Raw genomic sequence first — 52,102 nt, 5'->3', positions numbered from 1 at the left:
GAAGCGCTTCCAATCTCGCCCAAACTAATTAACTCGTTGAATCTCAAGGAGTTTTTCGTTCCGATGTCGCTGGAAGTGGGGCGCATTATAAGGGGATTCGAAAGCCCGTCAACCTTTAATTTCAAGAAAGTTCAATATTGCTCAAAAACGAAGCGGGGGAGGCTTGCGCCCTCCCCCGCTTGCGCTCAGCGCTTACAAGCTAGGGAATGCAAACTGCGACGCTTCATGGCTGGAACGTTGCGGCCAGCGCTGGGTGATCGCCTTACGGCGGGTATAGAAGCGCACACCATCCGGCCCATAGGCGTGCAGATCACCGAAGAGCGAACGCTTCCAGCCACCAAAGCTGTGGTAAGCGACAGGAACAGGGAGCGGTACGTTGACCCCCACCATGCCTACCTCGATTTCGTCGCAGAACAGGCGCGCGGCTTCACCGTCACGGGTAAAGATGCAAGTGCCGTTGCCATACTCATGGTCATTGATCAATTGCATGGCTTGTTCCAGGCTGTTCACGCGCACCACGCACAACACCGGGCCGAAGATCTCTTCTTTATAGATGCGCATTTCTGGGGTCACGTGATCGAACAGGGTACCGCCGACGAAGTAGCCGTCTTCATTACCCGTTACACGCAAACCACGACCATCGACCACCAGTTTGGCGCCAGCGGCCAGGCCATCGTCTATATAGCCGACTACCTTGTCACGGGCAGCAGCGGTCACCAGCGGCCCCATGTCAAGACCACAGGAAGTACCAGCACCGATCTTCAACGCCTTGATCTGCGGCTCCAGCTTGGCGATCAGCGCATCAGCAACCTGATCACCGACGCACACAGCCACCGAAATAGCCATGCAGCGCTCACCGCACGAACCGTATGCCGCACCCATCAGCGCACTGACCGCGTTGTCCAGATCAGCGTCGGGCATCAACACTGCGTGGTTCTTCGCACCACCCAGAGCCTGGACGCGCTTGCCGCGCTTGGTACCTTCGGCGTAGATGTACTCGGCGATTGGCGTCGAACCAACGAAGCTCAGTGCTTTGACCTCCGGTGCTTCGATGAGCGCATCGACGGCTTCTTTATCGCCGTGCACCACGTTGAGGATACCCTTCGGCAGGCCAGCCTCCAGCAACAACTGCGCAATGAATAGCGTCGAGCTGGGATCGCGCTCGGATGGCTTGAGGATGAAGGCGTTGCCGCAGGCAATGGCCAACGGGTACATCCACAGCGGCACCATGGCTGGGAAGTTGAACGGGGTGATGCCAGCAACTACGCCCAGCGGCTGGAAGTCGGACCAGGCATCGATGTTAGGGCCAACATTGCGGCTGTATTCACCTTTAAGCACCTCTGGCGCCGCGCAGGCAAACTCGACGTTCTCAATGCCACGCTTGAGTTCACCAGCAGCGTCTTCCAGGGTCTTGCCGTGCTCTTCGCTGATCATCTGCGAGATGCGTGCTTCATTCTGCTCCAGCAGTTGTTTGAAGCGGAACATCACCTGAGCGCGCTTGGCCGGGGGGGTATTGCGCCAAGCCGGGAACGCAGCCTTGGCAGAATCGATGGCCTGCTGAACGGTCGCGCGGCTGGCCAACTCCACCTTACGCACCGCTTGGCCGGTAGAAGGATTGAAGACATCGGCGGTACGCTCACCCTTGGTAACCAGCTCGCCGTGAATCAGGTGCTGAACAATGCTCATGCAAAACTCCAGATAAAGAAGGTTGAGTCAGGCGCGTGATCGGCTCACGCGCTCTGCGTCGAAAGCGTGATGATCAGTCGATCTTGTTCAGGGCTTCACCGACCGCGTCGAACAGACGGTCCAGCTCCTGCGGCTGAGTATTGAAGGTTGGCCCGAACTGCAAAGTGTCGCCGCCAAAGCGCACATAGAAGCCGGCCTGCCACAGCTTCATGGCCGTTTCGTAAGGCCGCACGATGGCATCACCGTCGCGGGCAGCGATTTGAATCGCGCCTGCCAGGCCATAGTTACGGATGTCGACGACATTCTTGGTGCCTTTGATGCCGTGCAATAGGTTCTCGAAGTGCGGCGCCAACTCTGCAGCCGACTGCACCAAGTTCTCTTTTTGCAGAAGGTCGAGCGCAGCAATACCGGCGGCGCAGGCAACAGGGTGCGCCGAGTAGGTGTAGCCGTGAGGAAATTCGACGGCGTATTCCGGAGTCGGTTGGTTCATGAAGGTCTGGTAGATCTCACTGGAGGCGATCACTGCCCCCATCGGAATGGCACCGTTGGTGACCTGCTTGGCGATGCACATAAGGTCTGGGGTGACACCGAAAGCCTCGGACCCAGTCATGGCACCCATACGGCCGAAACCTGTGATGACCTCGTCGAAGATCAGCAGGATGTTGTGCTGCGTACAGATCTCACGCAACCGCTTCAGGTAACCCTTGGGCGGCGGCAGTACACCGGCGGAACCTGCCAGCGGCTCGACAATCACGGCTGCAATGTTCGACGCATCGTGCAGCTCGATCAGCTTGAGCATTTCATCTGCCAAGGCGATACCGCCCTCCTCTGGCAGGCCTTTGGAGAAGGCATTCACCGGCAGCACGGTGTGGGGCAGGTGGTCGACGTCCAGCAATTGGCCGAACATCTTGCGGTTGCCATTGACGCCACCCAAGCTGGTACCCGCGATGTTAACCCCGTGGTAGCCACGCGCACGGCCAATGATCTTGGTCTTGGTGGCCTGGCCTTTTAGGCGCCAGTAGGCACGCACCATTTTCAACGCGGTGTCGCAGCACTCGGAGCCCGAGTTGGTATAGAAGACATGGTTCAGGTCGCCGGGCGTCAGTTCAGCGATCTTCTCAGCGAGCTGGAACGAAAGCGGGTGGCCGAACTGGAATGCCGGGGAGTAATCGAGAGTACCCAGCTGGCGTGCGACTGCCTCGGTGATTTCCTTGCGGGTATGCCCGGCACCACAGGTCCACAGACCTGAGAGGGCATCGAAGATTCGCCGGCCCTTGTCGTCTACCAGGTGATTGCCATCGGCCGCCACGATCAAGCGCGGATCGCGCTGGAAGTTACGGTTGGCGGTGTAAGGCATCCAGTGGGCATCGAGCTTCAGCTGGCTGGCGATACCTGGAGTGACGGCTTCGGGCATGTTCATCGGCGGGGTCCTTGAAAGACTGTTAGGCAACGATGGATGTTGTTGCAGCTAAATTGGCACGGCGATAAAGTCTGAAAAAGCCTACATTTCTAATCTTCAGTTAGCGCAAGACTAAACTTATGAGCCGACGCCCCGACCCTCTCGCCCAGGTAAGTGATTTCGATATCCGCTTGCTGAAAATTTACCGAAGCGTCGTTGAATGCGGAGGGTTCTCCGCTGCGGAGAACGTGCTGGGCATAGGCCGCTCGGCCATCAGTCAGCAGATGAACGATCTCGAACAACGCCTGGGCTTACGTTTGTGTCAGCGCGGCCGCGCTGGCTTCTCGCTGACCGAGGAAGGCCGCGAGGTGTACCACTCGGCACTGCAATTGCTCAGTGCGCTTGAAACTTTCCGCACCGAGGTCAATGGCCTGCACCAGCATTTGCGCGGCGAGCTCAACATCGGCCTGACCGATAACCTGGTTACCCTGCCACACATGCGCATCACTCATGCCCTGGCCGAACTCAAGGACCGCGGCCCCGAAGTTCGTATCCAGATCCGCATGATTTCCCCCAGCCAGGTCGAGCAAGGCGTGCTGGACGGCAGTCTGCACGTCGGTGTGGTGCCGCAGACCAGCCCACTTTCAGGCCTGGAATATCAATCGCTGTACAGCGAGCGTTCACAGCTTTATTGCGCGGTTGGCCACCCGTTGTTCTACGCCGACAACCAGCAGATAGACGATGAGCGCCTGAACAGCCAGGAGGCCATCGCCCCTACCTTCCGCCTGCCTGCAGAGATTCAGGCGCATTACCAGGCCCTCAATTGCACCGCCAGTGCCTCAGACCGCGAAGGCATGGCTTTTCTGATCCTGACTGGGCGCTACATCGGCTATCTTCCGGACCATTACGCGACCTTCTGGGTCCAGCAGGGCCGCCTGCGCGCGCTCAAACCGGCGCAACGGTTCTACGACCTGAGCCTGAGCTGGGTGACCCGCAAAGGCCGTCGGCCAAATCTGGTATTGGAAAGCTTCCTCGAAAGCCTGGCTGCGACACGCTGATGCCCGCTTCTGACGCTAAGGCTTGTCAGGCCAGCACAGGCAGGTAATCTTGTCCGACATTCGTTGCCACAGACCTGTCCGGAATCGTCCATGACCCTAGAAGTCCCAGCGCATCGCCTCCCCGCCTCGGGCAAGCCCGCCGGCCGTATCCGCCAGAAGAACGAACAGGCCATCATCCAAGCCGCCGAAGACGAATTCGCCCGTCATGGTTTCAAAGGCACCAGCATGAACACCATCGCGCTGAAAGCCGGCTTGCCCAAGGCCAACCTGCATTACTACTTCACCAACAAACTCGGCCTGTACATCGCCGTGCTGAGTAACATCATCGAATTGTGGGACAGCACCTTCAACGCCTTGAGCGTCGACGACGACCCGGGCACCGCGCTGAGCCATTACATACGTACCAAAATGGAGTTCTCCCGGCGCAACCCTCAGGCCTCGCGGATCTTCGCAATGGAAGTGATCAGCGGCGGCAGTTGCCTCACCGAGTACTTCAGCGCCGACTACCGGGAGTGGTTCCGCGGCCGGGCTGCTGTATTCCAAGCCTGGATCGAAGCCGGAAAAATGGACCCGGTGGACCCCGTACACCTGATCTTCCTGCTCTGGGGCAGCACCCAACACTATGCCGACTTCGCTACCCAGATCTGCCAGGTCACCGGCCGGAGCCGGCTGACCAAGCAAGATATGGAAGATGCCAGCAATAACCTTATCCACATCATTCTCAAAGGCTGCGGCATCACGCCGAGCGCCTGACGTTCATTTATGTCTTCTACCTTGCTTGAGCTCTGCGAATTTCGCGAGGAAATCCGCAAGAGCCGCTTCATCACCCTTGCCGCCCCGATCACCAGTGCGGCCGAAGCCATGAGCTTCATCGAACGCCACAGCGACGTGGCCGCCACCCACAACTGCTGGGCATGGAAGATCGGCGGGCAGTACCGCAGCAATGACGATGGTGAACCAGGCGGAACCGCCGGGCGGCCAATCCTGGCGGCCATCGAAGCGCAGGATTGCGACCAGGTCGTGGTGCTGGTAATCCGCTGGTACGGCGGCGTTCAATTGGGCACCGGGGGGCTAGCCCGCGCCTATGGGGGTGGCGCCAACAAATGCCTGCAACAGGCGCCCAAACGGCTGCTGGTAAAGCGCAGCGAATTCGTTTGCAGTTGTACGTTCAGCGAACTGGCGCTGGTGAAACTGCGCCTGGCAGAGGTAGACGGTCTGGTGCTGGACGAGCAGTTCACCGCCAATGGCGTCGACCTTGAAATCGCGCTGGGTGAAGAGCACCTGGGCACCTTGCAACAGCAGTTGGCCGATCTGAGCCGCGGCCGAATCATCTTGCAGGCCCGCTAAGACTTGCCCACATCAACTGTGGGCCGGCCTGTGGATAAGCTTGGGGCACTCCGCTGCATCCCATGCCAGCAAAGGCCTGCGGAGCATTGAGCATATTTTGATCAGCGTTTGATGACAGCACCAAGTGACTGAACTGAGGTGAGTTATCCCCAATGAGAACGACAGATCGCGGGCAGGCTTGCGCACAATTACTGTGGATCAGCCTGTGGATAACCCGTGAGCCAACCGTTCAGCGCCCGGCTCACTCAGGGCCGGGCGTAACTGTACATTTTTTAGCCAGACGCTAGGCAGGCACACCTGACGGCACTGCAGTATGCTCAATTGTTTTCAGACTCCCATAAAGGAATCTTCCAATGGCAACTTCGAAAACTGCCCTCATCATCGGCGCATCCCGCGGCCTAGGCCTGGGTTTGGTCCAGCGCCTGCAGGAAGATGGCTGGAGCATCACCGCGACCGTGCGCAATCCCCAGCAGCCCGGCGCCCTGGCAGATGTCCCGGGCGTGCGCATTGAACAACTGGAAATCAATGACGCCGCTCAACTCGACGGCCTCAAGCAACGCCTGCAAGGTGAGGTATTCGACCTGGTGTTCGTCAACGCTGGCGTCATGGGCCCTCTGCCGCAGGACCTCGAAGCGGTAAGCAGCCAGGCCGTTGGCGAGTTGTTCATGACCAATGCCGTGGCCCCGATCCGTGTCGCCCGCCGCCTGGCAGGCCAGCTGCGCGAAAACACTGGCGTGCTGGCGTTCATGAGCTCGATCCTGGGCAGCGTAACCATCCCCGACGGCGGCGAACTGTGCCTGTACAAAGCCAGCAAGGCGGCACTCAACTCTATGATCAATAGCTTTGTGGTCGAACTGCAGCGCCCGGACCTGTGCGTACTGGCCATGCACCCCGGCTGGGTGAAGACCGACATGGGCGGTGAAAACGCGGAAATCGACGTGCTCACCAGCACTCGGGGCATGCTGGAACAGATCAAGGCGCAAAGCGGCAAGGGTGGCCTGCGCTTCATCAACTACAAAGGCGAGCCGCTGACGTGGTGAGGTGAATACCGACCGGCCGGGCGCAATACCCGGCCGAGCCCTGTAGAATGTCGGCAACCGTTCCTGATTCGAGACATTCCCCCTATGTATGATTGGCTAAATGCCCTGCCCAAGGCAGAACTACACCTGCACCTTGAAGGTTCGCTAGAGCCTGAACTGCTCTTCGCACTGGCCGAGCGCAACAAGATTGCCCTGCCATGGAATGACGTAGAAACCCTGCGCAGCGCCTATGCGTTCAATAACCTGCAAGAGTTTCTCGACTTGTACTATCGCGGCGCGGACGTACTTCGCACCGAGCAGGATTTCTATGACCTGACCTGGGCCTACCTGCAACGCTGCAAGGCACAGAACGTGATTCATACCGAACCGTTCTTCGACCCGCAGACCCACACTGACCGCGGCATCGCGTTCGAAGTGGTGCTCAATGGCATCAACCAGGCACTCAAGGATGGCCGGGAGCAACTGGGCATCAGCAGCGGCTTGATTCTGAGCTTCCTGCGTCACCTTAGCGAAGAGCAAGCGCAAAAGACCCTAGACCAGGCCATGCCGTTCCGCGACGCGTTCATCGCTGTCGGTCTGGACAGTTCGGAGATGGGCCACCCGCCAAGCAAGTTCCAGCGCGTGTTCGACCGCGCCCGCAGCGAAGGTTTCGTGGCTGTCGCACACGCCGGTGAGGAGGGCCCGCCCGAGTACATCTGGGAAGCGTTGGACCTTCTGAAGATCAAGCGGATCGACCACGGCGTACGCGCCATCGAAGACGAGCGCCTGATGCAACGCATCATCGACGAGCAGATCCCGCTCACTGTTTGCCCCTTGTCCAATACCAAGCTTTGCGTGTTCGACGATATGAGCCAACACAACATCCTCGATATGCTCGAGCGTGGCGTCAAGGTGACAGTCAACTCGGACGACCCAGCCTACTTCGGCGGTTATGTCACCGAGAACTTCCACGCCCTGCACACCCACCTGGGCATGACCGAAGACCAGGCTCGCAAGCTGGCGCAGAACAGCCTGGACGCTCGCCTGATCTGAAGCCGTCAACCCACCTGCAAAGTCGCCACGCGGGCGATGCGGTTGATCTGCTGCACACCTTCGGCAGAAATCTGCAGCACCCGCGTGCCTTCAGGTTCGCGTATCCAGCCAGACTGAAGAAACAGTTTGAGCAATGCCTGGCCAAGGCTGCCGCCCAAGTGCGGCCCTTGGTCGCTCAACTCATTGTTGTGGCAGACTGAACAGCCGCCTTGGCGTCGTGATGCCAGCGCGTCGATGTAGACCCCGATGGCCGCCAGTTGAGCGCGCCCCTCATCGCTCACCGTGAGCTCCCGCTCACTGCCCACCAGCCAACCAGCCACTACCAGCCGATGGTACAGTTCAGCCGCCAGTTCGCCGCCCAAGTGGTCACCACAGCGGCGCGCCCTGCGCATCGCCATTGGCAATTGAAGTACCTCGGTATGCCGCCTGTTTTGCGCAACCAACTGCACGCTGGCCAACGCTTCGACAGCGACCCCGACCTGGGGAGTGGCGAGCCTGAAGTAGCGCTTGCGGCCCCGCGCCTCGAGCCTGAGCAGGCCTGCCGAAGACAGCAGCGACAAATGCGCACAGGCAGAAGACGAGGTCAGCCCGGTCATCATCGCCAGTTCATCGGTCGGCCTCGGGGTGCCATCGATCAGCGCCCATAACATCGCGCTGCGCTTGGGGTCGGCCATCAGGCCGGCAATCTGACTGATACTGCTGACTGCATTCATATCCCTATTTCTCCCGCGTGATCACGTCTGGTTTCCAGAGGCCAGCCTTGGCTACGCTAATCGCCCCCAAGGCAAAGTGCTCGACCGCCAGTATAAGCCGCAGAAAAGCCGCATCCGGCAGCTCGGAACCTGTGCAGGTAAGCCCGAATGACGCTGGGTAGGGTGACCCTCGAATCGGTCGATGTGGCGGGCAAAGCTCTACAAACCAGAGCAGGAGGGAAAATACTGGGCATAAGGAAGGATGGCCCAGAGCGGGCTGCGACTCTGCCGACAGTACCCTTCCCCAAGTAGCGCAACTCAAAGCGAAGCTTCTACTTCAATTCAGCCAAAGCCTATGGAAACTTCAGACAAACCCTTGAGACAACGCCCCGACCGCCAGTCCGAACACCCGCTCGGGCCATGGCAACGGTTGTGCGCAGCGCTACACTATCTGCGCCCCTCTTGCCAATCGGAGGTATGCCGCGATGAAAATTGTCGTCAGTACGTCGACCCGCAACCCCAACTGCCCCTGGCAGGTCAGGCTCGACCAGCATGTAGTGAGTTTTCGCAGCGAAGCCGAGGCCCGCGCCTTCGTCGCTACCCTGCAAAATCGCCTGCAGGCCCCTCACTCGCTCATGCAGGGCGCGCTGCCTGAAAGCGCCGGGTCAGCAATGCGACACTGACCACCAGCGCCCCGCAGAAACTGATCACCAGGCTCATGGGTATTGCACTCCCGTCATGTAGCACACCGACCAGCGCTGCTGCAGCGGCAGCGACGCTGAACTGCAGGCAGCCCATTAATGCCGACGCGCTGCCCGCCCGTGCGCCCTGGCCGCTCATGGCACAGGCGGCCGCGTTGGGAATGATGCACCCTAGGCTGGCGATGCAGACGAACAGCGGCACCAGCAATGGCCACAGCGCAGCGGGTTGCAGGGCCGCAACAGCCAACAGCGAGAGGCCCGCCGCGAGGTACACCCAGACCGCACGGCTCAGCAGAAATGCCGGGCCTCGCTTGACCAGAAGGCGCGCATTGACCTGAGCGACCAGGATGAAGCCAGCAGCATTGGTGCCGAACAGCCACCCATAATGTTCAGCAGGTACGCCGTAGAGCTTTATGAAGACGAAAGGTGAACCAGCGATGTAGGCAAACATACCGGCAATGGCGATCCCCCCCGTCAACGCGTGGCCGAGGAACACACGGTCGGCCAACAGACGCAGGTATTGGCGCAAGGCACCCGACAGTGGCTGGCGCGGCATATGCGCCGGCAAGCTTTCCGGCAGGCCAAGGGTTACGGCCAATAAGCTGGCTGCACTGAACAGGCTCAGCGCCAGGAAGATCGACTGCCAACCGGCGAAGTTTACCAGCACCCCACCCAGCATCGGTGCCAGGATCGGGGCCAAGCCCATCACCAGCATCAACTGCGAGAACACCTTGGCAGAGGCCACCGGGTCGCACTTGTCGCTGACGATGGCCCGCGACAGGACCATGCCCGCGCAACCGCCCAGCGCCTGGACAAAGCGAGCGATGATCAACGTGTCGAGGTTGGGCGCATAGGCGCAGGCCAGTGAGGCCAGGGTGAACAAAGCCACCCCGAATACCAGCGGCTTGCGCCGACCAAACCGATCTGCCACAGGCCCATAGGCCAGCTGACCGATCGACAAGCCAAGGAAATAGGCCGCAAGAGTGGCCTGTACGTGTTTTTCATCGGTGGCGAACGCCTGCGCCATGGCCGGGAAGGCGGGCAGGTAGAAGTCGATCGCCAAGGGCCCGAACGCACTGAGTGCGCCCAGAATCAGCACCATTCGCAGGTTCATCAGAAATCCATAGCATGCTAAGCAAGCTGCTAAGTCTACCTGCGTCGGGCCCTGTGTGTCGCGATCAGGCTGCGGTTATGTCAACTCGGCCTGGTAGCCTTCTTCACGAATGGCCGCCAGCACCTGCTCAGCCGTCAGTGTGCTCTGCACGTTGACTGTTTTGCCGGCCAGATCCACGTCAACCTTTGCTTGTGCATCCAGCGCCTGCACTGCTTGTGTCACAGCTTTCACACAATGGCCACAGGTCATGCCTTGTACATTGAACACTTGCATGGGGAATGCCTCCTTCGGGGTTTTGTCCAGTTTCAAGCTTGCCATCGGGTCAAGGTCAAGTTCTGCGTTGCGCGGCCGGGCTGGAAATCCGCGCTCACCTCAGCCAAGCTGCGCCTTTGACGATCGCGCATGCAGGAGGTTTTTCATGTTCAGGACAGCAGTGGGCGCAGTCGGGCTACTGGCCGCACTAGCCGCAGTGCCCCCGGCCAGCGCCGAGAGCAACTCGGACTACAGCGTACTGATCATTTCCCGGGAACGCCTGGAGGTGGCGACCAGTTGCGAGATCGGCGTGTACCTCAATGACCAGCTTTCCGGTCGGGTATTCCAAGAGCAGTCCACATCTTTCAACCTGCCGCCTGGCCCGGTGGACGTGCGCCTGCGCCTGCTGCCTGGGCAAATGCCCGGCTGCGCTGCCGGTATCGAGGACCAACGCAGCACACGGCTCAACCTGCAAGCGGGGCAGATCAACAAATACCGTATTGCCATGGGCCACAATGGCCTTGAGTTGCGACGAGCCAGCCTGGGCTATTGACCTTCCCTGCGTGGCAAGGTTGATGCTGTGCCCAAGCCCTGCCGAGGAGCAAAGCCATGCCCGCCACCACACTGCCAAGCCGAACCGTGGAACTACAGATCACCGGTATGACCTGCGCCAGCTGCGTCGGCCGGGTCGAGCGAACATTGGGCAAGCTACCAGGGGTCGAACAGGTTAGCGTCAACCTGGCCAATGAACGGGCTCATCTGCAAGTGCAGCAGGCGGTCGACGATGCGCTGTTGATCAGCGCCGTCGAAAAAGCCGGCTACAGCGCCAGCCTGCCACAACCCACGGAAAGTGCCCGGCAAGACGCCCAGTGGCGGCTGCGCAACGAACGCCTGGCCGTCGTGGCCGCCTTGCTGCTGGCACTGCCGTTGGTCTTGCCCATGCTAGTGCAGCCGTTCGGCCTGCACTGGATGCTACCTGCCTGGGCGCAATTGGCCCTGGCCACACCCGTGCAATTCATACTCGGCGCACGCTTTTACCAGGCCGCCTATAAAGCTGTGCGCGCCGGTGCTGGCAACATGGATCTGCTAGTGGCCTTGGGCACCAGCGCAGGTTACGGCCTGAGCCTGTACCAGTGGGCCACGGCCCCGGTCGGCACAGCCCCGCACCTGTATTTCGAAGCGTCGGCGGTGGTGATAGCCCTGGTATTGCTGGGCAAGTACCTTGAAAGCCGCGCCAAGCGCCAGACCGCCAGTGCCATCCGCGCGCTGGAGGCATTGCGCCCGGAACGCGCCTTGCGGGTGGTTGATGGCCACGAAGAGGAAGTTGCGATCAGCGCGCTACGCCTGGACGATCGGGTGCTGGTCAAACCCGGCGAGCGCTTCCCGGTCGACGGTACCGTCGAAGAAGGCAGCAGCCACGCTGACGAAGCGCTGATCAGTGGCGAGAGCCTACCGGTGGCCAAACAACCCGGCGACCGCGTCACTGGCGGAGCCATCAACGGCGAAGGCCGGCTGCTGATTCGCACCGAGGCGCTAGGCGCGCAGACCGTGCTGGCCCGCATCATCCGCCTGGTTGAAGACGCACAAGCGGCCAAAGCGCCGATCCAGAAGCTGGTCGACCGGGTCAGCCAAGTGTTCGTCCCTGCGGTGCTGGTGCTGGCAGTAATCACCTTAATCGGCTGGTGGCTGGCCGGCGCGCCAGTGGAGACGGCGTTGATCAATGCTGTCGCCGTACTGGTGATCGCCTGCCCCTGTGCCCTGGGCCTGGCCACGCCGGCTGCGATCATGGCCGGAACGGGCGTCGCGGCGCGCCACGGCATTCTAATCAAGGATGCCGAAGCGCTGGAGCGCGCCCATGCAGTGAACCGCGTGGTGTTCGACAAGACCGGGACTCTCACCTCCGGCAGCCCGCGGGTCGTTCACAGCCAGGCGCTGGGGATCGACAACGCCGAATTCATGCGCCTGGCCGGCGCCCTGCAGCGGGGCAGCGAACACCCCCTGGCCAAGGCGGTGCTGGCTGTTTGCACCGAGCAGGGCCTGGACGTGCCTGAAGTGACCGATAGCCTCTCACTCACCGGCCGCGGCATTGCCGGTTTCGTACGGGGCCGCGCGTTGGCGCTTGGCAACCGCCGCCTGCTCGATGAAAGCGGCCTACAACCTGGCGAGTTGGCGAGCAATGCACAAGCCTGGGAAGCCGAGGGGCGCACGCTGTCCTGGCTGATTGAGCAGGGTGAGGCGCCACGCGTACTCGGCCTGCTGGCGTTCGGCGACAGCCTCAAGCCCGGCGCCGAGCAAGCCATCGCTGCACTGCACGCCCGCCATATCAGCAGCCACTTGTTGACCGGCGACAACCACGGCAGCGCCAAGGCGGTGGCTAACGCCCTCGGTATCGATGATGTGCACGCCCAAATGCTGCCGGCCGATAAGACCGCCACCGTAGCTGCGCTGAAAAAGGACGGGGTGGTGGCCATGGTCGGCGACGGTATCAACGATGCCCCGGCCCTGGCCGCTGCCGACATCGGCATCGCCATGGGCGGTGGTACTGACGTGGCCATGCAGGCTGCGGGCATCACGCTGATGCGGGGTGACCCGCGGCTGGTCCCGGCTGCGCTGGAAATCAGCCGCAAGACCTACGCGAAAATCCGTCAGAACCTATTCTGGGCCTTCATCTATAACCTGATCGGCATCCCCTTGGCCGCACTGGGTTACCTCAACCCGGTCATGGCCGGGGCTGCCATGGCGCTGTCCAGCGTCAGCGTGGTCAGCAATGCCCTGTGGTTGAAAACCTGGGCACCCACCAGCAGCGCCGAGGAGGCCCGATGAACATTGGCCAGGCGGCCCGCCGCAGCGGGCTCAGCACTAAGATGATCCGCTATTACGAGGCCATTGGTTTACTCAAACCGGCCACGCGCAGTGACAGCGGCTACCGCGTTTACCAGGCCGAAGACCTGCATAGCCTGGCGTTCATCAAGCGCTCCCGCGACCTGGGGTTTTCTTTGGATGAAGTGGGCAAGTTGCTGACTCTGTGGCAGGACCGCGGGCGCGCCAGTGCCGATGTCAAGGCCCTGGCCACGCGGCACATCGATGAGCTGAACCGGCGCATCGAGGAGTTGGTGAGTCTGCGTGACACGCTGGGGGACCTGGTTGCCCACTGCCAGGGAGACGATCGACCGGATTGCCCCATTCTCAAGGACCTGGCCAAAAACGCGGGCTGCTGCCATTGAGGAGCTTGGTTCGCACTTCACGGCATGGGGAGGCGACAGCGTCATAATTGTTTGGTATGCCATATTAGCCTGCCGCCGACCGAATCGTCGTCAAATGCGACTTCGCCCAATAAATACGGGCGTCTGGCCTAATTTTTCCCTGGGTGCTGCCGATGTAGTTGCTACCTGCCTCGCGTGCAAAAAACAAAACCCCGGGAGCGTCGATGAACATCAAACAAAAACTGACTTGGGCCTTCGCGGTGATCGCGGGCTTGCCCATCGTCCTGGTAGCCACCCTGGTGGTCCTCAACCTGCGCGGCGAAGCCCGCGACGGTTTCCTCGACAGCAGCAGCCGGGAAATCCGTCAGGTCAGCAATGCGATGAACATCTTCTTCCAGGGCATCGACCAGAATGTCGCCTACCTGGCCTCGCAGCCGATGGTGGCGGCCACCGGCACCAACCTGAACAAGTACATGAGCGCCACCCCGTCCAACGAACTGGGTGAACAGGATCAGCAGCTCATGGACTTCTTCACCCGTCTGGCAGAGTCTCACCCAGGCTATGCCTATGTTTCCTACGGCGTGAGTGATGGCGGCTATGTGTGCTGGCCAGCCGGGCAGAAGTTCGTCAACTACGACCCGCGCCAGCGCCCGTGGTATCAGCAGGCCATGGCCAACCCCGGCAAGACCGTACGTACTGGCGCCTACTACTGGGCTGCCGACGATGCGGTGCTGATCAGCACCGTACGCGCCGTACCCAACCAGCTCGGCAACCCAGGCGGGGTGGTCAACATCGATGTTTCGCTCAAGGGCCTGACCGAGATCGTGAAACAGATCAAGTTGGGTGAAAGCGGGTACCTGATGCTGGTGGAAAGCAACGGCAATGTCATGGTCGACCCCCGCGATGCCAGCCACAACTTCAAGCAGCTGGGCAGCTTCGGTGATGGCTATGCCGAGCTGGCCAAGGCCGGCAAAGGTCTGGTCGAGGTGCAGATCAACGGTGAGCGCTACATGGCCAACGTCTACCCGGACGAGAAACTGGGCTGGACCTTCATCGGCCTGATCCAGCAAAGCGAAGTGATGCAGACCACCACACGCCTGACCTGGCTGATCGGGGCTATCGCGCTGGTGCTGGCAGCCGTGTTCGCCGTGCTGGGCGCGGCGTTCGCCAAACTGATCGTGCGCCCGATCAACAGCGTCACCAGCGGCCTGGAAGACATTGCCCAAGGCGAAGGCGACCTGACCCGCAACCTCGACGTGCGTGGGCGCGACGAAACTGCGCAACTGGCGAACTGGTTCAACCAGTTCCTTGGCGCCATCCGTAGCCTGATCCAGCACATCGGCTCAGCCGCCAGTAAAATCCTCAGCACCTCCACCAGCTCGACCCAGGTTTCCAGCGACATGGCCGAGGCCGCCGGGCGCCAGCGTGAAGCCGTGGACATGGTCTCCACTGCATTCCACGAGATGGTCGCAACCGCCAACGAAGTGGCCCGTTCGTGCAGCCAGGCTGCGCAATCGGCCGATAGCGGCCAGCAGCAGGCCCGTGAAGGGCAGCAACAGATCGACGCGGCAGTCAGCAGCGTGGACCGCCTCAGCCAGGAGATCGAACAGTCGGCCCAGTCGATCCAGCAACTGGAGCGCGACAGTAACGCCATTCAGTCCATCCTCGGCACGATTCGCTCGATTGCCGAGCAAACCAACCTGCTGGCGCTGAACGCCGCCATCGAGGCGGCCCGCGCGGGTGAACAGGGCCGTGGTTTTGCCGTGGTGGCCGATGAAGTTAGGGCGCTGGCCAAACGCACCGCTGACTCGACCGCCGAAATCGATGGCTTGTTGGGCAACCTGGCCAGCCGCACGGCAGAAGTGGCTGGGCAGATGCATGCCAGCCTGGAGGTGTCGCAGCAGTCGGTCAGCCGCATCGGTATGGCCCGTGACAGCTTCGGGCAGATTCGCGAGTCGGTAGACATCATCCGCGACATGAACACGCAAATCGCTACGGCAGCCGAAGAACAGCACCAGGTGGCCGAGGACATCAACCGGCACATCAGCCAGATTCATGGCGACGCGCAGTTGGTAGCTGAGTTGGCCCAGGCAGCGCGCCAGGACTCCGAGAGCCTTGCCGGGCTGTCCAATGAACTGGATGCCCTGGTACGCCGCTTCCGCACCTGAGTACCGATGCCCCGGCCCTGTCGCAGGTTTACCCGCGAAAGGGCCGGGGCGGTCTACATCAAAACTTCAGTTCTCCCGGCGTCGCTCCAAACAATTGCTTGAAGGCCGCGATGTAGGCAGAGGTCGAATCATAGCCACAGCCCAGCGCCGCGTCGGTCACGCTTTGCCCCGCCTCCAGCAACGCAAGCGATGACAACAAACGCATCCGCTGGCGCCAGTTGCGAAAACTCAGGCCGGTTTCGCGCTGAAACAAACGCATCAAGGTCTTTTCCGAGCACCCTAATTTCGCCGCCCATCGTTGCAAGGTATGCGCCTTGTCCGGCTCGGCGATCAGGCTGTTACACAACGCCTGCAGGCCTGGATGGCTCGGCAAAGGCACAGAGAACCCAACCTCCGGTAACGTGCGCAGCTGGTCCAGCAATACGCTGACCAGGCGCCCTTCGGCGCTATCGCCTTCAGGGTACTCGACCGGCATCAGGCAGAACTGCTTGATCAGCTCACGGGCCAAGGGCGTCACTTCCAGTACCCGACAGTGCCCCGGCGCCCATTGGCACGCATCACGACGGATGTACAAACTACGCATCTCAGCCTGCCCGGATGCCACCACATCGTGCTCCACGCCAGCGGGTATCCAGACGCCCCACTGCGGCGGAGCGAAATAATTGCCACCGTTGGTATAAACCCCCAGTACGCCGCTGATCGCATAACAGAACTGGACCCAATCATGGCTGTGTCGCGTCGCATAGGAACCGGCGTGAAGGCTTTCGACACGCGCATAGACAGGCCGGGGCAAGTGTCCCAAGGCTGGAATAGCGCGAGGATGTCCGATCAACTGCATAGCCAATTCTTGTAGTGCCGAGCAGCCAAGCCTATCAGAGATCGCCTTCGCTTCACCGTTCGACGATAACCGTCACCCCCTGCCCGCCCGCTGCACAAATGGAAATCAGCCCGCGGCCTTTACCGGCCTTGGCCAGCAACTTCGCCAGGTTGGCTAGAATCCGCCCGCCAGTCGCTGCGAAGGGGTGCCCTGCCGCCAATGAACTGCCCTTGACGTTGAGCTTGCTGCGATCGATGCGCCCCAAGGGCGCATCCAGCCCCAACCGGTCACGGCAGTATTGGGCATCCTCCCAGGCTTTGAGGGTGCATAGCACCTGAGCGGCGAAGGCTTCATGGATTTCGTAGTAATCGAAGTCCTGCAAGGTCAGGCCATTACGCGCCAGCAGCCGCGGCACCGCGTACACCGGCGCCATCAGCAGCCCCTCTTGGCCTGTGACGAAATCCACGGCAGCGGTTTGGCCATCGACCAGATACGCCAGCACTGGCAGGCCCTGCTCTTGAGCCCACTGCTCGCTACCCAGCAGCACCATCGAAGCACCATCGGTCAATGGCGTGGAGTTGCCGGGCGTCAATGTGCCCAGGCCGCTGCGGTCGAAGGATGGCTTGAGCCTGGCCAGTTGCTCAAGGGTCAGATCGGTACGCAAATTGTTGTCACGGGCCAAGCCCAAAAAAGGCGTCAGCAGGTCATCTTGCCAACCTTCGTTGTAGGAGGCCGCCAGGTGCCGATGGCTCTGCAACGTCAGTGCGTCCTGCTCGGCGCGGTCGATGCCCCAGGTTTGCGCCATGCGCTCGCAGTGCTCGCCCATCGACAGCCCGGTGCGCGGCTCGCCGTTACGCGGCAGCTCAGGTTTGAGATGGCTCGCCCGTATTTGCAGAAACGGCTTGAGTCGCTCGGCCAAGGTTTTGCCACGGTTAGCCTGCAAGAGGATACGCCGAAGCCCTTCATTGACCCCGATCGGTGCATCGGACGTGGTATCCACGCCGCCGGCAATGCCACTGTCGATCTGCCCGAGGGCGATCTTGTTGGCCACCAGCAGCGCAGCCTCCAGGCCAGTGCCGCAGGCTTGCTGGATATCGTAGGCAGGCGTCTGCGCCGACAGACGGGAGCCGAGTACGCATTCGCGGGTCAAGTTCATGTCCCGCGAATGCTTGAGCACAGCTCCCGCCACCACTTCCCCCAATTGCAGCCCGTGCAAGCGATAACGCTCGATCAGGCCCTCCAGGGCCGCAGTCAGCATCGCCTGGTTGCTGGCGTTGGCGTAAACGCCATTGGAGCGGGCGAAGGGAATACGGTTGCCGCCCAGGATCGCGACCCGACGAGTTGAGCTCATGCGTATAGTCCTCCGTTAACCATTTGATCCGTACAGCCTAGGTGTTTTTGCCGCATTCGAACGACCTTGGCATAAAGTTGGTCCACACTTGCAAGCTTGCCTTCAGGGAGACCCGCACATGAGCGATCGCTATCTCGGCTTTGCCAACTCCAACCTCGGGCGTCGCCTGGTAGATGCCCTTGGCCTGCCGAGCCCGGCGCCGCTGGAGCGCTGGCAGGCAGGCCGCCTGCGCCCGGTTGAAGGCGCGCTGGTGCTAGGTGGCGGCCCCTTGGCAAAGCAGGTCGAAGCCATTGCCCCGCGACTGACCGACACCCTCTACAGCTTCAATGGCCAAGGCCTGCAGTCACCGCAATGGGTCGCCGGGCTTGGGCCCAAGCTCAAGGCCGTGGTGTTCGACGCCAGCCATTTGTCCGACAGCGACCAGCTCAAGCAGTTGCGCGAGTTCTTCCAGCCATTGCTGCGCAGCCTTGCCGCTTGTGCTCATGTGGTAATTCTCGGGCGCGCGCCACAGACCCTCGACGACCCGCTTGCCAGTGTCGCGCAGCGTGCCCTCGAGGGGTTCAGCCGCTCGCTGGCCAAAGAACTGCGCAACGGCGCCACCGCGCAATTGTTGTATGTGGACGAAGGCGCGGACGAGCAACTGGAGGGTGCGCTGCGCTTCTTCCTGTCGCCCAAAAGTGCTTTCATTTCGGGCCAGGTGTTGCACCTGCAGGCCTGCACTGCCCAGGTCGAAGACTGGACCCGCCCCCTCGGTGGCCGCCGCGCCCTGGTCACTGGTGCGGCACGGGGCATCGGCGCCGCCATCGCGCAAACCCTGGCACGTGATGGTGCTCAGGTAATGCTGCTGGATGTGCCGCAAGCACAGCAGGAACTCGATGCACTGGCCGCTCGCCTTGGCGGCAAGGCCCTGGGGCTGGACATCTGCGCCAGCGATGCGCCTGCCAGGCTGCTCGAAGCGCTGCCCGAGGGCATCGATATCGTGGTGCACAATGCTGGCATCACCCGCGACAAGACCCTCGCCAACATGACCCCGGAGTACTGGGATGCGGTGATGGCGGTTAACCTCAAGGCCCCGCAACTGCTGACCAAGGCTTTGCATGACGCAGGCGCGTTGGGCGATAACGCGCGGATCACCCTGCTGGCGTCGGTCAGCGGCATCGCCGGCAACCGCGGCCAGGCAAACTATGCCGCGAGCAAGGCCGGCCTGATCGGTTTTGCGCAAGCCTGGGCCGCCAAGCTCGCCGAGCACGGCAGCAGTATCAATGCCGTGGCGCCGGGTTTCATCGAAACCCACATGACCGCAGCCATGCCCATTGGCCTGCGCGAGGCCGGGCGGCGCCTGAGCTCACTGGGCCAGGGTGGGCGCCCGCAGGACGTCGCCGAAGCCATCGCCTGGCTCAGCCAGCCAGGCTCCGGCGCGGTCAACGGCCAAGTGCTGCGCGTTTGCGGCCAAGCTTTGATGGGGGCTTGAACATGAGCCGGCAATGGCAGGACCTGCACAGCCCCGACTCACGCGCCAGCCTCTACCTGCGCGCTGCCAGCAAACGCAAGATCAGTGGCCATGCCCTGCCCACTGGCGGCCTGCGCAGCCTGATCCACGTACAGCCCGGCAACCTTGAAGCCTACCGCAGGCTCTGCCACTTCACAGATGACGGCCGTTTGCCCGCCACCTACCCCCACGTGATGGCGTTCACCCTGCAATTGCAATTGCTCACCAGCCACGACTTCCCTTTCCCTTTGCTCGGGCTTGTCCATTTGCACAACCGTATCGACGTGCTGCGCCCGCTGGGTGGCATCGACGAGCTGCGTTTTGCGGTGTATGCCGATAACCTACAGGCCCACGCCAAGGGCGGCACCTTCGACCTTGTCACCGAGGCCGAGGATGGCCTCGGGCTGCTGTGGCGCGAGACCAGCCGCATGTTGGTGCGCGGCCTGAAGCTCGATGGCCAGGCAGACGATAGCCAGGAGCATGCCCCAAGCGCCCTGCCCCAGATGACCCGTTGGTACGCCGACACCGATATCGGCCGGCGCTACGCCAAGGTCTGCGGTGACTACAACCCGATCCATCTGAGCGCCATCAGCGCACGGCTGTTTGGCTTCCCCAAGGCCATCGCTCACGGTATGTGGAGCAGCGCCATGGCATTGGCAGCCTTGCGCACGCACATCCCCACCAGCGGTTACCGCTTCGAAGTAGCGTTCCGCAAGCCGGTGCGCCTGCCCTCGGAAGTCATCCTCTGTGCCAGCGAGGCGGGGCCCGCAGGGGAGTTGCGGCTGGACGGTCAGGGTGGATTACTGCACATGGTCGGGCGCTGGGCCGTGCTGTAACGCCTTGTTCGTACTTGCTTTGCATCGGGCCTGGGCAGAAGCTATGCAGCCTTAGGAGAGCACCGATGAACTTGCAAGAACTGACCCAACGCCTGCACCGGATTCGCGACAACAACGACTGGCGCGGCTTTCATAGCCCGAAGAACCTGGCCATGGCCGCCAGCGTCGAAATGGCAGAACTGGTGGAAATCTTCCAGTGGCTGAGCGTGGAGCAATCCCGGCGATTGCCTGCCGACCAGCTGGCCCACGCAGGCCAGGAAGTGGGCGACGTGGTGCTTTATCTGTTGCTGTTGTGCAGCGAGCTGGGGCTGGATATGGAACAGGTGGTGCAGGCCAAGCTTGCCGACAGCGAAAGGCGCTTCGCCCGATGAATGACCGTCACTTCGATGAACTGGCCACGCGCTTTGCCCAGAAAATCTACGGCGGCAACAAGGGCGCGATACGCCTGGCGGTGCTGCAAGCGGACCTGGCCGAGGCGCTGCCCGATCGGCCGCTGCGGGTTCTGGACGTTGGCGCGGGGCTGGGCCATATGGCCTTGTGGCTGGCCCAGCGTGGGCACCATGTAACCCTTGCCGAGCCCGCCGCACCGATGCTCGAAGGGGCCAGGGAACGTTTCGCCGAGGCGGGCCAGCCCGCCACCTTCATCCAGGCACCCTGGCAAGCGCTGCCTGACCAACTGCACCAGCCGTATGACCTGGTGCTGTGCCACGCCGTCCTGGAATGGCTGGCCGAACCGCAAAGCATCCTGCCGGTGCTGCATCAGCTGACCGCCCCGGCAGGCTGGCTGTCGCTGGCCTTCTACAACCGCGATGCATTGGTCTATCGCAACTTGCTCAAGGGCCACCTGCGCAAATTGCGCAGCAACCGCCTGGAAGGTGAAAAGCAGAGCCTGACCCCGCAAAAACCGCTTGATCCGCGCGAGCTCAAGGCGCAACTTGAAGGCATGTGGCGCGTTCAAACCGAAAGTGGCGTGCGTGTTTTCCACGACTACATGCCTAGAGAATTTCAGGAAAAAGCCCCATTGCCCGACCTGCTGGAAATGGAACTGGCTCACCGCCGTCACCCCAGCTTCGCCGGCCTTGGCCGCTACCTGCACTGGATGTGCCGGCCCTGCTGACTGCACCCCTGCCGGAGGGATACATGCCGTACCGTCTGTTGTGCCTGGCCCTGCTGCCCCTAGCCCTGGCTGGCTGCCAGGGCAGCAACCCCTACGTGGCCAGCAGCCGCCCGCTGCCCCCTGCACCTGCACAGGCGGCCAGCACCTTCGATGCCAGCGCCTATCCGGCGGCGCCGCGCGACTACGGGCGCTATCGCAGCTGGAGCTGGCGTAATGGTCAGTTGCCCAACGGCACTGCTCAGGCAGACCCTGCGCAAATAGCCGACGCCATCAGCACAGCCCTCGATCAGCAGGGCCTTCGCCCCGCCCGGGGCGCTACCGGCGATTTGCTGGTCAGTGCTGACTTGCGCCTGGAGCGGCGCCTGCGCCAAGTCCGTGATGACTATTACGACCCTTATTACGGCCCGTACCCCTACGGCGGCGCTGGCTTTGGCGGTTACCGCAACGGTTACGGCGCCTACGGCAGCGTGCCGATCGTACGTACCTACGAGGTGGAAGTGATGGTGGTGCGTATCGACTTGTTCGATGCCCGCAATGGCCAGCCAGTGTGGAGCGCCAGCGCCGAAAGTGGCAGCGACAGAAGCTCGCCGCGCGATCGCGAGGCAGCCCTTCGCGAGTCGGTTCGTAAAGCGCTCAGCGGCTATCCTCCCAGTTAACGCCTAACGGAGAACCATCATGTTGCGCCGCTTCGTTCTACTGTCGTTCGCGTTGGTGCTCGCCGCCTGCTCAAGCAACAATGTTCAGCAGGATTTCGACGCCAGCCGCGATTTCGCTGCCTACCGCAGCTGGGCCTGGCAGGAGCCGGGCTTGCAATACCGCCCTGACGACCCACGCATCAAGAGTGACCTGACCGAGCAACGCATTCGCACAGCCGTTGCCGACCAGCTTGACCAGCGTGGCCTGCGCCCTGCCCAGGGCACCGCCAAGGCCGACCTCACCGTACGCGCCTACCTGATCGTCGAGCAGCGCCAGCAGCAGATCACCACCAACTATGGCGGCGGCTGGGGAGGCTACTGGAATGGCTACTGGGGCGGCCCGATGTACAACGAAACCCGCAGCGTCGATTACAAGGTCGCGACCATCCAAATCGACCTGTTCGATGGCCGCGACGGCAAGCTGGTCTGGCGTGGCAGCGCAGAACAGATCATGAACAACTACCCACCTGGCCCCGAAGAGCGCAACAACGCGATCCAGAAGACCGTCGCTCAAGTGCTTGGCAACTACCCACCTGGTCGTGTCAGGTAAGCCAGCCGCCCTGCTGTGCCTTCGCACTTTTTGCATGCCCACCCTGCCCGTTCGTCAGATCGCGTCTACCCTGTCTAGGAAACCTGACTGAACGGGTAGAAGTGTTCAACGAACGGGAAGGCGCCTGCCGATGCAAAGCATTGTTCTTCTGATGTGGCTTGCCTTGTGCACTGAACAAGATATCCGCGAGCGCCAGATCGCCAACGTGCTGACCTTGGGTTTCGCCACAGGCGCCCTGGTCTGGCTGTTCGCGACCGGCCACACCTGGATCGGCGCCGAAGCCAGCGATGCAGGCTGGGCACTGGCCATCGTCATGCTGTTGACCCTACCTGGCTACATGCTGGGCCGGTTCGGCGCCGACGACGTCAAGCTGATGGGCGCTCTGGCTGTGGCAACCAGCCCGCAATATGTGCTCGGCACGTTCATCGGCGCTGGCGTCAGCGTGGTGCTGTGGCTAATGACCCGCAAACGCCTATGGGCACTGCTCAATCCCAAGGTAAAAAGACGCTTGACCGCCCTCACTGAAGAGATGGGCGACAGGCAAGCCTTCGTGCCGTATGTCCTGACAGGTTTCATGCTGACAGCTATATGGATCCAATAATCCAGCCTGTTGTCCGATAACTTGTACAAGCCTTGTACAGAATCGCTGGCAGCGTCTATTTTTTAACCTGCCAAAGCGCTAGGCCCGGGATCAGGGCCGCCCACGAACATGGAGTTGATCGTGACCAAGTCATTCAGTGAGGTAAAAGTTTTAGTTGTCGATGACCAGCCACTGATCGTTGAACAGTTGAGCGAGTTTCTCGAGGTTCAGGGTTACCAATGCGTAACGGCCCATTCGACCGATGAGGCCATCGTGCGCTTCACTGCCGATGAAGCCATTGGCCTGGTGTTGTGCGACCTGCACATGCCGGATCGCGATGGCATCGAGCTGGTTCATGCCTTGAAGGACATAGGCGGACGCCAGCGTATTTTCGAGGCCATCATGCTCACCGGGCGCGCCGACAAACAGGACGTTATCCGCGCCCTGCGCGAAGGCTTTGCCGATTACTACCAAAAGCCCATGGACTTGGACGAGTTGCTCGAAGGTGTGCGGCGCCTGGAACGCATGCTGCTCGAACGCAAGGCCAACCTTCAGGACCTGGGCACTTTGAACCAACGCTTGCAAGATCTGGCCGGCTCCATCGACGAGCTTTACCAGGACCTGGAAAAGGCGCGTGGCCAGGGCGTGCACCGCCGCGCCACGGATGCTGTCGATGAGCCCGACGGCGAGCTCCCAGCGGCGTTCGAGAAACTCTCGCCACGGCAACTGGAAGTTGCCAGGCTGGTCAGCAAGGGCAAGACCAATTACCAGATTGCCTGTGAACTGGGGATTACCGAAAACACCGTGAAGCTCTATGTGTCCCAGGTGCTACGTTTGACCCATATGCACAACCGCACCCAATTGGCATTAGCGTTGACGCCAAGTTCCTCGCCTGTTCATCAGCGCTTCACAACCCACTAGGGCAGCTCACTCGGTGACCTGAAACGCCACCCGGGCAGTTTCTCCGCTCTCGTCCAACGCGCTGAGCTCGAACTGCCCGGCCTGGTCGAAGCGCACCAGCATGCTGTCCTGCCCTTCGCTCTGCCCCAGCGGTTGGCCGTTGAGGAACCACCAGCGCCGGCCACCGCCGCCTAGGGCAGACACATGTAACTGCAGGGGCTCGCTGCTGGTGGCAGGGCGGCGCAGGTTATCACCGGGGCGCACGCCGACGATGGACAGCGGCGGCGCGCTGGCCGGCACCTGAGGTGGGCAGCTAGGGTCCACCGCCGGCAAGCGAGCCGCACGCCGTTCAACCCGTGGCAACCATGGCTCGAGCGGCGCAGGCCACAATGCGATGTCCAGTGTATTGGCGCCTTGGCAACTCCCATCCACCCGCAAGCCTTGGGGGTTGACCCATATCCGCTCGCGCAGCCCAAGCCCTAGAGGCTGATCGGCCGCCTGCAAGGTCGGCGGGGTGGTGCCATCGAGGGTCCAGGCAAAGCGTTGCCGGCGGCAATTAGGATCTTGTCGGTTCATGGGCTGGCCCAGCGGCCAGCAGATTGCCGCCACCCCGACACTGGCGGGCACACGCTCCACCGGGACGCGAATGCCTCGTTGGCTATCGCGGTTGCTCAGCAAATCATGCACCTGCAGCATCAATGGGGCCGCCGAAGCCAGGCCGAACTGCCCAGGCACCGGCGTGCCATCGGGGCGGCCGATCCACACGCCAATCAGGTAACGCGGCCCTACGCCAATGGACCAGGCATCGCGAAAGCCGTAGCTGGTGCCGGTCTTCCAGGCCAGTTGCGGGCGCTGCACCAGCTCGGCATGGGGGTCGCGATCAGGCCTCGCCTGGCCACTGAGGATGCGCCGGATAATCCAGGCTGCCCCAGGTGACATCAACCGCCGCTCCAGCAGTGGGGCCTGAGGTTGTAGGCGGATCTGCGCGCTGTTGCCCCCACGGGCCAGCGCTGCATAACCGCCCACCAAATCCTCCAGCCGGCTGCCTGCACCACCCAGAATCAACGCCAGGTTAGGCTCGGCCAGCGGCGGCAGCGTCAGGGGCACCCCAGCCATGCGCAACCGTGCGGCGAAGCGCTTGGGCCCGTAGGCTTCGAGCAGCTGCACCGCCGGCAGGTTGAGCGACAGCGCCAGTGCCGAGCTTGCCGACACCGGGCCACTGAAGCCCATCGAGAAATTGCCGGGGCGGTAATCACCGTAACGCCGCGGCACATCCTGCAGCAGTGATTCGGAGTGGATCAGGCCATCATCCAGGGCCAGGCCATAGAGAAACGGCTTGAGTGTCGAACCTGGCGAGCGCAACGCGCGAACCATATCGACATGGCCATAACGGCGCGCGTCGCTCAGATCGACCGAGCCCAAGTACGCGCGCACCGCCATGGTCTGCGCTTCGACCACCACAATGGCGGCAGAGGTACGCTCCGGCAGCCGCGCGCGCCAACCCAGCAGCAGGTCTTCCAGGCGCCGCTGCAGCGAGGCGTCCAGGGTTGTGCGAATCAGCGTCGGGCTGTTCGGGCCGTTCAGCCTACGCGCCAGCAAAGGTGCCAGCGCAGGCTCCTGACGCGGGGCGAGTAGCAGTGGCTCCTCGGCAGCTTCCTGAATCTGTCGTGACGGCCAGACCCTGTATTCATCCAGGCGCTGCAGCACCTTGTCGCGGGCACGCTGGGCTCGAGCCGGATGACGGTCAGGCCGCAAGCGGCTTGGCGCCTGCGGCAATACGGCCAGCAACGCGGCCTCAGCCGGCGTGAGGTGTTGCGGGGACTTGCCCAAGTAAGCCCAACTGGCTGCGGCAACACCTTGCAAGGTCCCACCGAATGGGGCGCGGTTGAGGTAGAGCTGCAGTATCTCGCGCTTGGACAGGTGCCACTCCAACTGCGCGGTACGCCATAGCTGGCGCAGCTTACCCCCTAAGGTGCGGTCGTGTGGGTCGAGCAGGCGTGCCACTTGCATCGACAGCGTACTGCCGCCAGATACCACACGGCCGCCGCGCAGGTTAAGCCAGGCCGCCCGCGCCAGAGCCAGCGGGTTGACCCCCGGATGCTGGTAGAACCAGCGGTCTTCGTAGGTCAGCAAAGCCTGCAGATACAGCGGCGAAACCTCCTCCGGGGTGACTGGGTAGCGCCACACGCCATCGGCATCAGCGAACCGCCATAGCGGCGTGCCGTCCTCTGCCAGCACTACCCGTGCCAGGTCGTTGCCCGGCATTGGCAATGGCCAGATGCGATCAGCCAGCCATAACAGGCCGGCCAGCAGCAATAAGCTGACCACAGCTACACGCAAAAGCCGCCGCGCTTGGGTAGCTGGCCGCGCTAAGCTTGGCATCGGGAACCGACCTGGCCAGCTGATGGCCAAAGGTTTGGAAGCGGCAACAGCGCCAATTCGTTCATCAGGAAGCAACTATGCATGTAGAAGGTTTTTTCGAGTGGCTCGGCCAGGCACTGGGGTCGTTGATCCGCTTCATCGTCGACGCCTTGAGCGGCCTGTTCAACCTGCTGGCAAACGCCGGGGGCAATTTCATCGACGGCCTGGCACGCACGCTGGGCATGGATACTTCACTTGTCAGCATCCTCGCCCTGATCGTCGGCTTGTTGCTGCTGTACTCGGCCATCCGCGCCTTCATGCGTGCCTCGATCATTCTGGGCATCATCTGGCTGGTGCTGGGGCTCTGGGTGATGAGCTGGGTCATACACTGATTGCTCTGGCTGCGCTGCACCGACCTTGAGGGGCGCCCTCAAGGTCGGTGCAGGATGCTCAACGCGCCTTAACCGTCATCTCTGCTTGCGCGTCCCCCAGCGCCTGCAGGTTAGGCCGGTACATCGACTCCACCTGCGGCGGCGGCACCCGGTAGGTGCCTGGAGTCACAGCCCGCGCCAGGTACAGCAGGTGCGTGGTGCCATAGCCATCGAGTTTGAGCGCGGCGACGTAACGATCATCACGGTACTCTTGATGCACCACGCTGGCGTTCTGCATCGACTCGCGCCATTGCTTCACCGCACTGCTGGCGTTGTCCAGGCTGGCAGCGCTTTGCGCAAGGTTCTGGTTTTCAAGCTCTAGCCCAGCAGGCAGCAGGTCGACCACCAGGGCATCGGGCACCCGTTCGCTGGCCTTGAGGGCCAAGTGCACCAGAACCAGGTCGCCGCTGCGCAGGTTGCGCAGGTCCAGCGCCTGGCCATTCATGCCCAGATACTCTCTGCGAATCTCCATGCCGTTGCTGGTCGCAGCGCTCGCCTGGCGTGGATAACCGGAAAGGGTCAGTTGCTGGTAGAGCGTTTCACTGCCTTCGTTCTGCACGGTCAGCGGTGAAGCAAGCAACGGCCCTTCAAGCTGCATGCCCGAGTCGGTTTCATTGAACTCGCGCACTTCCCCAGCACTGTCCAGGCGCGCCTTCCAAGGCGCTTGGGGTTTGCCCAGCAGGCCACGGCCGGCCAGGAACAGGGCATTACGTTCCTGGGTCGACAACCAGCGGTTGGCGGCCAGTTCGTCAGACAGCGCGAACAGCCGCTGATCGACCTGGTTACTGGCCAATTTGCTCTCCTGCAGCAGCGCCAGGATCAGCGCTTGGTCGCGCAGGTTGCTGCCGTAGTCTGCCAGCCATCCTTTGCTGCGACTGATACCCAAGCCTGCCTGCAACGCCTGCTCGGCGCGCGGCTGGTCGCCCATGCCATTGAGCGCCACCGCCAGTTGCACCAGCGGCAGGCCGGAGCGTGCATCAGCGCGGCGCTCGAACAGGCTGCGCAAGGCTCCCAGCGGCGCCTGCTGGCTGCGCGAGAGGACCAGTGCGGCGTAGGCTTGCACGGCAAAACGTGTGTGCTCGGCGTTTTCGCTGTAGTCCACTTCGATCAGGTTACGCTCCTGCAGGTAGCGCAGCAGCCGTTCGTTGGCCTTCTTCAACGCCTCGGCCGGCACGCCATAGCCTTGGTCACGGGCCCGCAGGAGGAAGTCTGTGACATAAGCGGTCAGCCAGTATTCTTCCTCGCCATCGGAGCTCCACAAACCGAAGCTGCCGTTGTAACGCTGCATGCCCAACAGGTGCTCGATACCCATCTCGATCTTGCGCTTGCGCACCGCAGCCGGTTCGCCTTTGATGCCCAGCCGTTTGAGGCTTTGCGCATCGGCATACAGCGAGGGATACAAACCGCTGGTGGTCTGCTCCAGGCATCCATAGGGGTAGGCTTCGAGGGCACGGATCTGCTCGGCCAGGTTCAGCGGCGGGCGGCTCGACAGCGCAAGGCTGGCTTCAAGGCCAGCAGGCTCGAAGGCGGCCAGATCACCTTCGGGCAGCGTCCAAGGCTGGTCCTTGAGCGCTACGCGGTAATGCTTGAGCATTGCCGGGTACGCCGGACGCACACCCAGGGTCCATTCTCGCTCGAAGGTGTTCACCGGTTCCTGCGCCAGTTGCAGGCCGTTGACCTGCACCCGCACCTTGCCCTGCCCCAGGCCACCCTCGGCCTGTACCGGAATCAGCAGCGTACGGCGCTGGCCCTCGGCCAGCGCGATATCCTGTTCGGCACTGGCCGTCAGGGTCAGTTGGCCTTCGGTACTGATCTGCACATGCAATTGCTGGGCACGGCCCGACAGGTTGGCCAGGTCGAGCGCCAGGCTGGTGCGGTCACCGCCAGCCAGAAAGCGCGGCGCCGACAGTTCGGCAATCAGCGGGGCGGCCACCACGGTCTTGCTTTCGGCCATGCCAAAATGCTCATCGGTCCAGGCCTGGGCCATCAGCCGCAACTCGCCGTTGAAGTCGGGAATGTCTAGCCTGGCCTCCCCTTCGCCCTGGGCGTTGAGGGTCACTGGCAGGCTTTGCTGGGCAACGATGGTGACGGTGGTATTGGGGCGCTTGCCGCCTTTGGCCAATGCCGCATCACCCCCGAATGCCAGGCTGGCCAGACGGCCCTGGCCGGCTTCGATCAACTGCCCATAGATGTCCAGCTGATCGGCGCCGTAGGCCTTGCGCCCGAACAGGCTGGCGAAAGGGTCCGGGGTTTTGAAGTCAGTGATGTTGAGGATACCTACGTCCACCGCCGAGACCAGCACATGGGCCTGTTTGGGCACACTGCCATCGGCATTGGTGGCTTTGATCTTCACGGTCAGGGGTTGCTTGGGGCGCATTTTCTCCGGCGCCTGCAGGCTGACGGCCAGCTTGCGCTCAGCCCGCGCCAGCGGCAGATGCAGCACCCCCACGGCGCGTTTGGGCGTGGCATTGGCTTTGCGCTCACCCGGGCGGATCACCAGCGCGCTGATGTACAAGTCGTGGCGCGCCCACTGTTTGTCCAGTTGCACGTCGAAGGTTTTGCCCTCGGCAGGCACGTCGATCTCCTGCCACCACAGCGGGCCATCGCTGGACTCGATCATCAGATAGCCGCTGCCGCCGGCAGGCGGGGTTACGGTGACCTTGGCGGTCTCGCCATCGGCATAGGCGGGTTTGTCCAGCGCCAGCTTCACCTGGTCGGGCCGCACGGCACCGCCTTCAGCGTTGTCCTGGGCGCGATAGCCAGCCCAGAAGCGTTCGCTGGAGACAATCCCGGTTTCGGGGTCTTGCACCTCGACACGGTACGGGCCCCACTCCACCTGGAAGCTCAACTTGGCTGTGGACCCTGCCTTGATGTCGACGGTTTGCTCGCTCTGAGTGAGGAATTTTTCGTTGTAGTTGTAGCTCCAGCCATCGCTCTGCGAGTAGTTCCAGTAGTAATCGCGGCGCTCGCGGATCAGGCGAACTTTCAGCTCGCTGGCGGCAAGCTTGTGGCCAGCGCGGTCAGCCACCAGGAACTCGAACTCAACCGGGCCATCGCTATCGGTTTGCTCCCCGTCGAACAGGCCGCGCAGGCCAGGCAAGCGCTCGGCTGGCCAGATGGGCTGTTCGAGGCGGCGAGTGATCGGTCGGCCGCCGGACTCCTGCAAGCTGGCCTGCACGGTCAATTGCAGCGGCGAACGGGCTTCGGCCCAGCGGCTTTGAATATCGAGCACGGCTTTACCGGCTTGATCGAGGGTCGCCTCGTCCAGTTCCAGGTCCTGATTCAGTTCAGTTTCGGTCACCGAGCCGAACTGGTAGCCAGGCAGCGCCGGCACCGCTTCACGCAAAGGCCGTACATAGGCCTGGCCGCTGAGGCGATTGCCAGCAGCTGGCGCACCGTAGAGGTAACGCCCGGTGACCTGGATGCGCGCATCCTCTTCGGGAGACAGCGGTGTATCGCTGCCCTTGAGTTCAAGGGCCAGGCGCTCTGGCAGGAAATCTTCGACCAAAAATTCGTACATCTGCTTGCGACCGCCGCCCAGATCCAACAGCAGCTGCCAGCGCCCGGTCGGCGCCTCCGTTGCCAGTTGCAACTGGTACTGGTAAAGGCCATTGGCGTCGGCCTCCCAGACGAACTTGCGGCTGACCTGCTCGTCCGGGCGGCGCACTTCTACATTGACCGGTTGGGCCTTGACCGGCTTGCCATCCTGATCGCGCAGCAAGCCATTGAGCAGCACCGTTTCACCCGGCCGATAGAGGTCGCGCGGCCCGAAGATGAAGAATTGCAGCGGATTGGCCTGAGGGCCGGTGATGTCGAATTCGGCCAGGTCCAGGGCGGCGGTGTTCAGGCGTAACAAGGTGGTGTGTGCACCCTGGGTGGCGATCAGCGTGTCGGCCTTGGCCGTGATCGGCAGCTGGGCATGGCCGGCACCGTCGGTCTTGGCCTGGGCCAGCAGCGCGCCTTTGTCGTCGTGCAGTTCGAGGTTGACGTCCTTGAGCGCCTTGCCGCCCTCCAGGGCCTGAGCAAAAACGTCGATGCGATCACGATAACGGTGAGCGGAGACACCGATGTCGCTCAAGGTGAACAGCGTGGCCGGCTGCGAGTAATCATAGGTACCCGAAGCCCGCATCACGGCCAGATAGACACCCGGCTCCTGCAGTGGCTTGACCCCGGCGATGGGCAAGAGCACCGTTTCGCGGGTATTGCGCGCCGGGTTGAGGTCGAAGCGGCCGCCATAGACCAGCTCGGCCATGTCGAGCAGCTCTTTGGACTGGTAAGCGTAAAGGCTGCTGTTGCGCCCCCAGTTGGCCAGGAACGGCGACAGCATCTGTGGCTTGACCCGGAAGAATTCGACATCGACCTTGGGCACGTTCAGGGCGATCACCGGCAGGCCTTCGGCCAGGCGCGTGGGCAGTAACGAGCCGCGACTGGCGAAGCCAACGGTAGGCTGCATATCGCGAGTTTCCAGGCGGCTGACCGAGTCACTTTCAAGCCGGTTGCCATTGACCGCCAGCAATCCCTTGTCGATCGTCAACACCAGTTTGCGCTGCGGCTCCAGGTGGCGCATGCGCAGCTCCATCTGGTTGTCCGAGAGTTCCCAAGCGCCGTCGACCTTGCCTTTGACGGTGTCGACCAAATGCACCTTGGCGGCGAAATCCTGTTTGGCGTCCAGGGGCGCTGAGAAGCTGACCGACAGCGTGCTGGCTCCGTCGAGCTGCACTTCGGAGACATCCAGCACGCTGAGCTGGCGCCCCTCGTAGCGTTTGGCGAGTATCGCAGGGTCCTCGCGCTTGGGCGCAGAAGGCTCTACCGCAGCGCTCGCTGCCGGCTTGTCGGCCGGCGCGGGCTGCCCCGGCGTCGAGGAATCACAGGCACTGAGCAAAGCCAGCGCGCAGGCCAGCAACAATCCTTTGTTGAACATGGAGTGGGAACTCTTCGGCAGCGTGTACGTAAGGGGAGCAACTATAGCGCAACGGCGGTCATGGCACGTTCACCGATGCGGCAAGTGAGACCGTGTTCGCGCAGATTGGTTGCCGGTCGTTACAATGCGCCGGCCCCTCATGCGCAGGAATCGTAATGTCGCCACTGACCACCGACTGGCAGCACCGGCCGACCCACCGCAAGGTCTGGGCGCTGGCCGCGCCGATGATCCTTTCCAACATTTCGGTGCCACTGGTGGCTCTGGTCGACAGCACGGTAATCGGCCATCTGCCCCACGCTCATCAGCTCGGCGCCGTGGCCGTGGGTGCCACGCTGTACACTTTCATGGTCGGCCTGTTGGGCTTTTTGCGCATGGGCGCCACGGGCTTCGCCGCCCAGGCCGCCGGGCGTGCCGACGGCGCGGCGCTGCGCCAAGTGCTGGTGCAAGGCCTGTTACTGGCTGCCGTCCTCGCCTTGCTGATCGGCCTGGTTGCGCTGCCCTTCAGTCAATTGGCGCTACACGCCATGCAGCCGAGCGAGGCGTTACAGCAGTCTACCGAGGTTTTTTTTCACACCCGGCTGCTAGGCCTTCCGGCGGCGCTGGCCAGCTACGCGCTGGTCGGCTGGTTCCTCGGCACCCAGAATGCGAGGGCCCCACTGGCTATTCTTTTGGCCACCAACCTGTTGAATATCGCTTTGAACCTGTGGTTCGTGCTGGGTTTGGACTGGGGCGTGCTGGGTTCGGCACGTGCCTCGGTGATTGCTGAGTGGTGCGCCGCCCTGCTCGGCCTAGCCCTCACCCGCCCAGCCCTGCGGGCCTACCCCGGGCAAATCGCCTGGGTTGCGCTCAAGCGCTGGCAGGCCTGGCGGCCGCTGCTGGCGGTGAACCGCGATATCTTCCTGCGCAGCCTCGCGCTGCAATTGGTGTTCCTGCTGATTACCGTGCAGGGCGCGCGCCTGGGCGAGGCTACGGTGGCCGCCAATGCCCTGTTGCTCAACGGGCTGCTGCTTACCGCCTATGCCCTGGATGGCCTGGCCCATGCAGTGGAGGCGCTGTGCGGGCACGCCATCGGTGCGCGGGATCGCCAAACCCTGCGCCGTTCACTGGTGGTGGCCTGCGGCTGGTCGCTGATCACCAGCGCGGTCTTTGCTGGCGTGTTCTTGCTGGGTGGGCACCTGTTCATCGAGCTGCAGACTGACATCGATAGCGTCCGTGCAGCGGCCTACCCGTACCTGCCGTATCTGGCGGTGTTGCCGTTGATTGCTGTATGGAGTTACTTGCTTGACGGGCTGTTCATAGGCGCAACCCGGGCGCGGGAGATGCGCAATGCGATGGTGCTGTCGGTGCTGATTGCGCTGCCCTTTGCGGTGGTCATGAGCGGGTTTGGCAACCATGGGTTGTGGTTGGCGTTCCTCGGGTTCATGGCGTTGCGGGCAGTGACGTTGGGGTGGGTTGGGTGGCGGTTGTGGCGCCGTGGTCTGTGGGTTGGTTGAGCGGGGGTATGGCGAAAGTCATGCAGCGCCAGTGAGATCGAGCGCCGCCCGCGCGGCGCATCGCGAGCTTTGCTCGCTCCTACGTTTGTTTCGGGCCAGTAACGCCTGTGGCAGGCGCGCGCGACCGCCTTGTTTGTACGACGCGATATCGCGCCATGCCCCAGAGCGTCCGCGCGCAAATCTCACTGAAAATATTGGCCCGAAACAAACGTAGGAGGTTCGGCGTTGAATTTGCACCGCCTGTGAGATCGAGCGCCGCCCGCGCGGCGCATCGCGAGCTGCGCTCGCTCCTACGCTCGTTTCGGGCCAGTAACGCCTGCGACAGGCCCGCGCGACCGCCTGGTTCGTACGACGCGATATCGCGCCATGCCCTAGAGCGTCCGCGCGCAAATCTCTCTGAAAATATTGGCCCGAAACAAACGTAGGAGGTTCGGCGTTAAATTTGCACCGCCTGTGAGATCGAGCGCCGCCAACCCCAAATCATGCGCTCATCAATGCTGCCGCCGCCAGGCACGCAGGGTGGTGAACAACAGCACCACGGCAAGCACCGGCAGCACATAGAACAACATCAACCGCTCCAGCCGCCCGGCCAGTGGCATGCCCATGGTGAAAGCCGCCACATGTAGCCCATAGGCCAGGTACAGGCAAAGAAACACCAGCCCTTCGGCGCGGGTGATTCGATAACCGGAGTAGAACACCGGCAAGCTCAGTGCGGCGACGCCAAGCATCACCGGAAGGTCGAAGGCCAGTGCATTGGGCGAAATGGTCAGTGGCTCGGGGGTGGTCAGCGCGGTCAGGCCAAGTACCCCAAGCAGGTTGAACAGGTTGCTGCCGATCACCGTGCCTACCGCAATTTCCCGCTCACCTCGAATGGCGGCGATCAGCGCTGCGGCAAGTTCAGGCAGGGATGTACACACCGCGACCACGGTCAGGCCGATGATGCGCTCGGACAAGCCCAGATCGGTAGCCACTTCAATGGCCGACTCCAACAGCAGGTGGCCGGCCAGGCTCAACAGGCCAAAGCCCAACAGCACCTGGAGCAACGTCGCGGACCAGAAACGCCCGGCGCTGGCCGCCCCGGCATTCGGCGCAGGGTAGGTGCGGGCATAGTGGCGTGACTGGTGCCAAAGCATCGCCAGGTAGCCCGCCAGGCCAAGCAGCAACAATAAACCCTCGGCCCGGCCCAAGTGAGCATTGGCGCAAAGGGCATATACCAGCGCGCTGGCTGCGATCATCAGCGGGATATCCAGGCGCACCAACTGGCGTGACACCCGCAACGGGATGACCAGCGCGGCCAGCCCGAGGATGACCAGTACATTGAAGATATTGCTGCCAATCACGCTGCCCACGGCCACATCAGGAGCACCCTGGAAAGCAGCCTGCAGGCTTACCGTCAGCTGCGGAGCAGTGCTGCCGAAAGCGACCAGGCTCAGGCCGATGATCAATGGCCGCACGTGCAGGCGTTGCGCCAGGCGAAGTGCGGCGCGCACCATGAGCTCGGCTCCGCCGACCAGCAATAGCAGGGCAAGGCCCATTTGCAGCAGGCTGAAGGTGGGTAGGGTTGCGAGGTCGAAAATGGTCATGCTCCCGTCAAAGCGGTTGTCAGGTCAGTCGCTCAAACCTTGTACCCGCACGCGCGCCGTTCCGCTACGGAGCATGCCGATTTTTTCTGCTGCAGCACGTGACAGGTCGATCAAGCGGCTGCGGGTATGCGGGCCGCGGTCGTTGATGCGGACCACCACGCTGCGGTCATTGGCCAGGTTGGTGACCAGTACCCGGCTGCCGAATGCCAGGCTGCGGTGGGCAGCGGTCAGCCCGTGCTGGTTGAACGGTTCGCCGCTGGCGGTGCGTTTGCCGTGGTGGCGGGAGCCGTAATAGGACGCGGTGCCGGTTTCGTTGTAACCGCGGGGGTCGATGGCCTGACTGGCGCAGCCAGCCAGGAAGGAAAAAAGCGCCAAGCTGGCGAGGGATCGTTTAAGCAAGTGTGGTGCTCTCCCAGTGCGGCCATTGGCGGCTAGAGCCGTTCCTATAGAGAGGTGGGTGCTCGCGTGGGTAGCGGCAGCTCTGTAGGAACGGCTTTAGCCGCGAACGAGGGCTATGCCCTCGCACGGCTATAGGATTGAAATCGTCACCCTTCGAGCTTGGCCTTGAGCAGTTGGTTCACCTGCCCAGGGTTGGCCTTGCCCTTGGAAGCCTTCATCGCCTGGCCGACGAAGAAACCGAACATCTTGCCGCGTTTGGCCTCGTCGGCGGCGCGGTACTGTTCGACTTGTTCGGCATTGGCGGCGAGCACTTCGTCGAGCATCTTGTCGATTGCACCGGTGTCGGTAACCTGCTTGAGGCCTTTGCTTTCGATGATGCTATCGGCATCGCCTTCGCCGGCGGCCATGGCCTCGAACACGGTCTTGGCGATCTTGCCGCTGATGGTGTTGTCACGAATGCGCAGCAACATGCCGCCCAAGTGCGCGGCACTCACCGGGGCTTGGTCGATCTCGACCCCTAGTTTGTTCAGCAGGCTACCCAGTTCGACCATGACCCAGTTGGCGGCAAGCTTGGCATCCCCGCCAATACGCACCACTTCTTCGAAGTAGTCCGCCTGCTCGCGGCTCGAAGCCAGCACGTTGGCGTCATAGGCCGACAGGCCGTATTGGCTCTGGAAACGCTCGACCTTCTGCGTTGGCAGCTCAGGAAGGCCTGCGCGCACCGTTTCGAGGAAGCTGTCCTCGATTACCACCGGCAGCAAATCGGGATCGGGGAAGTAACGGTAGTCGTTGGCCTCCTCCTTGCTGCGCATGGAGCGGGTCTCGTCCTTGTTCGGGTCGTACAGGCGGGTTTCCTGCACCACCTTGCCGCCGTCCTCGATCAGGTCGATCTGGCGCTGGATCTCGCTGTTGATAGCGCGTTCGATGAAGCGGAACGAGTTGACGTTCTTGATCTCGCAGCGGGTGCCGAACTCGGTCTGGCCCTTGGGGCGGATCGATACGTTACAGTCGCAGCGCAGCGAGCCTTCGGCCATGTTGCCGTCACAGATGCCCAGGTAGCGTACCAGCGCGTGGATTGCCTTGACGTAAGCCACGGCCTCCTTGGCGCTACGCATGTCTGGCTCGGAGACGATTTCCAGCAGCGGCGTGCCGGCACGGTTGAGGTCGATGCCGGTGGAACCGCTGAAGTCCTCGTGCAGGCTCTTGCCGGCGTCTTCCTCCAGGTGCGCGCGGGTTACGCCGATACGCTTGATGGTGCCGTCTTCCAGGGCGATGTCCAGGTGGCCCTTGCCGACGATCGGCAGATCCATCTGGCTGATCTGGTAACCCTTGGGCAGGTCAGGGTAGAAGTAGTTCTTGCGCGCGAACACGTTGCGCTTGCCGATTTCGGCATCGATGGCCAGGCCGAACATGCAGGCCATGCGTACGGCCTCCTGGTTCAGCACTGGCAGCACGCCAGGCATGCCTAGATCAACCAGGCTGGCCTGGGTGTTCGGCTCGGAGCCGAAGGTGGTGGCGCTGCCGGAGAAGATCTTCGACTGGGTGGCCAGCTGGGTATGAATCTCCAGCCCGATCACAACTTCCCATTGCATGTGTGAATTCCTCAGAAGCCGTTAGGGGCGCGGGTGTGCCAGTCGGTGACTTGCTGGTAACGGTGCGCGACGTTGAGCAGGCGGCCTTCCTGGAAGTATGGGGCCAGCAGCTGTACGCCGACCGGCAGGCCATCGACGAAGCCGGCAGGCATCGACAGGCCTGGCAGGCCTGCCAGGTTGGCAGTGATGGTGTAGACGTCTTCCAGGTAGGCGGCGACAGGGTCGCTGCTCTTGGCGCCAAGCTTCCAAGCCGGGTTCGGCGTGGTCGGGCCTAGGATCAGGTCGACATCGTTGAACGCCGCCATGAAGTCGTTCTTGATCAGGCGACGGATCTGCTGTGCCTTGACGTAGTAGGCGTCGTAGTAGCCGGCCGAAAGGGCGTAGGTGCCGACCATGATGCGGCGCTGCACCTCGGCGCCGAAGCCTTCGCCACGAGAGCGCTTGTACAGGTCGGTCAGGTCCTTGGGGGCTTCACAGCGGTAGCCGAAGCGCACGCCATCGAAACGCGACAGGTTGGAGGAAGCTTCGGCGGGGGCGATCACGTAGTACGCCGCAATGGCATGCTGCATGTTGGGCAGGCTGATTTGCTTGACCACTGCGCCGAGCTTTTCCAGCTCCTTGACGCTGGCCTGGACCAGGTCGGCGATGCGTGGGTCGAGGCCGGCTGCGAAGTATTCCTTCGGCAGGCCGATGCGCAGCCCCTGCAGCGAGCCGTTGAGGCTGGCGCTGTAGTCAGGTACGGGCTCATCGATGCTGGTGGAGTCCTTGGCATCGAAGCCGGCCATGCCTTGCAGCAGCAGGGCGCAGTCTTCGGCAGTGCGCGCCAGCGGGCCACCCTGGTCGAGGCTGGAGGCGTAGGCGATCATGCCCCAGCGCGATACGCGACCGTACGTCGGTTTGAGGCCGGTAAGGTTGGTCAGCGCCGCCGGCTGGCGGATCGAACCGCCAGTGTCGGTACCGGTGGTGGCCGGCAGCAGGCGTGCAGCTACGGCCGCGGCCGAACCACCGGACGAGCCGCCAGGCACGTGCTCGAGGCTCCATGGGTTCTTCACCGCGCCGTAGTGGCTGGATTCGTTGGCCGAACCCATGGCGAACTCGTCCATGTTGGTCTTGCCCAGGGTGACCATGCCGGCATCGGCCAGCTTGGCTACCACCGTGGCATCGTACGGCGCCTTGAAGTTGTCGAGCATCTTCGAGCCGCAGCTGGTGCGCACGCCCAGGGTGCAGAACAGGTCCTTGTGGGCGATTGGGGCGCCGAGCAGGGCGCCGGTTTCGCCACCAGCGCGGCGGGCGTCTGCGGCACGTGCCTGGCCCAAGGCCAGTTCTTCGGTGACGCTGATGAAGCTGTTGATCTGTGGGTCGATCTGCTTGACGCGCGCCAGCAGGGCGCCGGTCAGCTCTTCGGAAGAAAACGACTTGTCGGCGAGTCCGCGGGCGATCTCGGCCAGGGTCAATTCATGCATGGCAGGCTCTATCCCTTACTCGATGACTTTGGGAACCAGGTACAGACCGCTTTCGGTCGAGGGTGCAATGGCCTGATAGGCATCGCGCTGATTGCTTTCGGTGACCTGGTCGGGACGCAGACGCTGGCTGGCCTCCAGGGGATGGGCCAGAGGTTCGATACCGTCGGTGTCGACCGCTTGCATCTGGTCGACCAGGCCGAGAATGCTGTTCAGGGCGTCAGTAATGCGTGGCAGTTCGCCGTCATTCAGGCCCAGGCGGGCCAGATGGGCGATCTTCTCCACGTCGCTGCGTTCAAGCGCCATGGTTGATCTCCAGGGGAAACAAAGAACCGAATCAGCTCGGCAGTGAGGAACATGTCAGCATTTTGGCGGTCCAACGGCCGCGATCATCTGCTGGCGTGCTCGGAAAAACAGCCAATTTAACATATTGGCTCCTTGCCCAAAATCCCTGCCATTGTTAGAGTTTGCCGCACTTTTTTACCCACGCTTTCCCCAGGGTCACTTTCCCATGTTCAAGAAACTGCGTGGCATGTTTTCCAGCGATCTTTCCATCGACCTGGGGACTGCCAACACCCTAATTTACGTGCGTGAGCGCGGTATCGTCCTGAATGAGCCCTCGGTTGTTGCCATCCGTACCCACGGCAACCAGAAAAGCGTCGTCGCCGTCGGTACCGAGGCCAAGCGCATGCTCGGTCGTACGCCAGGTAACATTGCTGCCATTCGTCCGATGAAAGACGGCGTCATTGCCGACTTCAGCGTCTGTGAAAAAATGCTGCAGTACTTCATCAACAAAGTGCACGAAAACAGCTTCCTGCAGCCCAGCCCTCGCGTGCTGATCTGCGTACCGTGCAAGTCGACCCAGGTAGAGCGCCGCGCCATTCGCGAGTCGGCCCTGGGTGCCGGTGCCCGTGAAGTGTTCCTGATCGAAGAACCCATGGCCGCTGCCATCGGCGCCGGCCTGCCAGTCGAAGAAGCTCGCGGCTCGATGGTCGTCGACATCGGTGGCGGTACCACCGAAATCGCCCTCATCTCGCTCAACGGTGTGGTGTATGCCGAATCCGTACGCGTTGGCGGCGACCGCTTCGACGAAGCCATCGTTACCTACGTGCGCCGCAACTACGGCAGCCTGATCGGCGAGTCCACCGCCGAGCGCATCAAGCAGGAAATCGGCACTGCCTACCCAGGCGGCGAAGTGCGCGAAGTCGACGTACGTGGCCGTAACCTGGCCGAGGGCGTACCGCGTGCCTTCACCCTGAATTCCAACGAAGTCCTCGAAGCGCTGCAGGAATCCCTGGCGACCATCGTCCAGGCGGTCAAGAGCGCTCTGGAGCAATCGCCGCCGGAGCTGGCCTCCGACATCGCCGAGCGCGGCCTGGTACTGACCGGTGGCGGTGCCCTGCTGCGTGACCTGGACAAGCTGTTGGCCCAGGAAACTGGCCTGCCGGTGATCGTTGCCGAAGACCCGCTGACCTGCGTGGCCCGTGGCGGTGGCCGCGCCCTGGAAATGATGGACAAGCACGCGATGGACTTGCTCTCCAGCGAGTGATCCGCGTAGCCATCGAGCGCCCGGTTTACAGGTAGCACGCACAGTGCTACCTGTATGCGCTGGGCTGGCGTCCGTCCGGGCGTCGTTTCCGTCAACCCGCAACCAGGCTGGTGCGTTGTCCCGATGTCCAATGACCTCCTGAGTCGTCCACGAGGAACGGCCCATTAAACCGCTTTTCTCCAAGGGCCCTTCGCTGGGCGTTCGCCTGCTGGTGCTGGTGGTGCTGTCGGTCGCGTTGATGGTTGTCGACGCGCGTTTCGACGTGCTCAAGCCTGTGCGCAGCCAGATGGGCCTGGTGCTGATGGAATCGTACTGGATCACTGACCTGCCGCAGCGCATGTGGCAAGGCGTGGCCGGCCAGTTCGGCAGCCGTACGGAGCTGATCGCCGAAAACGAAAAACTCAAGACCGAAGCCCTGTTGCTGCAGGGGCGCCTGCAGAAACTGGCGGCCCTGACCGAGCAGAACGTGCGCCTGCGTGAGCTGCTCAACTCTTCGGCGCTGGTTAACGAGAAGGTCGAGGTGGCCGAGTTGATCGGCGTCGATCCCAACCCGTTCACCCACCGCATCCTGATCAACAAGGGTGAGCGCGATGGCGTGTTCCTTGGCCAGCCGGTGCTCGATGCCCGCGGCCTGATGGGCCAGGTCGTCGAGCTGATGCCTTACACGTCACGGGTGTTGCTGTTGACCGATACGACCCACAGCATTCCGGTGCAGGTCAACCGCAATGGGCTGCGCGCCATCGCTAGCGGCACGGGCAACCCGGAGCGTCTGGAACTGCGCCATGTTGCCGATACCGCTGACATCAAGGAAGGCGACCTGCTGGTCAGCTCCGGCATGGGCCAACGTTTCCCGGCCGGTTACCCGGTGGCCACGGTCAATGAGGTGATTCACGACTCCGGCCAGCCGTTTGCAATCGTACGCGCCATTCCGACTGCCGCCCTAAACCGCAGCCGCTACATGCTGCTGGTGTTCAGCGACCGTCGCACGCCGGAGCAGCGCGCCACTGACGCCGCCATTGCCCAAGAGGAAGCCGATCGCAAAGGCGCAGCGCAGCCGGCCACTGCTGCCGAACCTGCGTCCACTGCTGCACCTGCCGCTACAGGGCAGGCACCTGCCACGCCTGCAGCCGCGCCGACCAGTCCCGCTGCAGCTCCAGCGGCACCTGCGCAACCTCGGAGGCAATAATGGCCAAGTCGCGCCGAAATCACGCTTGGGTCATTTGGCTGACATTCGCCATCGGGCTGTTGCTCAGCGTGTCGCCGATGCCTCAGTTTCTCGAAGTGTTCCGCCCCATGTGGCTGGCGATGCTGGTGTCCTTCTGGACCTTAAACGTGCCCAATAGAGTGGGCATGACCACTGCCTTCGTGCTGGGGCTGGCCGAGGATGTCCTGTACGGAACCTTGCTCGGCCAGAACGCGCTGATCCTCACCCTCATCACCTTCCTGGTGCTTTCCTTGCAGCAGCGCTTGCGCATGTTCCCGCTTTGGCAGCAGAGCTTGGTGGTGCTGGTGATCTTCGGTATTGCTCAGCTGGTCCAACTTTGGCTCAGCGCGCTGACCGGCAACCGCCTGCCAACCCTGGCGCTGGTCTGGTCAGCGGTGATCAGTGCCTTGCTCTGGCCGTGGATCAGCTTCGCCCTGCGCGACCTGCGCAGACGCCTGCACATTCACTGACGGCGCTGCCACCACTGACAGGGAGATGTCTCATGAAACCACTCTACCTCGCCTCTGGCTCGCCACGCAGACGTGAATTGCTCGCGCAGATCGGCGTGCCGTTCGCCGTCGTCAGCGCTCCGATCGATGAAACCCCACTGCCCGGTGAAGGCGCTGACGCTTACGTCGAGCGACTGGCCGTGGCCAAGGCTCAGGCCGGCCTGGCGGCCCTGCAAGGCCCTGGCGTGGTGCTTGGTGCCGATACGGCGGTGGTGCTCGACGGCCGCATCATGGGCAAGCCCGAGAACCGCGAACACGCGTTGGCTATGCTGCGCGAGCTGGGCGGCAAAGCCCATCAGGTACTTACGGCAGTGGCAGTGTGCGATGGGCAGCGCTGCGAAAGTGTGCGCGTCAGCAGCACCGTACATTTTCGCGCCATCGATGCTGCTCAGGCCGAGCGCTACTGGGCCACGGGCGAGCCGGCGGACAAGGCCGGCGGCTATGCCATCCAAGGCCTGGGTGCGGTATTCGTAACCGGCCTCCAAGGCAGTTATTCGGCAGTGGTTGGCCTGCCGTTGTGCGAAACGGCCGAGATCCTCGCCGAGTTCGGCATCGCCTGCTGGCAGGAAGCGGCGCTTTTGCCTGAGGTAACAAACCAACGGTAGCCAGGCTGTCACGCGCGATCCATCATTACCGAAGACCTTTGACGAGAGCCTGCCATGAGTGAAGAGATCCTGATCAACATCACCCCGATGGAATCGCGTGTGGCGGTGGTGGAAAACGGGGTGCTGCAGGAAGTGCACGTCGAGCGCACCCAGCGCCGCGGCATCGTTGGCAATATCTACAAAGGCAAGGTGGTGCGGGTGCTGCCGGGTATGCAGGCAGCCTTCGTCGACATTGGGCTTGAACGCGCAGCGTTCATCCATGCCTCGGAGATTTCTCAGCGCGAAGGCTCGGCGGTGGAGAACATCACGGCCCTGGTCCACGAGGGCCAGGCGCTGGTGGTGCAGGTGACCAAAGACCCAATCGGCACCAAGGGCGCACGCCTGACCACGCAGCTGTCGATCCCCTCTCGTTACCTGGTGTACATGCCGCGCAGCAGCCACGTCGGTATTTCCCTGAAGATCGAAGACGAAGCAGAGCGCGAGCGCCTCAAGCAAGTGGTCAGCGATTGCATGGTCAGCGAGAACATCAAGGACGCCGGGGGCTTCATTCTGCGCACCGCTGCCGAAGGGGCCCGCTCTGAAGAAATCCTCCAGGACATCCGCTACCTGCGCCGTCTCTGGGAACAGATCGGCAGCCAGATCAAAACCTGCGGTGCGCCGACTGTCATCTACGAAGACCTGGGCCTTGCTCTGCGCACGCTACGCGATCTGGTCAACCCGAAGATCGAAAAAATCCGTATCGACTCGCGGGAAACCTTCCAGAAAACCACGCAGTTCGTCATCGAGCTGATGCCGGAAATTGCTGATCGTCTGGAGCACTATCCAGGGGAGCGGCCGATTTTCGACCTGTATGGGGTCGAAGACGAAATTCAGCGCGCCCTGGAGCGCAAGGTGCCGCTCAAGTCCGGTGGCTACCTGGTGGTCGACCCCGCCGAAGCGATGACCACCATCGATGTCAACACCGGGGCATTCGTCGGCCATCGCAACCTCGAAGAAACCATCTTCAAGACCAACCTCGAAGCTGCCACGGCCATTGCCCGGCAACTGCGGCTGCGCAACATCGGCGGGATCATCATCATCGACTTCATCGACATGGAAGACGAAGAACATCAGCGCCAGGTGTTGCGCACCCTGGAAAAACAGCTCGAACGCGATCATGCCAAAACCAACATCATCGGCATCACCGAACTGGGCCTGGTGCAGATGACGCGCAAGCGCACCCGCGAAAGCCTCGAGCAGGTATTGTGCGAGCCCTGCATCGCCTGTCACGGCCGTGGGAAACTGAAAACCCCTGAAACCATCTGCTACGAGATCTTCCGCGAAATACTTCGCGAAGCCCGTGCCTATCAGGCTGAAGGCTATCGGGTGCTGGCCAACCAGAAGGTGGTAGATCGCCTACTGGACGAGGAGTCGGGCAACGTTGCCGAACTTGAGACCTTCATCGGTCGAACCATTCGCTTCCAGGTCGAGTCGATGTATTCGCAGGAACAATACGACGTGGTGCTGCTCTGAGGCGTTTCATTACCTGCCGCATAGGGCGCTGGCTGGCAAAGTCGGCACGTCGGGCCATCATGGATAAACGACCTGGAGGGCCATGGCCATGGGACGTCTGAACCGCGTTCTGCTTGCCTTGACCCGTTGGGGTCTAGGCCTATGTGCTCTGCTCGCCGTGTTGGTAGCGCTGTATGTCAGCCTCGGCCGTGTACTGGTGCCGCTGGTGGCCGAGTACCGCGCAGACGTTCAGCACAAGGCTGAACAGGCGCTGGAATTGCCTGTGCATGTGGGGGCTCTGGAAGGGCGTTGGAGTGGCCTGTCGCCGGTGCTACGGGTGCGTGACCTGCAACTGGGGGAAGGCGCTTCAGCCCTGCGGCTCGATGATGTGAAGGTGGTGCCCGACCTTTGGGCCAGCCTGGTTGCCCGTGAAGTGCGCCTGGCGCGCATCGAGCTGGGTGGCTTGCAATTGATCCTGCGCGAAGACGAGCAGGGTAATTGGGCGATGGAAGGGCTGCCGAAAAAGGACGACGCGCCGCTCGATCCTGCCCAGATGCTGCAGCGCCTGCGCCAATTGGGCCGTATCGATGTATTCGACAGCCAGGTCACGCTGCAGCCCTGGCAGCGGGACCCATTGACCCTCACCTATGTCAGCCTCGGTTTGCAGGCCGGCACATCTCGTCAGGCCCTGGACTTGCGCGCTACTTTGCCCGACGGCCAGCCGCTGGCGCTCTACCTGCGCAGCCGGGCCACCGCCGAGGCCTGGCGCGACGGCGATGCCAAGGCCTATTTGAGCTTGCCGCAAAGTGACTGGGCGCGCTGGCTGCCGCCGCGGCTGCTGGGCCAGTGGCGGGCCGAAGCGTTGAAGGCCGGAGGCGAGTTTTGGGTCGATTGGGGGCAGGGCCAGCTGCAGCAGGCCGTCGTTCGCCTGAATGCGCCAAACCTGGGCGGTGCCTATGCTGACCGCAAGGCGGTGGCGTTGGATGATCTTGCCTTGTCCGCCTGGTTCCAGCGTCGCGACCAGGGTTTTGATGTGGTGGTCGACTCACTTGCCGCGAGCATCGGCAAGACACGTTGGGAGTCGCATCTGCAAGTGAATCAGCGCCCAGGCGATGACCCGGCGGGTGAAACCTGGCAGGTGCAGGCAGACCGCTTGGACCTTACGCCTCTGACCCCATTGGTGCAGGCACTGGCACCCTTGCCAGACAAGCTCATGGAGGTGCTCGAAGCACTCCAGGTAAAAGGTGCACTGCGCAACGTGCGCCTGGACGTGCGGCCGAAGGCTGAGGGCAACCAGCGCCTGCAGTTCGCCGCCAACCTAGAGCAGGTAGGGTTCGATGCCTATCACGGCGCCCCAGCGGCCGGGAACGTCAGTGGCAGCATCAGCGGTGACCTTGGCCATGGCGAACTACGCCTGGACACCGACGCGTTCATGCTGCATCTGTATCCGATCTTCGCCAAACCCTGGCATTACCAAAAAGCCAATGCACGCCTGACCTGGGCCCTCGACCAGCATGGCTTCACCCTGGTCGCGCCCTACCTCAAGGTATTGGGAGAAGAGGGTAAGATCGCCGGCGACTTTCTGATCCGCCTGCTGTTCGACCCAGGCACTGAAAGTTACATGGACCTGCGGGTGGGGCTAACCGACGGTGATGGCCGCTACACTGCCAAATACCTGCCCGAGGTGCTGAGCCCGGCGCTGGATGAATGGCTGCGCAGCGCTATCGTCAAAGGCGATGTTGATCAAGGCTATTTCCAGTACCAAGGTTCGCTGAACCATGGCGCCTCACCTGAGGCTCGCAGCATCAGCCTGTTCTTCAAGGTTCACGATGCAGTGCTGGACTTCCAGCCGGGCTGGCCGCAGGTGCAGCAAGTGGACGGCGATGTGCTGATCGAGGACAGCGGTGTGCGTATCAAGGCCAGCAAGGGCCTGCTGCTCGATACTGCGGTCACCGACGTCAATGTGAATATCCCTCACGTCGATGAGGGCCAGCACAGTCACCTGTATCTGGACGGGGGGTTCGACGGCAGCCTCGGTGATGGCTTGAAGATCCTCAAGGAAACACCGATCGGTACAGGCGACATCTTCGCGGCCTGGGAGGGGGAGGGGCCGCTCAAGGGCAAGGTCAAGCTCGACATTCCGTTGGCCCATGGCGAGCGTCCTAAAGTGCTGGTCGACTTCGCCACTAGCGATGCAAAGCTTAAAGTTGCCCCGCCTAGCCTGGACCTTACACGCCTGAAGGGGGATTTCAGCTTTGACCTCGACAAGGGGCTCAGTGGCAAGAACATCAGCCTGCAAGTGTTCGGCAAACCGGCCACCGCGCAGATCAGCGCCCTGGGCGAGCCCGGGCAGATGCAGACACGCATCGATGCCAGCGGTCAGGCTCCGCTCAAGGCCCTCACCGATTGGCTGCAGTTCACCCAGGCCTTGCCCGCGTCGGGTGATATACCCTACCAGTTGCAGCTTAACTTGGGCAGCCGTGATAACAGCCTGAATGTCAGTTCTTCACTCAAAGGTCTGGCCATCGACTTGCCGGCGCCGTTCGGCAAGGCGGCGGCTGAAACTCGTGATAGCCAGTTCAGCATGACCCTGCAAGGGCCGGAGCGACGCTTCAATGCGGCGTACACCGACCTTGCCCGCTTCGCCTATGCCGCCCCTGCAGACAAACTGGCCCAAGGGCGCGGCGAACTGCTGCTGGGCGCGGGCCAGGCGCAATTACCGTCAGGTCAGGGGCTGCGCGTCAGAGGGCGGCTGGACAGCCTCGATCTTGAGCCCTGGCAGGAACAGGCCGCACGCTTTGCCGGTGATGACCCAGGCGGTAGTGCCCGGCAGACCCTGCAGAGCGTTGACCTGAGCATTGGCCAGCTCAAGGGCTTCGGCATGAGCCTGAATCAAGCCGTGGTGCGCTTGGCCCGTGGTGGCCCGGCATGGGACCTGCGCCTGGACAGCAGGGAGGTCATCGGTAACGCCCGGGTGCCCGATGCCAAGGCTGCGCCAATGACCATACGGCTACAAACCCTGCGCCTGCCGCCTGCCGACCCTGCCGATGCGCAAGCCGAAGAGGGCCCCGATCCGTTGGCCTCCTTCGACCCGCGCAAAGTGCCGGCACTGGACTTGACCATCGATAGGCTGTACCGAGGCGATGATCTGTTTGGCAGTGCCGCAGTGAAGCTGCGCCCCACGGCAAACGGTGTATCCGCGCAGGACATCAACTTGAACGTCAAAGGTCTGCACGTCGATGGCTCAGGCGGCTGGGAGGGGCCAGTAGGGGGCACCAACAGCTGGTACAAAGGTCGCCTGTATGGCAAGAACCTCGCCGACGTGCTCAAGGCCTGGGGCTTCGCGCCCACCGTGACCAGCCGTGATTTCCGTCTGGACGTGGACGGGCGCTGGCCTGGGTCGCCGGCCTGGGTTGGCCTCAAGCGGTTCTCTGGCAGCATGGATGCAGCCTTGCGCAGCGGCCAGTTCGTCGAGGTGGAAGGTGGTGCCCAGGCCCTGCGGGTGTTTGGGCTGCTCAACTTCGATGCCATTGGTCGCAGGCTGCGCCTGGATTTTTCGGACCTGTTCGAAAAGGGCTTGGCCTACGACCGGGTCAAAGGTCTGCTGGCGGCCAGCAATGGCGTCTACGTCACCCGTGAGCCCATCTCGGTGACCGGCCCGTCGAGCAACTTCGAGCTTGAAGGTACCCTGGACCTGGTCCGCGATCGGGTCGCTGCCAACGTGCAGGTGTCGCTGCCGGTTACCAACAACCTGCCCTTGGCCGCGCTGATCGTTGGCGCCCCCGCCGTCGGTGGTGCGCTGTTCCTGGTCGACCGCTTGATCGGCGACCGGGTATCGCGTTTCGCAAGCGTGCACTATCGCGTCGAGGGGCCGGTAAAAGAGCCTAAAATCACCTTTGTGAAACCGTTCAACAAATAACTTGGGAGCGCCCATGAAGGCAGCGGTCATCCAGATGGTCAGCCAGGACGATGTGCTGGCCAATTTGCAGCGTGCCGGGGCTCTGCTCGAGCAGGCGGCGCTGGGTGGTGCGAAGCTTGCGGTACTGCCGGAGAACTTCGCGGCGATGGGGCGCAAAGATGCCGCCGCCATCGGCCGCGCCGAGGCGTTGGGCGATGGGCCGATTCTGCCATGGTTGAAACGCACTGCTCGCGACCTCAGATTATGGGTTGTTGCAGGTACTTTGCCGCTGCCGCCACAAGGGCAACCACAAGCCAAGGCCCATGCCTGCTCGCTGCTTGTCGACGAACACGGCCAAGTGGTTGCGCGTTATGACAAGCTGCACCTGTTCGATGTGGACGTTGCCGACAACCGTGGTCGTTACCGCGAGTCCGATGACTATGCCCATGGAGCCAGTGTGGTAGTGGCGGATACGCCAGTGGGCCGATTGGGCTTGAGCGTTTGCTACGATCTGCGCTTTCCCGAGCTGTACAGCGCTTTGCGCAGTGCGGGCGCGGAGCTGATCACGGCACCGGCAGCCTTCACAGCGGTCACGGGCGCTGCACATTGGGACGTGCTGATTCGTGCCCGAGCCATCGAAACCCAGTGCTATGTGCTGGCGGCGGCTCAGGGCGGTACCCATCCAGGCCCGCGGGAAACCCACGGGCATGCGGCGATCATCGACCCTTGGGGGCGGATCGTTGCCCAACAGGCGCAAGGCGAAGCCGTATTGCTTGCCGAGCGCGACACTGATGAACAGGCGTCCATCCGGGCGCGCATGCCGGTCACCATGCACCGGCGCTTTTTCTCGCAGGACGCCTTGCGGCCTGCGCACACCGCGGAGTGACTATGAGCCAGATGTTATCCACCGTCAGCGAGCAGCTCCTGGCCCCGGGCGGACTTACCCTCGATAGCCTGCAGAGCGTGCTGGGCGAGTTGGCCGGCCCCGGCATCGATGCCGCCGACCTGTACTTCCAGGGCCAGATCTCGGAAACCTGGGCGCTGGAGGACGGCATCGTCAAAGAGGGCAGCTTCAACCTCGACCAGGGCGTTGGGGTGCGTGCCCAGTCTGGTGAGAAGACTGGCTTCGCCTATAGCAATGCCATCAACCTCGAGGCACTGAACTCGGCGGCCCGCGCCGCTCGCTCGATTTCCCGCGCAGGCCAGAGCGGCCAGGTACAGGCCTTCAAAAGCCGGGACGTCACGGCGCTGTATGCCCCTGACAACCCTTTGGATGTACTCAGCCGTGCCGAAAAGGTCGAGCTGCTAAAGCGCGTCGATGCTGCCACGCGCGCCCTCGACCCGCGGATCCAGCAGGTCAGCGTGAGCATGGCCGGGGTCTGGGAGCGCATCCTGATCGCCGCTGCCGACGGCAGCCTGGCCGCCGACGTGCGTCCGCTGGTGCGCTTCAACGTCAGTGTCATCGTCGAACAAAATGGCCGCCGTGAGCGTGGCGGGCAGGGTGGTGGCGGGCGTACCGACTATCGCTTCTTCACTCAAGAGCGCGTCATGGGCTACGCCCGCGAGGCGTTGCGTCAGGCGCTGGTGAACCTTGAGGCCATTCCGGCCCCGGCAGGCACATTACCGGTGGTACTGGGCTCGGGTTGGTCGGGTGTGCTGCTGCACGAAGCGGTCGGCCATGGCCTGGAGGGGGATTTCAACCGCAAGGGGAGCTCGGCATTCAGCGGCCGGATCGGCGAGAAAGTCGCCTCCAGCCTGTGCACAATCGTCGATGACGGCACCCTGGAAGGCCGCCGCGGCTCGCTGAGCGTTGATGACGAAGGTACCCCCACCGAGTGCACAACGCTGATCGAGAACGGCATCCTCAAAGGCTACATGCAAGACAAGCTCAATGCGCGTCTGATGGGCATGGCAGTCACTGGCAACGGCCGGCGCGAGTCCTACGCGCACCTGCCGATGCCGCGCATGACTAACACCTACATGCTGGGCGGTGAGAGTGACCCCCAGGAAATCATCGCCTCGGTGAAGAAAGGTATTTACTGCGCCAACCTCGGCGGCGGCCAAGTCGACATCACTAGCGGCAAGTTCGTGTTCTCGACCAGCGAAGCCTACCTGATCGAAGACGGCAAGATCACCGCGCCGGTCAAAGGCGCCACCCTGATCGGCAACGGGCCTGAAGCCATGAGCCGGGTATCGATGGTTGGTAATGATCTGGCACTGGACAGCGGTGTGGGGACCTGTGGCAAGGATGGGCAGTCGGTGCCGGTAGGCGTCGGGCAGCCGACCTTGAAGCTTGATGCCATAACCGTGGGCGGTACTGGCGCTTGATGGCATTGGGCGCCAATGTGGCCGCGGCCTTGCCTCGCGAAGCCGGCAGTGCGGTGCTGGCTGCCGGTGTTCGCAGGGCGAGCCCGCTCCCACAGGCACCCGCTAAAGATTCAGCGCAGACCGCGTTGCAGTTCGTCGAGGTCGCGAATGTATTTGAATACCTTGCGCGCAGCCGCAGGCGGCTTGTTCCGAGCTTTTTCGTGCTGGGCATGACGGATCAGCGAGCGCAGCTGTTGGCGGTCGGTTTCCGGGTATTCGTTGACGAACCGTTCAAGGTCGTCATCGTTACCGTCAATCAGCCGGTCGCGCCAGCGTTCGAGGCTGTGGAAGCGCTCGTTGTACTGACGGGTCGAGCTGTCCATCTGTTCGAGCACGGCATGGATGGCATCAAGGTCCTGCACACGCATCAGCTTGCCGACGAACGACATGTGGCGTTTGCGGGCTCCGTGGGCGGTGTGCTTGCTGGCGTCGGCCAGGGCTTTTCGCAGTTCGTCGGTCAGCGGCAGGCGTGCCAGGGTATCGGCCTTGAGCGTAGTCAGGCGCTCGCCGAGCTCGACCAACGCATGCAGCTCGCGCTTGATCTGGGTTTTGCTTTTTTCGCCGTCGAAGGCGTCGTCGTATGAATCAACCATGGGGGGCAGTCCGCTTGGGTTTTTGAGAAAAGTCGCCGAGCGGCGAGCAGGCAAGGCGAAACAGGCGAGGTAGCGGAGTTTACAGATTGTAAATGAGCATTCCGAGCCGGCTTTCAACGCAGCATGTTCGTCGCGCAGGCACTTTTCGTACTAAGCCTGAAATTTGCCGCCATGATAACCAGATGGGGGCCGCTTGTCCGGCCCGGTCGTAGAATGACCCGTAGCCATGCGCAGAATTTGAGTGGAGAAAACCATGAGTGCAGTCCAAAGCGTAGGCCCAAAGGACCTGCCAGCGTTGCAGGAGCAGGTCGAAGCGATCATTGCAGAAGCACGCAAGCAAGGCGCCAGTGCCTGTGAAGTGGCGGTGTCGCTGGAGCAAGGCTTGTCGACCACGGTGCGTCAACGCGAGGTCGAAACGGTCGAATTCAACCGCGACCAAGGCTTTGGCATCACCCTGTATGTGGGCCAGCGCAAAGGCTCGGCCAGCACCTCTGCCAGTGGTCCGGAAGCGGTTCGAGAAACCGTCGCTGCTGCCTTGGCGATCGCCAAGCACACCTCCGAGGACGAGTGCTCGGGCTTGGCTGATGCAGCGCTGATGGCTCGTGACATTCCCGATCTGGACCTTTACCACGACTGGGGCATCGAGCCAGAAAAAGCCATCGAAATGGCGCTGACCTGCGAAGCTGCGGCGTTCGACGCCGACCCGCGTATCCTCAACGCCGATGGCACCACCTTGAACACCCACCAAGGGTGCCGCGTGTATGGCAACAGCCACGGCTTCATCGGCGGCTACGCCTCGACCCGGCACAGCCTGAGTTGCGTGATGATCGCCGAGGGTGAGGGCCAGATGCAGCGTGACTACTGGTATGACGTGAACCGTCAAGGCAACCTGCTGGCCGACCCGCGCAGCATTGGCATTCGGGCTGCCCAGCGTGCCGCCAGCCGCCTGGGTGCACGCCCGGTAGCGACCTGCGAAGTGCCGGTGCTCTTTTCTGCCGAGCTGGCCGGGGGCCTGTTCGGCAGTTTCCTCTCGGCCATTTCTGGAGGCAACCTGTATCGCAAGTCGTCGTTCCTCGACGGGGCAATCGGCCAACGCCTGTTCCCATCCTGGCTGACCCTCGACGAACGCCCGCATATTCCGCGTGCGCTGGGCAGCGCCGCATTCGATGCAGACGGCCTGGCGACCTACGCCAAACCGTTCGTAGACAACGGCGAATTGGTGTCCTACCTGCTGGGTACCTACTCCGGTCGTAAGCTGGGCCTGCCGAGCACCGCTAACGCAGGGGGGGTGCATAACCTGTATGTCACCCATGGCGTCGAGGACCAGGCAGCGCTGATCCGGCGCATGGGCCGTGGCCTGCTGGTTACCGAGCTGATGGGGCATGGTCTGAATATGGTGACGGGCGATTATTCCCGCGGTGCAGCAGGCTACTGGGTCGAGAACGGTGAGATCCAGCATGCGGTGCAGGAGGTGACCATCGCTGGCAATATGAAAGACATGTTCCAGCAAATTGTCGCGATTGGTTGCGATCTGGAAACTCGCAGCAATATTCACACCGGCTCGGTATTGATCGAACGGATGACCGTTGCTGGCAGCTGAAATCACCTAGGAAAATCAG

At 62.5% G+C, this 52,102-nt stretch carries 44 protein-coding genes and 1 pseudogene; 30 read left to right on the top strand and 15 right to left on the bottom strand.

Annotated features, from left to right (window positions below):
* Nucleotides 1-192 precede the first annotated feature (192 nt).
* Both ACK59H_RS15240 and ACK59H_RS15235 read right to left on the bottom strand, forming a co-directional pair.
* Nucleotides 193-1,686, bottom strand: coding sequence for a CoA-acylating methylmalonate-semialdehyde dehydrogenase (locus ACK59H_RS15240; protein ID WP_060479723.1), 1,494 nt, complete (start codon nucleotides 1,684-1,686; stop codon nucleotides 193-195).
* A gap of 73 nt (nucleotides 1,687-1,759) precedes the next feature.
* Nucleotides 1,760-3,106 carry an aspartate aminotransferase family protein gene (locus tag ACK59H_RS15235; RefSeq protein WP_060479724.1) on the bottom strand — a complete coding sequence of 449 codons (1,347 nt, stop codon included), beginning with the start codon at nucleotides 3,104-3,106 and terminating at the stop codon, nucleotides 1,760-1,762.
* A gap of 119 nt (nucleotides 3,107-3,225) precedes the next feature.
* Between ACK59H_RS15235 and ACK59H_RS15230 the strand changes: the two genes are divergently transcribed.
* The 5 genes from ACK59H_RS15230 (at nucleotide 3,226) to ACK59H_RS15210 (ending at nucleotide 7,562) form a co-directional block, all read left to right on the top strand.
* Nucleotides 3,226-4,143 (top strand): LysR family transcriptional regulator, encoded by a 918-nt coding sequence (locus ACK59H_RS15230; RefSeq protein WP_060479725.1) that lies wholly within the window; start codon nucleotides 3,226-3,228, stop codon nucleotides 4,141-4,143.
* Between the two features lie 90 nt (nucleotides 4,144-4,233).
* Nucleotides 4,234-4,896 carry a TetR/AcrR family transcriptional regulator gene (locus tag ACK59H_RS15225; RefSeq protein ID WP_060479726.1) on the top strand — a complete coding sequence of 221 codons (663 nt, stop codon included), beginning with the start codon at nucleotides 4,234-4,236 and terminating at the stop codon, nucleotides 4,894-4,896.
* Between the two features lie 9 nt (nucleotides 4,897-4,905).
* The gene (locus tag ACK59H_RS15220) at nucleotides 4,906-5,490 is read left to right on the top strand and encodes an IMPACT family protein (protein WP_409264593.1); all 585 of its coding nucleotides are present in this window, start codon (nucleotides 4,906-4,908) and stop codon (nucleotides 5,488-5,490) included.
* Nucleotides 5,491-5,843: 353 nt separating this feature from the next.
* Nucleotides 5,844-6,530: an SDR family oxidoreductase gene (locus ACK59H_RS15215; RefSeq protein ID WP_060479728.1), complete on the top strand. Its 687-nt coding sequence runs from the start codon at nucleotides 5,844-5,846 to the stop codon at nucleotides 6,528-6,530.
* Nucleotides 6,531-6,614: 84 nt separating this feature from the next.
* Nucleotides 6,615-7,562: an adenosine deaminase gene (locus ACK59H_RS15210; RefSeq protein ID WP_186476449.1), complete on the top strand. Its 948-nt coding sequence runs from the start codon at nucleotides 6,615-6,617 to the stop codon at nucleotides 7,560-7,562.
* 5 nt (nucleotides 7,563-7,567) lie between these two features.
* Here ACK59H_RS15210 and ACK59H_RS15205 read toward each other — a convergent pair whose 3' ends face one another.
* Nucleotides 7,568-8,275: a helix-turn-helix transcriptional regulator gene (locus tag ACK59H_RS15205; RefSeq protein WP_060479730.1), complete on the bottom strand. Its 708-nt coding sequence runs from the start codon at nucleotides 8,273-8,275 to the stop codon at nucleotides 7,568-7,570.
* Between the two features lie 464 nt (nucleotides 8,276-8,739).
* Here ACK59H_RS15205 and ACK59H_RS15200 point away from each other — a divergent pair, with 464 nt between their 5' ends.
* The gene (locus ACK59H_RS15200) at nucleotides 8,740-8,937 is read left to right on the top strand and encodes a hypothetical protein (RefSeq protein ID WP_081016688.1); all 198 of its coding nucleotides are present in this window, start codon (nucleotides 8,740-8,742) and stop codon (nucleotides 8,935-8,937) included.
* Here ACK59H_RS15200 and ACK59H_RS15195 read toward each other — a convergent pair.
* A complete protein-coding gene (locus tag ACK59H_RS15195; protein ID WP_409264592.1) occupies nucleotides 8,888-10,069 on the bottom strand; it encodes a multidrug effflux MFS transporter in 1,182 nt (393 codons plus the stop codon). The two genes, ACK59H_RS15200 and ACK59H_RS15195, sit on opposite strands and share 50 nt — an antisense overlap.
* 75 nt (nucleotides 10,070-10,144) lie before the next feature.
* Nucleotides 10,145-10,342, bottom strand: a complete 198-nt coding sequence (locus ACK59H_RS15190; protein ID WP_060479731.1) for a heavy-metal-associated domain-containing protein — start codon at nucleotides 10,340-10,342, stop codon at nucleotides 10,145-10,147.
* Nucleotides 10,343-10,487: 145 nt separating this feature from the next.
* Here ACK59H_RS15190 and ACK59H_RS15185 point away from each other — a divergent pair, with 145 nt between their 5' ends.
* The 5 genes and pseudogenes from ACK59H_RS15185 to ACK59H_RS15165 all read left to right on the top strand — a co-directional run bounded on the left by ACK59H_RS15185 (nucleotide 10,488) and on the right by ACK59H_RS15165 (nucleotide 15,692).
* On the top strand, nucleotides 10,488-10,874 hold the full coding sequence (locus ACK59H_RS15185; protein ID WP_060479732.1) for a hypothetical protein: 387 nt from the start codon (nucleotides 10,488-10,490) through the stop codon (nucleotides 10,872-10,874).
* 56 nt (nucleotides 10,875-10,930) lie between these two features.
* Nucleotides 10,931-13,144: a heavy metal translocating P-type ATPase gene (locus ACK59H_RS15180; protein WP_371326787.1), complete on the top strand. Its 2,214-nt coding sequence runs from the start codon at nucleotides 10,931-10,933 to the stop codon at nucleotides 13,142-13,144.
* Nucleotides 13,141-13,545, top strand: a complete 405-nt coding sequence (gene cueR / locus ACK59H_RS15175) for a Cu(I)-responsive transcriptional regulator (protein WP_060479733.1) — start codon at nucleotides 13,141-13,143, stop codon at nucleotides 13,543-13,545. Before ACK59H_RS15180 ends, cueR begins: the two co-directional genes overlap by 4 nt.
* A gap of 203 nt (nucleotides 13,546-13,748) precedes the next feature.
* Nucleotides 13,749-14,834: pseudogene (locus ACK59H_RS15170) on the top strand (sensor histidine kinase); the annotation flags it as partial.
* 90 nt (nucleotides 14,835-14,924) lie between these two features.
* Complete coding sequence (locus ACK59H_RS15165; protein ID WP_409264594.1) at nucleotides 14,925-15,692, top strand: methyl-accepting chemotaxis protein; 768 nt, start codon at nucleotides 14,925-14,927, stop codon at nucleotides 15,690-15,692.
* A gap of 58 nt (nucleotides 15,693-15,750) precedes the next feature.
* Here the strand turns inward: ACK59H_RS15165 and ACK59H_RS15160 are convergent, their stop codons facing one another.
* Nucleotides 15,751-16,530, bottom strand: coding sequence for a helix-turn-helix domain-containing protein (locus ACK59H_RS15160; RefSeq protein WP_060479735.1), 780 nt, complete (start codon nucleotides 16,528-16,530; stop codon nucleotides 15,751-15,753).
* Between the two features lie 52 nt (nucleotides 16,531-16,582).
* Nucleotides 16,583-17,860 (bottom strand): acetyl-CoA C-acetyltransferase, encoded by a 1,278-nt coding sequence (locus tag ACK59H_RS15155; RefSeq protein WP_060479736.1) that lies wholly within the window; start codon nucleotides 17,858-17,860, stop codon nucleotides 16,583-16,585.
* 118 nt (nucleotides 17,861-17,978) lie between these two features.
* Between ACK59H_RS15155 and ACK59H_RS15150 the strand changes: the two genes are divergently transcribed.
* The 8 genes from ACK59H_RS15150 (at nucleotide 17,979) to ACK59H_RS15115 (ending at nucleotide 24,048) form a co-directional block, all read left to right on the top strand.
* Nucleotides 17,979-19,331 (top strand): 3-oxoacyl-ACP reductase, encoded by a 1,353-nt coding sequence (locus ACK59H_RS15150; RefSeq protein WP_060479737.1) that lies wholly within the window; start codon nucleotides 17,979-17,981, stop codon nucleotides 19,329-19,331.
* Nucleotides 19,332-19,333: 2 nt separating this feature from the next.
* On the top strand, nucleotides 19,334-20,185 hold the full coding sequence (locus ACK59H_RS15145; protein ID WP_060479738.1) for a MaoC/PaaZ C-terminal domain-containing protein: 852 nt from the start codon (nucleotides 19,334-19,336) through the stop codon (nucleotides 20,183-20,185).
* A gap of 65 nt (nucleotides 20,186-20,250) precedes the next feature.
* Nucleotides 20,251-20,556 carry a MazG-like family protein gene (locus ACK59H_RS15140; protein ID WP_060479739.1) on the top strand — a complete coding sequence of 102 codons (306 nt, stop codon included), beginning with the start codon at nucleotides 20,251-20,253 and terminating at the stop codon, nucleotides 20,554-20,556.
* Entirely contained in the window at nucleotides 20,553-21,302 is a 750-nt protein-coding gene (locus ACK59H_RS15135) for a methyltransferase domain-containing protein (RefSeq protein WP_060479740.1), read from the top strand. Before ACK59H_RS15140 ends, ACK59H_RS15135 begins: the two co-directional genes overlap by 4 nt.
* Nucleotides 21,303-21,325: 23 nt before the next feature.
* Nucleotides 21,326-21,958: a DUF4136 domain-containing protein gene (locus ACK59H_RS15130; RefSeq protein ID WP_060479741.1), complete on the top strand. Its 633-nt coding sequence runs from the start codon at nucleotides 21,326-21,328 to the stop codon at nucleotides 21,956-21,958.
* Between the two features lie 19 nt (nucleotides 21,959-21,977).
* Nucleotides 21,978-22,547, top strand: a complete 570-nt coding sequence (locus ACK59H_RS15125) for a DUF4136 domain-containing protein (RefSeq protein WP_060479742.1) — start codon at nucleotides 21,978-21,980, stop codon at nucleotides 22,545-22,547.
* Nucleotides 22,548-22,677: 130 nt separating this feature from the next.
* Entirely contained in the window at nucleotides 22,678-23,148 is a 471-nt protein-coding gene (locus ACK59H_RS15120; protein ID WP_060479743.1) for an A24 family peptidase, read from the top strand.
* A 108-nt stretch (nucleotides 23,149-23,256) separates the two neighbouring features.
* Nucleotides 23,257-24,048 (top strand): response regulator transcription factor, encoded by a 792-nt coding sequence (locus tag ACK59H_RS15115; RefSeq protein WP_060479744.1) that lies wholly within the window; start codon nucleotides 23,257-23,259, stop codon nucleotides 24,046-24,048.
* A 6-nt stretch (nucleotides 24,049-24,054) separates the two neighbouring features.
* Here ACK59H_RS15115 and pbpC read toward each other — a convergent pair whose 3' ends face one another.
* Nucleotides 24,055-26,409, bottom strand: coding sequence for a peptidoglycan glycosyltransferase PbpC (gene pbpC / locus ACK59H_RS15110; RefSeq protein ID WP_060479745.1), 2,355 nt, complete (start codon nucleotides 26,407-26,409; stop codon nucleotides 24,055-24,057).
* 77 nt (nucleotides 26,410-26,486) lie between these two features.
* On the opposite strand from pbpC, the gene ACK59H_RS15105 reads away from it, so the two are divergent.
* Nucleotides 26,487-26,780 (top strand): hypothetical protein, encoded by a 294-nt coding sequence (locus ACK59H_RS15105; RefSeq protein WP_012316393.1) that lies wholly within the window; start codon nucleotides 26,487-26,489, stop codon nucleotides 26,778-26,780.
* Between the two features lie 58 nt (nucleotides 26,781-26,838).
* Here ACK59H_RS15105 and ACK59H_RS15100 read toward each other — a convergent pair whose 3' ends face one another.
* Nucleotides 26,839-31,740, bottom strand: a complete 4,902-nt coding sequence (locus tag ACK59H_RS15100) for an alpha-2-macroglobulin family protein (RefSeq protein ID WP_409264591.1) — start codon at nucleotides 31,738-31,740, stop codon at nucleotides 26,839-26,841.
* A 155-nt stretch (nucleotides 31,741-31,895) separates the two neighbouring features.
* On the opposite strand from ACK59H_RS15100, the gene ACK59H_RS15095 reads away from it, so the two are divergent.
* Nucleotides 31,896-33,233, top strand: coding sequence for an MATE family efflux transporter (locus ACK59H_RS15095; protein WP_060479747.1), 1,338 nt, complete (start codon nucleotides 31,896-31,898; stop codon nucleotides 33,231-33,233).
* 491 nt (nucleotides 33,234-33,724) lie between these two features.
* Here ACK59H_RS15095 and ACK59H_RS15090 read toward each other — a convergent pair whose 3' ends face one another.
* From ACK59H_RS15090 to gatC, 5 genes are all read right to left on the bottom strand, one after another.
* Nucleotides 33,725-34,768, bottom strand: a complete 1,044-nt coding sequence (locus ACK59H_RS15090) for a calcium/sodium antiporter (protein WP_060478783.1) — start codon at nucleotides 34,766-34,768, stop codon at nucleotides 33,725-33,727.
* A 72-nt stretch (nucleotides 34,769-34,840) separates the two neighbouring features.
* Nucleotides 34,841-35,215: a septal ring lytic transglycosylase RlpA family protein gene (locus ACK59H_RS15085; RefSeq protein WP_060478780.1), complete on the bottom strand. Its 375-nt coding sequence runs from the start codon at nucleotides 35,213-35,215 to the stop codon at nucleotides 34,841-34,843.
* A gap of 146 nt (nucleotides 35,216-35,361) precedes the next feature.
* Nucleotides 35,362-36,807 (bottom strand): Asp-tRNA(Asn)/Glu-tRNA(Gln) amidotransferase subunit GatB, encoded by a 1,446-nt coding sequence (gene gatB / locus ACK59H_RS15080; protein ID WP_060478779.1) that lies wholly within the window; start codon nucleotides 36,805-36,807, stop codon nucleotides 35,362-35,364.
* 11 nt (nucleotides 36,808-36,818) lie between these two features.
* On the bottom strand, nucleotides 36,819-38,270 hold the full coding sequence (gene gatA / locus ACK59H_RS15075; protein ID WP_060478778.1) for an Asp-tRNA(Asn)/Glu-tRNA(Gln) amidotransferase subunit GatA: 1,452 nt from the start codon (nucleotides 38,268-38,270) through the stop codon (nucleotides 36,819-36,821).
* A gap of 15 nt (nucleotides 38,271-38,285) precedes the next feature.
* The gene (gatC, locus tag ACK59H_RS15070; RefSeq protein ID WP_060478777.1) at nucleotides 38,286-38,573 is read right to left on the bottom strand and encodes an Asp-tRNA(Asn)/Glu-tRNA(Gln) amidotransferase subunit GatC; all 288 of its coding nucleotides are present in this window, start codon (nucleotides 38,571-38,573) and stop codon (nucleotides 38,286-38,288) included.
* Nucleotides 38,574-38,778: 205 nt separating this feature from the next.
* Between gatC and mreB the strand changes: the two genes are divergently transcribed.
* The 8 genes from mreB to tldD all read left to right on the top strand — a co-directional run bounded on the left by mreB (nucleotide 38,779) and on the right by tldD (nucleotide 49,851).
* The gene (gene mreB / locus ACK59H_RS15065) at nucleotides 38,779-39,816 is read left to right on the top strand and encodes a rod shape-determining protein MreB (RefSeq protein WP_003255163.1); all 1,038 of its coding nucleotides are present in this window, start codon (nucleotides 38,779-38,781) and stop codon (nucleotides 39,814-39,816) included.
* Nucleotides 39,817-40,027: 211 nt separating this feature from the next.
* The gene (mreC, locus tag ACK59H_RS15060; protein ID WP_230849763.1) at nucleotides 40,028-41,002 is read left to right on the top strand and encodes a rod shape-determining protein MreC; all 975 of its coding nucleotides are present in this window, start codon (nucleotides 40,028-40,030) and stop codon (nucleotides 41,000-41,002) included.
* A complete protein-coding gene (gene mreD / locus ACK59H_RS15055; protein ID WP_060478776.1) occupies nucleotides 41,002-41,490 on the top strand; it encodes a rod shape-determining protein MreD in 489 nt (162 codons plus the stop codon). Before mreC ends, mreD begins: the two co-directional genes overlap by 1 nt.
* 32 nt (nucleotides 41,491-41,522) lie before the next feature.
* Complete coding sequence (locus tag ACK59H_RS15050; RefSeq protein ID WP_060478775.1) at nucleotides 41,523-42,134, top strand: nucleoside triphosphate pyrophosphatase; 612 nt, start codon at nucleotides 41,523-41,525, stop codon at nucleotides 42,132-42,134.
* Nucleotides 42,135-42,188: 54 nt separating this feature from the next.
* Nucleotides 42,189-43,646, top strand: a complete 1,458-nt coding sequence (gene rng, locus ACK59H_RS15045; RefSeq protein WP_060478774.1) for a ribonuclease G — start codon at nucleotides 42,189-42,191, stop codon at nucleotides 43,644-43,646.
* Nucleotides 43,647-43,728: 82 nt separating this feature from the next.
* Entirely contained in the window at nucleotides 43,729-47,544 is a 3,816-nt protein-coding gene (locus ACK59H_RS15040; RefSeq protein WP_060478773.1) for a YhdP family protein, read from the top strand.
* Nucleotides 47,545-47,557: 13 nt separating this feature from the next.
* On the top strand, nucleotides 47,558-48,409 hold the full coding sequence (locus ACK59H_RS15035) for a carbon-nitrogen hydrolase family protein (RefSeq protein WP_060478772.1): 852 nt from the start codon (nucleotides 47,558-47,560) through the stop codon (nucleotides 48,407-48,409).
* A 2-nt stretch (nucleotides 48,410-48,411) separates the two neighbouring features.
* Complete coding sequence (tldD, locus tag ACK59H_RS15030; protein ID WP_060478771.1) at nucleotides 48,412-49,851, top strand: metalloprotease TldD; 1,440 nt, start codon at nucleotides 48,412-48,414, stop codon at nucleotides 49,849-49,851.
* Between the two features lie 110 nt (nucleotides 49,852-49,961).
* Here tldD and yjgA read toward each other — a convergent pair whose 3' ends face one another.
* Nucleotides 49,962-50,483 (bottom strand): ribosome biogenesis factor YjgA, encoded by a 522-nt coding sequence (gene yjgA, locus ACK59H_RS15025; RefSeq protein WP_060478770.1) that lies wholly within the window; start codon nucleotides 50,481-50,483, stop codon nucleotides 49,962-49,964.
* Between the two features lie 253 nt (nucleotides 50,484-50,736).
* On the opposite strand from yjgA, the gene pmbA reads away from it, so the two are divergent.
* Entirely contained in the window at nucleotides 50,737-52,083 is a 1,347-nt protein-coding gene (pmbA, locus tag ACK59H_RS15020; protein WP_060478769.1) for a metalloprotease PmbA, read from the top strand.
* The last annotated feature ends 19 nt before the right edge of the window (nucleotides 52,084-52,102 follow it).

The sequence above is a fragment of the Pseudomonas sp. KCJK9000 genome (assembly GCF_046230725.1).
Taxonomy (GTDB): Bacteria; Pseudomonadota; Gammaproteobacteria; order Pseudomonadales; family Pseudomonadaceae; genus Aquipseudomonas; species Aquipseudomonas promysalinigenes.
This window is presented reverse-complemented; position numbering and strand designations above follow the sequence as displayed.

Bases quoted from the DNA above. Each gene is read 5' to 3' on its own strand.
- ACK59H_RS15140 (WP_060479739.1), top strand. From the start codon at position 20,251: ATGAACTTGCAAGAACTGACCCAACGCCTGCACCGGATTCGCGACAAC.
- ACK59H_RS15125 (WP_060479742.1), top strand. From the start codon at position 21,978: ATGTTGCGCCGCTTCGTTCTACTGTCGTTCGCGTTGGTGCTCGCCGCC.
- ACK59H_RS15215 (WP_060479728.1), top strand. From the start codon at position 5,844: ATGGCAACTTCGAAAACTGCCCTCATCATCGGCGCATCCCGCGGCCTA.
- ACK59H_RS15130 (WP_060479741.1), top strand. From the start codon at position 21,326: ATGCCGTACCGTCTGTTGTGCCTGGCCCTGCTGCCCCTAGCCCTGGCT.
- pbpC (WP_060479745.1), bottom strand. From the start codon at position 26,409: ATGCCAAGCTTAGCGCGGCCAGCTACCCAAGCGCGGCGGCTTTTGCGT.
- ACK59H_RS15235 (WP_060479724.1), bottom strand. From the start codon at position 3,106: ATGAACATGCCCGAAGCCGTCACTCCAGGTATCGCCAGCCAGCTGAAG.
- gatC (WP_060478777.1), bottom strand. From the start codon at position 38,573: ATGGCGCTTGAACGCAGCGACGTGGAGAAGATCGCCCATCTGGCCCGC.
- ACK59H_RS15220 (WP_409264593.1), top strand. From the start codon at position 4,906: ATGTCTTCTACCTTGCTTGAGCTCTGCGAATTTCGCGAGGAAATCCGC.
- ACK59H_RS15200 (WP_081016688.1), top strand. From the start codon at position 8,740: ATGAAAATTGTCGTCAGTACGTCGACCCGCAACCCCAACTGCCCCTGG.
- ACK59H_RS15050 (WP_060478775.1), top strand. From the start codon at position 41,523: ATGAAACCACTCTACCTCGCCTCTGGCTCGCCACGCAGACGTGAATTG.
- cueR (WP_060479733.1), top strand. From the start codon at position 13,141: ATGAACATTGGCCAGGCGGCCCGCCGCAGCGGGCTCAGCACTAAGATG.
- ACK59H_RS15240 (WP_060479723.1), bottom strand. From the start codon at position 1,686: ATGAGCATTGTTCAGCACCTGATTCACGGCGAGCTGGTTACCAAGGGT.
- mreD (WP_060478776.1), top strand. From the start codon at position 41,002: ATGGCCAAGTCGCGCCGAAATCACGCTTGGGTCATTTGGCTGACATTC.
- yjgA (WP_060478770.1), bottom strand. From the start codon at position 50,483: ATGGTTGATTCATACGACGACGCCTTCGACGGCGAAAAAAGCAAAACC.
- rng (WP_060478774.1), top strand. From the start codon at position 42,189: ATGAGTGAAGAGATCCTGATCAACATCACCCCGATGGAATCGCGTGTG.
- ACK59H_RS15155 (WP_060479736.1), bottom strand. From the start codon at position 17,860: ATGAGCTCAACTCGTCGGGTCGCGATCCTGGGCGGCAACCGTATTCCC.
- ACK59H_RS15145 (WP_060479738.1), top strand. From the start codon at position 19,334: ATGAGCCGGCAATGGCAGGACCTGCACAGCCCCGACTCACGCGCCAGC.
- ACK59H_RS15040 (WP_060478773.1), top strand. From the start codon at position 43,729: ATGGCCATGGGACGTCTGAACCGCGTTCTGCTTGCCTTGACCCGTTGG.
- ACK59H_RS15190 (WP_060479731.1), bottom strand. From the start codon at position 10,342: ATGCAAGTGTTCAATGTACAAGGCATGACCTGTGGCCATTGTGTGAAA.
- ACK59H_RS15120 (WP_060479743.1), top strand. From the start codon at position 22,678: ATGCAAAGCATTGTTCTTCTGATGTGGCTTGCCTTGTGCACTGAACAA.
- ACK59H_RS15185 (WP_060479732.1), top strand. From the start codon at position 10,488: ATGTTCAGGACAGCAGTGGGCGCAGTCGGGCTACTGGCCGCACTAGCC.
- ACK59H_RS15205 (WP_060479730.1), bottom strand. From the start codon at position 8,275: ATGAATGCAGTCAGCAGTATCAGTCAGATTGCCGGCCTGATGGCCGAC.
- ACK59H_RS15210 (WP_186476449.1), top strand. From the start codon at position 6,615: ATGTATGATTGGCTAAATGCCCTGCCCAAGGCAGAACTACACCTGCAC.
- ACK59H_RS15225 (WP_060479726.1), top strand. From the start codon at position 4,234: ATGACCCTAGAAGTCCCAGCGCATCGCCTCCCCGCCTCGGGCAAGCCC.
- ACK59H_RS15150 (WP_060479737.1), top strand. From the start codon at position 17,979: ATGAGCGATCGCTATCTCGGCTTTGCCAACTCCAACCTCGGGCGTCGC.
- pmbA (WP_060478769.1), top strand. From the start codon at position 50,737: ATGAGTGCAGTCCAAAGCGTAGGCCCAAAGGACCTGCCAGCGTTGCAG.
- mreB (WP_003255163.1), top strand. From the start codon at position 38,779: ATGTTCAAGAAACTGCGTGGCATGTTTTCCAGCGATCTTTCCATCGAC.
- ACK59H_RS15230 (WP_060479725.1), top strand. From the start codon at position 3,226: ATGAGCCGACGCCCCGACCCTCTCGCCCAGGTAAGTGATTTCGATATC.
- ACK59H_RS15105 (WP_012316393.1), top strand. From the start codon at position 26,487: ATGCATGTAGAAGGTTTTTTCGAGTGGCTCGGCCAGGCACTGGGGTCG.
- ACK59H_RS15165 (WP_409264594.1), top strand. From the start codon at position 14,925: ATGGCCGAGGCCGCCGGGCGCCAGCGTGAAGCCGTGGACATGGTCTCC.
- ACK59H_RS15160 (WP_060479735.1), bottom strand. From the start codon at position 16,530: ATGCAGTTGATCGGACATCCTCGCGCTATTCCAGCCTTGGGACACTTG.
- ACK59H_RS15090 (WP_060478783.1), bottom strand. From the start codon at position 34,768: ATGGGCCTTGCCCTGCTATTGCTGGTCGGCGGAGCCGAGCTCATGGTG.
- ACK59H_RS15180 (WP_371326787.1), top strand. From the start codon at position 10,931: ATGCCCGCCACCACACTGCCAAGCCGAACCGTGGAACTACAGATCACC.
- ACK59H_RS15100 (WP_409264591.1), bottom strand. From the start codon at position 31,740: ATGTTCAACAAAGGATTGTTGCTGGCCTGCGCGCTGGCTTTGCTCAGT.
- ACK59H_RS15195 (WP_409264592.1), bottom strand. From the start codon at position 10,069: ATGAACCTGCGAATGGTGCTGATTCTGGGCGCACTCAGTGCGTTCGGG.
- gatB (WP_060478779.1), bottom strand. From the start codon at position 36,807: ATGCAATGGGAAGTTGTGATCGGGCTGGAGATTCATACCCAGCTGGCC.
- tldD (WP_060478771.1), top strand. From the start codon at position 48,412: ATGAGCCAGATGTTATCCACCGTCAGCGAGCAGCTCCTGGCCCCGGGC.
- gatA (WP_060478778.1), bottom strand. From the start codon at position 38,270: ATGCATGAATTGACCCTGGCCGAGATCGCCCGCGGACTCGCCGACAAG.
- ACK59H_RS15135 (WP_060479740.1), top strand. From the start codon at position 20,553: ATGAATGACCGTCACTTCGATGAACTGGCCACGCGCTTTGCCCAGAAA.
- ACK59H_RS15035 (WP_060478772.1), top strand. From the start codon at position 47,558: ATGAAGGCAGCGGTCATCCAGATGGTCAGCCAGGACGATGTGCTGGCC.
- ACK59H_RS15095 (WP_060479747.1), top strand. From the start codon at position 31,896: ATGTCGCCACTGACCACCGACTGGCAGCACCGGCCGACCCACCGCAAG.
- ACK59H_RS15115 (WP_060479744.1), top strand. From the start codon at position 23,257: ATGGAGTTGATCGTGACCAAGTCATTCAGTGAGGTAAAAGTTTTAGTT.